The organism is Massilia sp. CFBP 13721 (assembly GCF_014842025.1).
In the GTDB taxonomy this organism is placed as follows: domain Bacteria; phylum Pseudomonadota; class Gammaproteobacteria; order Burkholderiales; family Burkholderiaceae_D; genus Telluria.
This window is the reverse complement of sequence record NZ_JACYUY010000001.1, coordinates 287,065-344,735: the sequence shown is the minus strand read 5'-3', so window position 1 is coordinate 344,735 and position 57,671 is coordinate 287,065. Positions and strand designations below refer to the sequence as shown.

General features: G+C 66.5%; 49 protein-coding genes (2 of these 49 only partly in view). 22 read left to right on the top strand and 27 right to left on the bottom strand.

The features are described from left to right. From tssH to tagF, 9 genes are all read left to right on the top strand, one after another. A protein-coding gene (gene tssH, locus IFT60_RS01405) for a type VI secretion system ATPase TssH (RefSeq protein WP_192048672.1) crosses the window boundary here: on the top strand, positions 1–700 show its 3' portion. It extends 2,027 nt beyond the left edge of the window; only the last 700 of its 2,727 coding nucleotides appear in the window; its start codon lies off the left edge, out of view; it ends in the stop codon at positions 698–700. Positions 701–748: 48 nt separating this feature from the next. Further along, on the top strand, positions 749–1,144 hold the full coding sequence (locus tag IFT60_RS01400; RefSeq protein WP_192048670.1) for a hypothetical protein: 396 nt from the start codon (positions 749–751) through the stop codon (positions 1,142–1,144). Positions 1,145–1,370: 226 nt separating this feature from the next. Further along, on the top strand, positions 1,371–1,760 hold the full coding sequence (locus IFT60_RS01395; RefSeq protein ID WP_192048668.1) for a DUF4280 domain-containing protein: 390 nt from the start codon (positions 1,371–1,373) through the stop codon (positions 1,758–1,760). A 78-nt stretch (positions 1,761–1,838) separates the two neighbouring features. Further along, positions 1,839–3,731, top strand: coding sequence for a type VI secretion system Vgr family protein (locus IFT60_RS01390; protein WP_192048666.1), 1,893 nt, complete (start codon positions 1,839–1,841; stop codon positions 3,729–3,731). Between the two features lie 22 nt (positions 3,732–3,753). Further along, complete coding sequence (gene tagH, locus IFT60_RS01385) at positions 3,754–5,355, top strand: type VI secretion system-associated FHA domain protein TagH (protein ID WP_192048664.1); 1,602 nt, start codon at positions 3,754–3,756, stop codon at positions 5,353–5,355. A 34-nt stretch (positions 5,356–5,389) separates the two neighbouring features. Continuing rightward, positions 5,390–6,721, top strand: coding sequence for a type VI secretion system baseplate subunit TssK (gene tssK / locus IFT60_RS01380; RefSeq protein ID WP_192048662.1), 1,332 nt, complete (start codon positions 5,390–5,392; stop codon positions 6,719–6,721). Positions 6,722–6,727: 6 nt separating this feature from the next. Then, complete coding sequence (gene icmH, locus IFT60_RS01375; RefSeq protein WP_192048660.1) at positions 6,728–8,062, top strand: type IVB secretion system protein IcmH/DotU; 1,335 nt, start codon at positions 6,728–6,730, stop codon at positions 8,060–8,062. 67 nt (positions 8,063–8,129) lie between these two features. Next, positions 8,130–11,696, top strand: coding sequence for a type VI secretion system membrane subunit TssM (gene tssM, locus IFT60_RS01370; protein ID WP_192048657.1), 3,567 nt, complete (start codon positions 8,130–8,132; stop codon positions 11,694–11,696). A 9-nt stretch (positions 11,697–11,705) separates the two neighbouring features. Next, positions 11,706–12,446 (top strand): type VI secretion system-associated protein TagF, encoded by a 741-nt coding sequence (tagF, locus tag IFT60_RS01365; RefSeq protein WP_192048655.1) that lies wholly within the window; start codon positions 11,706–11,708, stop codon positions 12,444–12,446. Between the two features lie 197 nt (positions 12,447–12,643). Here tagF and IFT60_RS01360 read toward each other — a convergent pair whose 3' ends face one another. From IFT60_RS01360 to IFT60_RS01330, 7 genes are all read right to left on the bottom strand, one after another. Beyond that, positions 12,644–13,201 carry a hypothetical protein gene (locus tag IFT60_RS01360; protein WP_192048652.1) on the bottom strand — a complete coding sequence of 186 codons (558 nt, stop codon included), beginning with the start codon at positions 13,199–13,201 and terminating at the stop codon, positions 12,644–12,646. 98 nt (positions 13,202–13,299) lie between these two features. Continuing rightward, positions 13,300–14,142, bottom strand: coding sequence for a PP2C family protein-serine/threonine phosphatase (locus IFT60_RS01355; RefSeq protein WP_192048650.1), 843 nt, complete (start codon positions 14,140–14,142; stop codon positions 13,300–13,302). A 13-nt stretch (positions 14,143–14,155) separates the two neighbouring features. Continuing rightward, a complete protein-coding gene (locus tag IFT60_RS01350) occupies positions 14,156–15,628 on the bottom strand; it encodes a serine/threonine-protein kinase (protein ID WP_192048647.1) in 1,473 nt (490 codons plus the stop codon). A 10-nt stretch (positions 15,629–15,638) separates the two neighbouring features. Then, positions 15,639–16,517 carry a Tll0287-like domain-containing protein gene (locus tag IFT60_RS01345; RefSeq protein WP_192048644.1) on the bottom strand — a complete coding sequence of 293 codons (879 nt, stop codon included), beginning with the start codon at positions 16,515–16,517 and terminating at the stop codon, positions 15,639–15,641. Then, a complete protein-coding gene (locus IFT60_RS01340) occupies positions 16,514–17,329 on the bottom strand; it encodes a hypothetical protein (protein WP_192048640.1) in 816 nt (271 codons plus the stop codon). Before IFT60_RS01340 ends, IFT60_RS01345 begins: the two co-directional genes overlap by 4 nt. Before the next feature lie 163 nt (positions 17,330–17,492). Next, a complete protein-coding gene (locus IFT60_RS01335) occupies positions 17,493–18,344 on the bottom strand; it encodes a hypothetical protein (RefSeq protein ID WP_192048638.1) in 852 nt (283 codons plus the stop codon). Between the two features lie 25 nt (positions 18,345–18,369). Beyond that, entirely contained in the window at positions 18,370–19,665 is a 1,296-nt protein-coding gene (locus IFT60_RS01330) for a caspase family protein (RefSeq protein ID WP_192048636.1), read from the bottom strand. 235 nt (positions 19,666–19,900) lie between these two features. On the opposite strand from IFT60_RS01330, the gene IFT60_RS01325 reads away from it, so the two are divergent. Continuing rightward, positions 19,901–20,785 (top strand): cupin-like domain-containing protein, encoded by an 885-nt coding sequence (locus tag IFT60_RS01325; RefSeq protein ID WP_192048634.1) that lies wholly within the window; start codon positions 19,901–19,903, stop codon positions 20,783–20,785. A gap of 32 nt (positions 20,786–20,817) precedes the next feature. On the opposite strand, the gene IFT60_RS01320 is transcribed toward IFT60_RS01325, so the two are convergent. From IFT60_RS01320 to IFT60_RS01285, 8 genes are all read right to left on the bottom strand, one after another. Continuing rightward, a complete protein-coding gene (locus tag IFT60_RS01320; protein ID WP_192048632.1) occupies positions 20,818–21,336 on the bottom strand; it encodes a phage regulatory CII family protein in 519 nt (172 codons plus the stop codon). Positions 21,337–21,486: 150 nt separating this feature from the next. Next, entirely contained in the window at positions 21,487–21,738 is a 252-nt protein-coding gene (locus IFT60_RS01315; RefSeq protein WP_192048630.1) for a type II toxin-antitoxin system HicA family toxin, read from the bottom strand. After that, positions 21,735–22,346: an AAA family ATPase gene (locus IFT60_RS01310; protein WP_192048628.1), complete on the bottom strand. Its 612-nt coding sequence runs from the start codon at positions 22,344–22,346 to the stop codon at positions 21,735–21,737. The genes IFT60_RS01315 and IFT60_RS01310 overlap by 4 nt, the downstream gene beginning before the upstream one ends. Next, the gene (locus tag IFT60_RS01305) at positions 22,343–23,767 is read right to left on the bottom strand and encodes a B12-binding domain-containing radical SAM protein (RefSeq protein WP_192048626.1); all 1,425 of its coding nucleotides are present in this window, start codon (positions 23,765–23,767) and stop codon (positions 22,343–22,345) included. Before IFT60_RS01305 ends, IFT60_RS01310 begins: the two co-directional genes overlap by 4 nt. 158 nt (positions 23,768–23,925) lie before the next feature. Continuing rightward, positions 23,926–24,621: a trimeric intracellular cation channel family protein gene (locus tag IFT60_RS01300; protein WP_374000146.1), complete on the bottom strand. Its 696-nt coding sequence runs from the start codon at positions 24,619–24,621 to the stop codon at positions 23,926–23,928. Positions 24,622–24,890: 269 nt separating this feature from the next. Further along, positions 24,891–26,459 carry a malate dehydrogenase (quinone) gene (gene mqo / locus IFT60_RS01295; RefSeq protein ID WP_192048624.1) on the bottom strand — a complete coding sequence of 523 codons (1,569 nt, stop codon included), beginning with the start codon at positions 26,457–26,459 and terminating at the stop codon, positions 24,891–24,893. A 406-nt stretch (positions 26,460–26,865) separates the two neighbouring features. Next, positions 26,866–27,471, bottom strand: a complete 606-nt coding sequence (locus IFT60_RS26275; RefSeq protein WP_197986186.1) for a cohesin domain-containing protein — start codon at positions 27,469–27,471, stop codon at positions 26,866–26,868. A gap of 96 nt (positions 27,472–27,567) precedes the next feature. Further along, positions 27,568–30,597, bottom strand: a complete 3,030-nt coding sequence (locus IFT60_RS01285) for a reprolysin-like metallopeptidase (protein WP_192048621.1) — start codon at positions 30,595–30,597, stop codon at positions 27,568–27,570. 377 nt (positions 30,598–30,974) lie between these two features. Between IFT60_RS01285 and IFT60_RS01280 the strand changes: the two genes are divergently transcribed. Then, on the top strand, positions 30,975–31,547 hold the full coding sequence (locus tag IFT60_RS01280) for a hypothetical protein (protein WP_192048618.1): 573 nt from the start codon (positions 30,975–30,977) through the stop codon (positions 31,545–31,547). 24 nt (positions 31,548–31,571) lie between these two features. On the opposite strand, the gene zwf is transcribed toward IFT60_RS01280, so the two are convergent. Continuing rightward, positions 31,572–33,056: a glucose-6-phosphate dehydrogenase gene (zwf, locus tag IFT60_RS01275; RefSeq protein ID WP_192048616.1), complete on the bottom strand. Its 1,485-nt coding sequence runs from the start codon at positions 33,054–33,056 to the stop codon at positions 31,572–31,574. 224 nt (positions 33,057–33,280) lie between these two features. Between zwf and IFT60_RS01270 the strand changes: the two genes are divergently transcribed. The 9 genes from IFT60_RS01270 (at position 33,281) to IFT60_RS01230 (ending at position 43,058) form a co-directional block, all read left to right on the top strand. After that, positions 33,281–34,246 (top strand): hypothetical protein, encoded by a 966-nt coding sequence (locus IFT60_RS01270; RefSeq protein ID WP_192048614.1) that lies wholly within the window; start codon positions 33,281–33,283, stop codon positions 34,244–34,246. Positions 34,247–34,466: 220 nt separating this feature from the next. Next, complete coding sequence (locus IFT60_RS01265) at positions 34,467–36,296, top strand: acyl-CoA dehydrogenase (RefSeq protein WP_192048612.1); 1,830 nt, start codon at positions 34,467–34,469, stop codon at positions 36,294–36,296. A 25-nt stretch (positions 36,297–36,321) separates the two neighbouring features. Beyond that, positions 36,322–36,909, top strand: coding sequence for a hypothetical protein (locus IFT60_RS01260; RefSeq protein ID WP_192048610.1), 588 nt, complete (start codon positions 36,322–36,324; stop codon positions 36,907–36,909). Between the two features lie 43 nt (positions 36,910–36,952). After that, a complete protein-coding gene (locus IFT60_RS01255) occupies positions 36,953–37,561 on the top strand; it encodes a PH domain-containing protein (RefSeq protein ID WP_192048608.1) in 609 nt (202 codons plus the stop codon). A 95-nt stretch (positions 37,562–37,656) separates the two neighbouring features. Further along, positions 37,657–38,031: a hypothetical protein gene (locus IFT60_RS01250; RefSeq protein ID WP_192048606.1), complete on the top strand. Its 375-nt coding sequence runs from the start codon at positions 37,657–37,659 to the stop codon at positions 38,029–38,031. Between the two features lie 201 nt (positions 38,032–38,232). Continuing rightward, on the top strand, positions 38,233–40,650 hold the full coding sequence (locus tag IFT60_RS01245; RefSeq protein ID WP_192048604.1) for a TonB-dependent receptor plug domain-containing protein: 2,418 nt from the start codon (positions 38,233–38,235) through the stop codon (positions 40,648–40,650). Positions 40,651–40,740: 90 nt separating this feature from the next. Next, the gene (locus tag IFT60_RS01240; RefSeq protein ID WP_192048602.1) at positions 40,741–41,211 is read left to right on the top strand and encodes a DUF4188 domain-containing protein; all 471 of its coding nucleotides are present in this window, start codon (positions 40,741–40,743) and stop codon (positions 41,209–41,211) included. Positions 41,212–41,328: 117 nt separating this feature from the next. Beyond that, positions 41,329–41,628, top strand: a complete 300-nt coding sequence (locus IFT60_RS01235; protein WP_192048600.1) for a hypothetical protein — start codon at positions 41,329–41,331, stop codon at positions 41,626–41,628. 212 nt (positions 41,629–41,840) lie between these two features. Then, a complete protein-coding gene (locus IFT60_RS01230) occupies positions 41,841–43,058 on the top strand; it encodes a YeeE/YedE family protein (RefSeq protein WP_192048598.1) in 1,218 nt (405 codons plus the stop codon). Position 43,059: 1 nt separating this feature from the next. On the opposite strand, the gene IFT60_RS01225 is transcribed toward IFT60_RS01230, so the two are convergent. The 11 genes from IFT60_RS01225 to IFT60_RS01175 all read right to left on the bottom strand — a co-directional run bounded on the left by IFT60_RS01225 (position 43,060) and on the right by IFT60_RS01175 (position 54,186). Beyond that, positions 43,060–44,013: an extracellular catalytic domain type 1 short-chain-length polyhydroxyalkanoate depolymerase gene (locus tag IFT60_RS01225; protein WP_192048596.1), complete on the bottom strand. Its 954-nt coding sequence runs from the start codon at positions 44,011–44,013 to the stop codon at positions 43,060–43,062. 457 nt (positions 44,014–44,470) lie between these two features. Further along, on the bottom strand, positions 44,471–45,178 hold the full coding sequence (locus IFT60_RS01220) for a hypothetical protein (RefSeq protein WP_192048594.1): 708 nt from the start codon (positions 45,176–45,178) through the stop codon (positions 44,471–44,473). Next, positions 45,175–46,515, bottom strand: coding sequence for an MBL fold metallo-hydrolase (locus IFT60_RS01215; RefSeq protein ID WP_192048592.1), 1,341 nt, complete (start codon positions 46,513–46,515; stop codon positions 45,175–45,177). The genes IFT60_RS01220 and IFT60_RS01215 overlap by 4 nt, the downstream gene beginning before the upstream one ends. A 91-nt stretch (positions 46,516–46,606) precedes the next feature. Beyond that, entirely contained in the window at positions 46,607–47,353 is a 747-nt protein-coding gene (locus IFT60_RS01210; protein ID WP_192048590.1) for a DUF2076 domain-containing protein, read from the bottom strand. Positions 47,354–47,580: 227 nt separating this feature from the next. Then, complete coding sequence (locus tag IFT60_RS01205) at positions 47,581–48,756, bottom strand: acyl-CoA dehydrogenase (protein ID WP_192048588.1); 1,176 nt, start codon at positions 48,754–48,756, stop codon at positions 47,581–47,583. A 26-nt stretch (positions 48,757–48,782) separates the two neighbouring features. Further along, complete coding sequence (locus tag IFT60_RS01200) at positions 48,783–49,484, bottom strand: ABC transporter ATP-binding protein (protein WP_192048586.1); 702 nt, start codon at positions 49,482–49,484, stop codon at positions 48,783–48,785. Further along, positions 49,477–50,190 carry an ABC transporter ATP-binding protein gene (locus IFT60_RS01195; RefSeq protein ID WP_192048584.1) on the bottom strand — a complete coding sequence of 238 codons (714 nt, stop codon included), beginning with the start codon at positions 50,188–50,190 and terminating at the stop codon, positions 49,477–49,479. The genes IFT60_RS01200 and IFT60_RS01195 overlap by 8 nt, the downstream gene beginning before the upstream one ends. Next, complete coding sequence (locus IFT60_RS01190) at positions 50,177–51,130, bottom strand: branched-chain amino acid ABC transporter permease (RefSeq protein WP_192048582.1); 954 nt, start codon at positions 51,128–51,130, stop codon at positions 50,177–50,179. Before IFT60_RS01190 ends, IFT60_RS01195 begins: the two co-directional genes overlap by 14 nt. Next, positions 51,127–51,999, bottom strand: coding sequence for a branched-chain amino acid ABC transporter permease (locus IFT60_RS01185; RefSeq protein ID WP_192048580.1), 873 nt, complete (start codon positions 51,997–51,999; stop codon positions 51,127–51,129). The genes IFT60_RS01190 and IFT60_RS01185 overlap by 4 nt, the downstream gene beginning before the upstream one ends. Before the next feature lie 71 nt (positions 52,000–52,070). After that, the gene (locus tag IFT60_RS01180; protein ID WP_192048578.1) at positions 52,071–53,234 is read right to left on the bottom strand and encodes an ABC transporter substrate-binding protein; all 1,164 of its coding nucleotides are present in this window, start codon (positions 53,232–53,234) and stop codon (positions 52,071–52,073) included. A gap of 145 nt (positions 53,235–53,379) precedes the next feature. Beyond that, a complete protein-coding gene (locus tag IFT60_RS01175; RefSeq protein ID WP_192048576.1) occupies positions 53,380–54,186 on the bottom strand; it encodes an IclR family transcriptional regulator in 807 nt (268 codons plus the stop codon). Positions 54,187–54,446: 260 nt separating this feature from the next. Here IFT60_RS01175 and IFT60_RS01170 point away from each other — a divergent pair, with 260 nt between their 5' ends. Together IFT60_RS01170 and IFT60_RS01165 are read left to right on the top strand one after the other, a co-directional pair. Beyond that, the gene (locus IFT60_RS01170) at positions 54,447–56,630 is read left to right on the top strand and encodes a 3-hydroxyacyl-CoA dehydrogenase NAD-binding domain-containing protein (RefSeq protein WP_192048574.1); all 2,184 of its coding nucleotides are present in this window, start codon (positions 54,447–54,449) and stop codon (positions 56,628–56,630) included. A 30-nt stretch (positions 56,631–56,660) separates the two neighbouring features. Then, positions 56,661–57,671 carry the 5' portion of an acetyl-CoA C-acyltransferase gene (locus tag IFT60_RS01165; RefSeq protein ID WP_192048572.1) on the top strand. 171 nt of this gene lie beyond the right edge of the window, so the window shows 1,011 of its 1,182 coding nt (coding positions 1–1,011); it begins with the start codon at positions 56,661–56,663; the stop codon falls past the right edge of the window.

Below are 57,671 nucleotides of genomic sequence, written 5' to 3'. Positions count from 1 at the left end.
CAACATGAGCGAATACCAGGAAGCGCATACGGTGTCGACGCTGAAGGGCGCGCCGCCCGGCTACGTCGGCTATGGCGAGGGCGGGGTGCTGACCGAAGCGGTGCGCCGCAAGCCGTATTCGGTGGTGCTGCTCGACGAAGTCGAGAAGGCGCACCCGGACGTGCACGAGATTTTCTTCCAGGTGTTCGACAAGGGCTTCATGGAAGATGGCGAAGGGCGCTTCATCGACTTCAAGAACACCCTGATCATCCTGACCACGAATGCCGGCACCGAACTGATCGCGGGCCTGTGCAAGGACCCGGACCTGATGCCCGATCCGGAGGGCATGGCCAAGGCCCTGCGCGAGCCGCTCCTGAAAGTCTTCCCGCCGGCGCTGCTGGGGCGCCTGGTGACGATTCCGTATTACCCGCTGTCTGACGAGATGCTGGGCAGGATCGTGCGCCTGCAGCTGGGCCGCATCAAGAAGCGCGTCGAGGCGCGCTACAAGATCCCGTTCACCTATTCGGACGACGTGGTCAAGTTGGTGGTGTCGCGCTGCACCGAGAGCGAATCGGGCGGGCGCATGATCGACGCGATCCTGACCAACACGATGCTGCCCGATATTTCGCGCGCATTCCTGACGCGCATGATGGAAGGGGTGGCGATCGGCGCGGTCAGCGTCGAGGCGCAAGAGGGGCAGTTCCGTTACGCATTCGCATGACAGAGCAAGGCTGTGTCACATAACCCGATCAACACCAGGAGAAGCGGCATGAAATGCAAACTTGAAGGCTGCAACGTTGAAATTGCGGAGAAGCTCACCGCGAAGGCCAAGAAAGCGAATATCTACCTGGCGACAGGCTTCTGCAGCGCCGAATGCAATGCGAAACGGCCCGACAAGGCCAAATCGCTGACGGTGGTGTTCGCGGTCCCGGACGCGCTCCAGGAATCGGTCGCAGCCGGCGCCGAAACGGCCAAGTACCGCAGGACGATGGCGACGCTGCTTGGCATCAAGGACAAGAACCATGCGCCGCACGGATCGAATTTCAACCAGGCCCAGAGCAAATGGCAAATCATTGCGAACCTGATGGAGCCGGTCCAGGGTGACTTGCGCACGACGGCCGAGGCAACGCTCAACAATACCTATGGCTGGTATCCGGGCAAGTGAAACGGACGTTGGACGGTCGACTGGTTTAACGGCAAGCTGGCGTCGCAACCGGCGGGAGGCATGTTGCTGGATGAACCCAGGCGGTATTGAAGAGAGGATGCCTGGCACGCTTGGGCGACTGTCGCATGGTTCGACGAAGAATGGCTGCGGCCGGCGGCAAGAGATTGCATCGACTTATTCTTTCGACCATACTACAAGTTACGACGAGGTGCCGCGGAGGAGAGCCATGCCAAACCAGGTTTCGATGGGAGCAATGATGACCTGCAGCTTCGGCGCGGCGCCCGCGCCGCTGGTGGTCCTGCCCAAGAACAAGGTGCTGTGCGAAGGTCCGCCCGCGGCCAACATCATGGACCACGTGCCGCTGGTGAACGTCATGCCGTTCGGCGTCTGCAGTTCGCCGGCCAACCCGACGGTGGCCGCGGCGACCGCGGCGGCGCTGGGCGTGCTGACCCCGATGCCCTGCATTCCCGCCACCAGCGCGCCCTGGATCACCGGCGCGCCGACCGTGCTGATCGCCGGCATGCCGGCGCTCGACAACGTCTCGAAATGCATGTGCAACTGGGGCGGCGTGATCGGTTTCAGCACACCCGGCACGGCGAAGACCATGATTCCCTGATTCCCTGACTCGCCCGACACGTCCGGCGCGGGTACCCGCAAGCGCGGCCCGCATTTCTCGACCAACCCTGGAACACCCATGGATGCCATCCAAGCGAATCGCGAAGCAAGCGTCAGGACAGCCCTGGCGGACGACGTGCTGCTGTTCGCCGGCATGAACGGCAGCGAGGAGCTCGGGCGCCTGTCGCAATTCACGGTGCGCCTGCTCTCGAAGGACGCCGGCCTCAAGATCGCCGACGTGCTCGGCAAGCCGATGACCGTCGAGCTGGCAACCGACGAAGAGGGCAGCCTGCGCTATTTCAACGGCATCGTCACCCGTTTCGCCAGCACCGGCTGGAGCGGCGAGTTCGCCAGCTACGAGGCGACGCTGCACCCCTGGCTCTGGCTGCTCAAGCGCGCCTCGAACTGCCGCATCTTCCAGGACATGTCGGTGCCCGACATCGTCAAGCAGGTCTGCCAGGCCTATGGCGGCGCGGCCGTGCTGTCGGTGGCATCGCTGAGCGGCGAGTACCCCGCCTTGCCGTATTGCGTGCAGTACCGCGAGACCGACTTCGACTTCGTCTGCCGCCTGCTCGAGGGCGCCGGCATCTACTTCTTCTTCACCCACGAGGCCAGCAGGCACACGATGGTGCTGGCCGATTCCTATGGCGCGCACGCGCCGATTCCCGGCTACGGCGGCCTGAAATTCGCGCGCGCGGCGCGCCGCGGCGAATGGGCGGAGGAGAGCGTGTCGAGCTGGAATGCGGGTGGGACGATTGCGTCGAGCAAGTACGTGCTGAACGATTTCGATTTCGAGAAAGCCACCAACAGCGCCAGCGGCGGCCTGCTCGCCACGGCCAACATCGCCGCCGGTTTCGACCAGGCGTCCTACGAGATGTTCGACTATCCCGGCGACTACACGGTCGCGGCCCAGGGCAATGCGCTGGCACGCGGGCGCATCGAAAGCCTGCACGGCCAGTGCGAGCAGATCGAGGCGGCCACGGATGCGCGCGGACTCTACCCGGGTGGCCTGTTCAAGCTGGCCGACCATCCGAGCGAGGACCAGAACCGCGAGTACCTGGTCACTTCCGCGCGATACGAAGTGACCGGGAACGATTACAGCAGCGGCGCCGGCGGCTTCGGCGTCGCCTGCCGGATCGGCGCCATCGGCAAGGAGCACCCGTACCGGCCATTGTGGACGATTCCGCGGCCGGTGGTGCGCGGGCCGCAGACCGCGATGGTGGTCGGCAAGGCCGGCGAAGAGATCTGGACCGACAAGTACGGACGCATCAAGGTGCAGTTCCATTGGGACCGGGTCGGCAAGCACGACGAAAACAGTTCCTGCTGGGTGCGCGTGGCGCAGGGCTGGGCCGGCAAGGCCTGGGGCGCGATGACGGTGCCGCGCATCGGCATGGAAGTGGTGGTCAGCTTCCTTGAGGGCGACCCCGACCGGCCGCTGGTCACCGGCTGCGTCTACAACTCGGACGCCATGCCGCCCTATGCGCTGCCGGAAAACCAGACCAGGTCGACGGTCAAGAGCCAGTCCTCGAAAGGGGGCGAAGGCTTCAACGAACTGCGCTTCGAGGACAAGAAGGGCAGCGAGGAAGTGTTCATGCAGGCCGAGCGCGATTTCCTGCGCGTGGTGAAGAACGACGACGTGCTGAAGGTCGGCTTCGAGACGGCCGAGAAGGGCGACCAGACCATCGGCATCAAGAACGACCAGGCGCTCACCATCGGCCATGACCAGAGCGTCGCCATCGACGGCAAGCAGGCCGTCAAGGTCGGCACCACCATCGTGATCGAGGCCGGCACCTCGATCGAACTGAAGGTGGGCGGCAGCAGCATCAAGATCGAAGCGGCCAAGATCACCATCAAGGCGCCCGAAATCGAGGTCGCCGCCGACGCCAATGCCAAGGTCACGGCGGGCGCGATGATGGAGGTGAAAGCCGGCGCGGTGATGACGATCGGCGGCGCGCTGGTAAAGATCAACTGACGAACCACCTGACGACGACACGATGCTGCTGACCCTGCGAATCCTGACCTATCGTAACCAGCCGGTACCGCCGGCCCCCGCCGTGCGTTTCGGCGAGGCGGGCGGCAATATCGGCCGCTCGGCCGAGAACACCCTGGTGCTGGACGATCCGAGCAGGTACATCTCGCGCGTCCATGCGCGCGTGTTCGTCCAGGATGGCGCGTTCATGCTGGAAGACCTGGGCAGCAATGCCAGCGTCGTCAACGACAAGCCGGTCGGCAAGGGGGTGCAGGTGGCGCTGGCCCACGGCGACCGCGTGCTGCTCGGCGACTACCTGCTGCAGGCGGTGGTCGAGACGGCGCCGGCCACGCCCGCGCTGGCGCCGGCGCCGCGCAACGATACGGCGCTGCCGCTGTTCGAGCCGCCCGCGCCGGCGCCGCCGCCGCAGTTGCCCGCGCTCGACTTCGCCCAGGCGCCGGCGCCGGCCGCGGCGGTGGCCACGCTGGCCCCGGGCTTGCTCGATCCGCTCGCCGGCGCCAGCATCCTCGACGTGCTGCCCGGCCAGCAGGCCTTTGCCAGCGATCCGCTCGGCCTGAACCTGCTCGCACCGGCGCCGGCCCGGCCGCGCCACGGCGCGGACAGCGACCATGTGTCGCCGGAACTGGCCGCGCTGGGGCGGCGCCAGCCCCAGGCGGGCGCGGCGCCGAGCTTCGTGCCGGCGCTGGCGGCGTCGGCCGGCGCCGGCTTTGCGATTCCCCAGGATTACGACCCGCTGGCCGATTTCCTTCCGCTCGCGCCGGCCGCGCCCGCGCCGCCGCCCGCTGCGCCCGCTGCGCCTGCGCAGCCCCCCACTGTGCCCGCGCATTGGCCTGCGGCGGCGCCGCCGCCGTCCGCTGCGCCGGCACACGGGCTCGATCCGACCGAGCCGACGCCCGCCGAACAGACGGCCATCGTTCCCGCTGTCGTGCCGCGGCGTGCGCCGCCGCCTGCGCCGGAGCGGCCGCCGTCCGCGCCGCCGGCGATGGTGGCGCCCGGCGCGCAGGACGAGGTGCTCGCCGCGCTGCTGCGCGGGCTCGGCCTGCCCGACCTGCAACTGCAGCGCCCGGCCACGGAGGTGGCCGAGACGGTGGGCGCCATGCTGCGCGAAGCGACCGCCGGCACCATCGACGTGCTGATGGCGCGCGCGGTCACCAAGATGGAAAGCCGCATCGAGCGGACCATGCTGTCGGTGCGCGCCAACAATCCGCTCAAGTTCTTCCCGAACGCCGACGGCGCGCTGACCCAGATGCTGACCGGCGCGATGGCCGGCTACATGGCCCCGCGCGACGCCGTCGCCGGCGCCTTCGACGACCTGCGCGCGCACGAGCTGGCGGTCATCGCCGGCATGCGCGCGGCCCTGGGCGCGGTGCTGCACCGCTTCGACCCGGCGCAGATCGAGGCGCGCCTGGCGGTGCCGACGGTGATGGACAAGGTGCTGAGCGCGAACCGCAAGGCCAAGCTGTGGGACCGGCTGGTCGAGGTCTATGGCGAGATCGCGCGCGAGGCCGACGACGACTTGCAGCGCCTGTACGGCGAAAAATTCTCGGAAGCGTACGAAGAGCAGGTGGCGCGCCTGCGCCAGGCGAAGGAACGGGGTCCGCGCTAGGGCGTGACGGTTCATCCTTACAGACAGGGGCACTATGGCATGGAAGAACAAGGTGGTCTGGTCCGAAGGCATGCTGCTGCAGCCGCAGCACCTGCAGCAGCATGACCGCTATTGGCAAAGCCAGCTGGAAAGCCGCGTCGGCGCGCTGCGGCCGTATGCCTGGGGCTTTTCCGAGCTGAAGATCGACGAGCACCAGCTCGCGCTCGGCAAGCTTGCACTGCGCGCCTGCAGCGGCGTGCTGCCGGACGGTACGCCCTTCATGCTGCCGGCCGACGACGAGCTGCCGCTGCCGCTCGACGTCCCGCCGGACGCGCGCAACGTCTCCGTGGTGCTGGCGCTGCCGCTGCGCCGCCACGGGATCGCCGAGGTGGCGGACGGCCCGGACCCCGACAATTTCGCGCGCCATCGCCCCGATGACTACGAAGTCTGGGACAGCAACGGCCTCGACAACAGTGCCTTGCTCCAGATCGGCAAGCTGCGCCTGCGCCTGGCGCTCGCGCCCGAGGTGGCGCATGCCTACGCAAGCCTGGGCGTGGCGCGGGTGGTCGAACGGCGCGCCGACGACCGCCTGGTGCTCGACCCCGACTACAGTCCCCCCTGCCTGGATTTTCGGGCCGCACCGCGCCTGGCCGCATTCGCCGACGAGCTGGTCGGCCTGCTGCATGCGCGCGGCGACCTGCTCGGCGCGCGCCTGTCGCAGCCGGGGGCCGCGGGCGCCGCCGAGATTGCCGACTTCCTGCTGCTGCAACTGCTCAACCGCGCCGAACCGCAGGTGATCCACCTGGCCAGCGCCACCGGCGTGCACCCCGAAACCCTCTACCATGTGCTGGTCGGGCTGGCCGGCGAACTGGCCACCTTCACCGATCCCGGCAAGCGCACGGCAAGCTACCCGGTCTACCGCCACGACGCGCTGGCCGACACCTTCGCCCCGGTGATCGTCGACCTGCGGCGGGCGCTGTCGACGGTCATGGACACGCAGGCGGTGCCGATCCCGCTCGACGAGCGCCAGTTCGGCATCCGGGTCGCGGTGGTGCCTGACCGCGAGCTGCTCAGGTCGAGCAGCTTCGTGCTGGCGGTGAACGCGCACATGCCGCCGGAAGCGTTGCGCGGCGTGTTTCCGGCCCAGGTCAAGATCGGCTCGGTCGAAAAGATCCGCGACCTGGTCAACCTGCAGCTGCCCGGCATCGGCTTGCGGCCCTTGCCGGTGGCGCCGCGCCAGCTGCCTTTCTATGCCGGCTATACCTATTTCGAACTCGACAGCGGCAGCGAGTACTTCCAGCACCTGCACCAGTCGGCGGGGTTTGCGATGCACGTGGCCGGCGATTTTCCCGGCTTGCAGATGCAGTTCTGGGCCATCCGGAGGTAATGCGCCATGAGTACACAGGATCCACCCAAGCCGCCGCAGGATCCGGATGCGACGATGCTTGTGCTCAATCCGGGCGGCAGGCGCGGGGCCGCTGGCGCCGGTCCCGGTACGGCCACTCCGGCAGCCGCACTCATGCCGGAACCGGCGCTGCCGGTGCACGCGGTGCCGCCCGGGACCGGCCTGAATCGCCTGGTGCGCGCCGCCAATCCCTTGCTCGACCTGGTCGTCCCCCTGCGCCACACGACGCAGCCGCCCGACCTCGGCGCATTGCGCGAGCGCCTGGCGCAGGCGATCCGCAGCTTCGAAGCCGAGGCGCGCGCCGACGGCGTGCCGCTCGAATCGATCGCGGCCGCCCGCTACGCGCTGTGCACGCTGCTCGACGAAGCCATTTCCGGGACCGCCTGGGGCAGCGGCGTCTGGGGTTCGCGCAGCCTGCTGGTGGCCTTCCACAACGAGGCGTCCGGCGGCGAGAAGTTCTTCCTCGTGCTGCAGCGCCTGTCGCAGGACCCGGTCCAGCACCTCGACCTGCTCGAACTGATGTACCTGTGCCTGGCGCTCGGGCTCGAAGGGCGTTTCCGCCTGGCCGACGGCGGCCAGTCCCAGCTGGCGGCGCTGCGCGAGCGCCTGCTGCAGCTGATCCGCCAGCACCGCGGCGCGCAGGAAAGCGACCTGTCGCCGCACTGGCGCGGAGAAGCGGCTCCCGCCCAGTCGCCGCTGCGGCGCACGCCGCTGTGGGTACTGGCCGCCGGCGCCGGCGCGCTGTTGCTGGCGGCGCAGCTGGTCGCCTCGCATTTCCTGAACCGCGCCTCCGATCCGGTGTTCGCGAAACTGTCGGCGCTGCGCCAGCAGGGCACCCCCGCGGCGCCCGCCGTGCAGCCGCCGGTGCAGCCGGCCGCGCCGTCGCGGGTGGCCGGCTTCCTGGCGCCGGAAGTGGCGGCGGGGCTGGTGACCGTGACCGAAACGGCGGGCCGCACCACCATCACCTTGCGCGGCGAGGGCATGTTCGGGTCCGGCAGCGCCGAGGTCGACGGCCGGATGACGGGGCTGCTCGCGCGCATCGGCGAAGCCCTCGCGACCCTGCCCGGCAAGATCGTCGTCATCGGCCATACCGACAACACCCGGCCCGGCCTGTCGGCGCGCTTCCCGTCGAATTACGACCTGTCCAAGGCGCGCGCGCAGAGCGTGCTCGCCGCGCTGGCGGCGCGCGCCGGACCGCCGGCGCGCTACAGCGTCGAGGCCAGGGGCGACGCCGAACCGCTGGTGCCGAACGACAGCCCGGCCGGGCGCGCGCGCAACCGCCGTGTCGACGTGGTGGTGCTGGCGCCGGCGAACCCGTCGTAAGCCCGCACCGCGGGACCGTGCCGTTCCCTGTATTTAAGTTCCCATTTGGCCGCTGCGGCGGAAGATCATGAAACGTCTGTTTTCCTGGTTGTTCAAGCGGCAGGTGCTGGCCCTGATCGGCGTGACCCTGCTGGCGCTGGTGTTCTGGTTCGAGGCGCCGCTGCTCGCCTTCGACGGCAAGGAACCGTTCGCGGGCAGCGGCGTGCGCTGGTTCTTCATCCTGCTGATGTACGCCGCCTGGGCCCTGTGGTACGGCGCCAGGGCGCTCAAGGCCCACCTGGCGAACCGGCGCCTGATCGCCAGCCTGGCCGCCGCCAATGCGCCGCCGGCGGCGGCCGGGGTGGCCAATGCGGCGGCGCTGCAGGAGCAGGTGGCGCTGCAGCAGCGCATGCAGCAGGCGATGGACGTATTGCGCAAGGCGGCGCCGGGCAAGCGCACCTGGGGCAGCCAGTACCTGTACCAGCTGCCCTGGTACATGTTCGTCGGCGCACCCGGCAGCGGCAAGACCACCGCCTTGCTGCACTCGGGCCTGCGCTTTCCGCTGGCCGACAGCATGGGCGCGGGGGCCATCGGCGGCGTCGGCGGCACGCGCCAGTGCGACTGGTGGTTCACCGACGAGGCGGTGCTGCTCGACACCGCCGGCCGCTACACCACCCAGGACAGCGATGCCGAGGCCGACCAGGCCGGCTGGCATGCCTTCCTCGGCCTGCTCAAGAAGCACCGCCCGCGCCGCCCGATCAACGGCATCATCGTCGCGCTCTCGGTGGCCGACCTGCTGCAGCAGGGGCCGGCCGCGCGCCAGGCCCAGGCGCAGGCGATCCGCGCCCGCATCAAGGAATTGCACGAGCGTCTCGGCAGCAGTTTCCCGATCTACGTCACCGTCACCAAATGCGACCTGCTGGCCGGCTTCATGGAGTTCTTCGACACCATGGGACGCGAGGAGCGCGCCCAGGTCTGGGGCATCACCTTTCCGCTCGCGACAGGGTCAGGTGCCGGCGCGGCGGCGCTGGCCCAGTTCCCGGAGCGCTTCCTCGAGCTCGAGCAGCGCCTGCAGTCGCGCGTGCTGGTCCGCCTGCAGGAAGAGCGCGACCTGCAGCGGCGCGCGCTGCTGTACCGGTTTCCGCAGCAGTTCGCCGGCCTGGGAGAGGTGCTGAAGGGTTTCCTTGACGCGGTGTTCGAGCCGACCCGCTACGAACAGGGCGCGCAGTTGCGCGGGGTCTACTTCACCAGCGGCACCCAGGAAGGCAGCCCGATCGACCGCGTGCTGGGAGCGCTGGCCGCGACCTTCGGATTCGAGCGCAAGGTGCTGGCGCCGAATGCCGCCGGCGGGCGCAGTTACTTCATCACCTCGCTGCTGCGCGACCTGGTTTTCAAGGAAGCCGGGCTGGCCGGCATCGACCCGATGTTCGAAGCGCGCCGGCGCCGCCTGCGCTGGCTCGGCGCGGCCGTGGCGGTGCTGCTGGCCGTGCTGTTCGGCGCGGGGCTGGCCACCAGCTACCTGCGCAACGAACGCACCGTGGACGAGGTCGATGCGCGCACCGACGCCCTGGCCAAACTGGTGGCGGCTGCGCCCGCCAACGGTTCCGTGCTCGACGCGCTGCCGATGCTCAACGCCGCGCGCACGCTGCCCGGCGGCTACGAGGAACGCGCAGCGGGCGCGCCCCTGCTCGAGCGCTTCGGCCTGAACCAGGGCGACAAGCTCGGCGCCGGCGCGCGCCTGGCCTACCAGCGGCTGCTGCGTTCGGCGCTGCTGCCGCGCGTGATGGCGCGGATCGAGGAAGTGCTGCGCCGCGGCGACGCCAACAACCAGGAGCAGCTCTACGAAACCCTGCGCGTCTACCTCATGCTCGGACAGCCGGAGCACCTGGAGCCGGAATCGGTGCAGGCCTGGCTCGACATCGACTGGCGCCGCAGCCTGCCGGACGCCACACCCGCGCAGCGCGACGAACTGGCCGCGCACGTGGGCGCGCTGTTCGACGCCGGCGCCGCGGCCGCGTTTGATCCGCCGCCGCTGGACGCCAGCCTGGTCGGCGCGGTGCGCTCGACGCTGGCGCTGATGCCGCTGCCCGAGCGCGTCTACAACCGCCTCAAGCGCAAGGTCGCGGCGGCGCGCCTGCCCGAGACCAGCGTCAACCGCGCCGCCGGGCACGACGTGTCCGCGCTCCTGGCCCGCAAGAGCGGCGAACCGCTCACGCGCGGCGTACCGGGCCTGTTCAGCGTGGCCGGCTATCGCGAGCTGCTGAAGGGAGCACCCGGCGCCTTGGCCGAGATCGCGAAGGACAGCTGGGTCCTCGACCGCCGCGAAGCGGAAGGGGCGCTCGGGGCGCTCGGCGGCGACCAGATGAACGCGGCCGTGTTGCGCCTGTACTACGCCGACTATATCCGCGCCTGGGACGCGCTGCTGGCCGACGTGCGCATCGCGCCGTTTTCCAGCCTCGACCAGGGCGCGCGCATCACCAACGCGCTGGCCGGCGCCGACTCTCCCCTGAAGGCCTTCCTGACGGTGGCGGCGCGCGAGACGACCCTCGGCGCCGAAGCCGGCAAGCCGGCGGTGGTGCTGGACCAGAAAGTGCTGGGCAAGCTGTCGGAAGCGCGCCGCAAGCTCGAGGCCGCGCTCGGCGGCGAAGACCTGGCGGCGCCGGCGGCGGCCCCGGCCAATCCGGTCGACCAGCATTTCGCGCCGCTGCACAAGCTGGTCGGCAGCGCGGCCGCACCCGGCACGCTCGACGCCCAGCTGGCGCTGCTGAAGGACGCATCGCAGTTCTTCGATGCGGCCGACCAGGCGCGCCGCGCCGGCACCCCGGCCCCGAGCGGCGAGGCCCTGCAAAAGGTCAAGCGCGCCGCCGAAGGGACGCCGCCGCCACTCGGCGAGATGCTGCAGAACGTCGACAATGCCGGCGCCAGCCTGACGCTGGGCAGCGAGCGCGCGCGCATCCGCGCCCTGTGGGCGGGCGAAGGGGCGCGCTTTTGCAGCGCGGCGATCGCCGGGCGCTATCCGCTGGTGCGTGGCGCGGCGCGCGACGCCACGCTCGAAGACTTCGGCAAGTTCTTCGGACCGGGCGGGCTGATGGACGACTTCTTCGCCAAGAACCTGGCGGCGCAGGTCGACATGGCGGGCAGCCAGTGGCGCTGGCGCGACATGGATGGCAGCGGCGGCGCCGCGAACGGCATCCCGCAGGACGTGCTGAACCAGTTCCAGCGCGCGGCGCGCATCCGCGACATGTTCTTCGCCGGCGGTGCGCGCCAGCCGTCGCTGCGTTTCGACCTGGCGCCGCAGTCCGGCGACCCGGCGCTCACGAAGGTCGTGCTCGATATCGACGGCCAGCCGGTGGCCTGGGCGCCGGGCACGCCGGCGCGTCCGGTGCCGATCACGCTGCCCTCCGGGAAAGGCGGCGGCCTGGTCCACCTGGAAGCGGCGCCTCCGCTGCGCGCCGAACTGCGCAGCGAAGGTCCATGGGCCTGGTTCCGCATGATCGACAAGGGCACGCTGATGGCGAGCGGGCAGCCCGAGCGCTATACGCTGGTGTTCGACCTGGACGGGCACAGGATGAGCTACCAGCTGACCGCCAGCAGCGTCGTCAACCCCTTCCGGCGCGAGACGCTCGAAGGTTTCCATTGCCCGTCCAGCTGGTGAGGAGGCGGCATGAGCGAGGAACGCGCGCCGCCGGGCCTGTTCGGCAAGCTGCCCAGCCACGGCGATTTCGTGATGCGCCGCCTGCCGCCCGACGTACGGCTGTGCTTTGACGACTGGATCCAGGCGGCGCTTGTGCGCAGCAGGGCCGACCTGGGCGAGACCTGGCTGTCCACTTGGCTGAGCAGTCCGCTGTGGCGCTTCGTGGCCGGCGCCGGCATCGTCGGCAGCGGGGCCGGCGCCTGGGCCGGCGTCATGATGCCCAGCCATGACCGGGTAGGGCGCTGCTTTCCGCTGCTGCTGGCGGCGCCTGTCGCTGGCCGGCCCTTGCTGGGCGATTGCCTGGCGCCGCACGGCGGCTGGTTCGCGCGCCTCGAAGACATGGCGCTGTCGGCGCTGGAGGAGGGGTTCTCGCTGGACGCATTCGATGCTGCGCTGGCGCAGGCGGGCGGCGCGGCCACGGCGGAAGGCATGGAGACGGATGCGGAGGCGGGCGCCGGGGCGGCCACGAGCGCGGCGCAGCCGGCGCCGCTCGGGGTGTTCGACGCCGCCGCGATGCCCGCGCTGGCCGCCAGCGCGGTCGATCGCGGGCAAAGCGCATGGTGGACCGACGGTTCGCCGCTGGTGGCGCCATGCCTGGCCGTGTGCAGCGGCTTGCCGGCCCCGGAAGGGTTTGCCGCGCTGCTGGACGGACGTTGGCTGCAACATGGCTGGACGCGGGGCCAGGCGGTTGACCCGGATCGCCGGGAATGACCGGCAGTACGCGCACCGGGGGGCGGACTGCGCTTTAAAAAAAAAGTAACTAACCAACAGATGAAAATCACAGAACAAAAAAACACGGCTGCCAACAACGCCGATACCGACAGACAATACTCACACAACGCCTCTCCAACCACAATAAGCCACCAGGATGGTGGGTCCGGAGCTGGTTCCAGAAGCCGGAGCGGCGGTCAGCACCCTCCGCCGATGAACGAAAAACTCATCGCATGGTTCCTGTTCTCCACGCACCTCAGGTAATAGCCGAGTACGTCACGGGTTAGCGTATCGATGCGCGGGTTGCGCGCCAGCACCCGCAACTCGGTGACCGCGAATACCTTGCGCCGCGCGAGGTCGTCGTTGTCGGCTGAGATCCCGGCACCGATGTAGAACGAGACGCGTCCCTCGGCCTGCGCGGCGAAGATGCCCGACAGGGCGCGCCAGATGATGAAGCCGTCGTCTTCCCAGGGGACGGCCTGGCAGGTTGCCTCGGTATAGCGCTGCAATGTGGCGTGCCCGGTTTCCGGCGCCGGGATGTTTGCCAGCACCTCGGGCAGCGTGGTGAGCCCGGGCAGCGCGCCGCGCTCCCTGAGCTCGGCAATCTCTTCCCAGGCATTGCGCATCATCTTGCCGGAATAGAGCAGGGTACCGTCCTTCGGCGCGCATATCTGCGCGCGCACCAGCGGCGCACGGCGCAAGAAGGAGAGGAACTGCCTGGTCTGCTCGTGCAAACGGCCCACTGGTCGGCTCATGCTCGTTCCTCCTCGGCTTGGTTACTCGGGCTTACTTGACCGTACTTGGCCGTGCTTGGCCTTACTCGGGCTTGCCCGGGCGCCGCCAGCCAGGAATGCTAACCCGGCCCGCACAGCGCCACCACCACGGTGATGTTATCGCGGCTCCCATACACCTTCGCCATCTCGATCAAACGTGCGCAGACCTGGTCGAGATTCGTCCCGGCCGCCAGCGCCAGCGCGGCTTCGATGTCGGCGTGCGGCACGCTGCCATGCAGGCCGTCGCTGCACAGCATCAGCACGTCGCCGGGCGTGACCGGGTGCGAGCGTACCTCGGCCGTGATCGCCGCCGACGGGCCCACCGCCTGCAACAGGAGATTGCGCGCCGGAAGCTGGTCGAGCATGCCCGCTTCGATGGCTTGCTGGTACAGGGTCTGGTCGCGCGTGAGCTGCTCGAGCACGCCCGCGCGCAGGCGGTAAAAACGGCTGTCGCCGACGTGGAACACGACCAGGGGAGCATCGTGCGCGCTGTGCCAGAATCCGGTCAGGGTGGTGCCCATGCCGCCGCCGTCTTCGCGGTTGCGTGCGCAATTTTGCGTGTACAGGCTGGCGTTGGCGTGGTTCACGGCCGCGTGCAGCAGGCGCACCGCGCCGGCGGCCGGATCCGACCAGGTGGCGTCCGGATCGGCATCCAGGCAGGCTTGTAGGTTGGCCACGGGCAGGCCGGGGGCGTGCAGGGCCAGGTAGTCGCGCAGTGCGGTAAGGACGCCGGCGCTGGCCACTTCACCGGCGTCGTGGCCGCCCATGCCGTCGGCCAGCATGGCCACGCCGAGCGCCTCGTCGATCATGAAGTTGTCTTCGTTGCTGCGGCGGACCGTGCCGATGTCGGTGGCGCCGAAGACCGCCATCGCGGGGAGGCGGTACACGCGCATGGGCGAAAGAGGGATCGTCGGCGACGTCATCGGGCAAGCTCCGTCATGGCCGGGCGCCCGCGTCCGCGAGGAAGCGCGTGCGTTCGCCGGGATTGTCGATATGGCTGGCCAGCAGCTGCAGGAAGGCGAGCTTGTCGCCGGCCTGCTTCATGGCGCGCCTGGCGACCACGCGCCCGATCGGGCCGATGATCTGCACCAGCTTGTGGGCCGTGGCCTCGGCATAGGCATCGTCGACACCCTCCGCCATGGCGGCTGCGCCCGCGGGCAGGGCGGTGCGCTCAGCCGGGTTCGTCACAGCGGACGCCGGTCCACGCAGCGCGCCGTTGCCGGTGCCGGTGCCAGTGCCCGCGGCATCGAGTTTCTTCGCGATCTGGACCAGCGCCTGCTCGAACTGGAGCCGCCCCAGGTCCGACGGGATGTGCGGCAGCAGCAGCTGCCCCAGTTCATCGAGTCCTTCGGCCTTGGCGGCCACTTTCTTGAGCAGGAACCTGGCCATCGGGCCGATCTGGCGCGCCAGGCTCGCTTCGACGTCGCCCAGCGCTTCGCGCTTCCATGGCGTCATGGTCGTGATGACGCTGCCCTCCATGGGGCTGGACAGGTCCGCGGACGCGTGCACCGGCGCCGGCAAGCCGGGCGCGAGCACGGTGCGGTCGTCGTCGGCCAGGGCGGTGGCATCCGGGTCCGGGCCGGCAACCTGCGCGGCGGCCTGCGCGGCGGCCAGCAGCGCTTCGTGGAAAGCACGTGCCGAGGCGTAGCGCGCCTGCGGCGGCCTGGCCAGGGCGCGCGCCAGCACTGCGTCGAAGCCGGCGCCCAGCGCCGGCGCCAGCCGCGATGGCGGCGGCGGATCGTCGTTGAGGATCTGCTGCATCACGGCCGAGGCCGAGCCGACGAAAGGGCGCACCCCGGTCAGCAGCTGGTACAGCACGATCGCCGCGGAAAAAACGTCCGAGCGGCCGTCGACCGGCTCGCCGCGGAACTGTTCGGGCGACATGTAGCTCGGCGTGCCGATCATCGATCCGGCCTGGGTAAGCGTGGAGGACTCGATGCGGGCGATGCCGAAGTCGCTGATCTTGAGCTGGCCATCGCGCGCGACCAGCAGATTGGCCGGCTTGACGTCGCGGTGCACCACCCCGCGCGCATGGGCGTACTCGAGTCCCGCCAGCAGGCCGCCCATCCAGGCCAGCACGCGCGCCATCGCGGTGGGACGGTCCGGTACCAGCAGGCTGTCGAGGCCCGTGCCTTCGACAAACTCCATCGCGATGTAGGCCGACTCGGCATCCTCGCCGTAGTCGTAGACGGTGACGATATTGGGGTCGGTCAGGCGCCCGGCGGCCTGCGCCTCGTTCTTGAAACGGCCGATGAGTTCCTGCTGCTCGTCCGCGCCGAACATCTCCTTGCGGATGGTCTTGAGCGCGACCACGCGTTCGATGCCCGGATCGAACGCCTTGTAGACGACGCCCATCGCGCCCTTGCCGAGGACGCCGTCGATGCGGTATTTGCCGAGCTGCGTGAGCATGCGCGCTCCTTCACTCTTCCAGCATCTTCATCGCCGACGCCAGGCTCGAACGCATGCGCGCGAACGAGCGCGCCAGCGTCGACAGCTCGTCATTGCCCTTGACGTCGAACTCCTCGTCGTTGAACTTGCCCAGGCTGACCTCGTCGGCCAGGCGCGACATGCGCGTAATACGGCGCGTGACGAACACGTGCACCATGACGTTGAGCGCGATGAACAGGAACACGAAGATCCCGAGCATCGACAGCATATAGGTATGCAGCATGGCGCCGGCGCGCGCCAGCGGCACGTCCATCGGCACCGACACCACCTGGGCGCCGACGATCTCCATGTGCTTCCAGCCGAAGCCGTTGTTGCGGCCGTAGATGTCGAGCATGGTCTTCGGTGCGGCATCGGGCACGCTGTGGCAGCGCAGGCAGGCTTCGTTTTTGATCTGCAGCGGCCGCGCCACGTACAGGGCCGGCCCGATCGAGGTGTTGCGTTCGCCCACCAGTTCGGCCAGCGCCGGCTTGGCGCGCAGGGTATGGATCAGGTCCGCTTCCCAGTCGGCGGCGCGGTCGCGCAGGTTGGTCGGGTTCAGCGTCGCTTCCTTGTACGAGAAGTCGGGATACTGCTTGAGCAGCTGGCCGAGCTGCTCGGTCGCGGCGAACGAGGGGATCGACTGCGGCAGGAATTCGTACTTCAGGCGCGTTTCCAGCAGCGGCACGATCTGCGCCGCCGTGTAGCTGCGCGCGGCCAGGGCCGACTGCATCAGCACGCGCGCGCTTTGCAGCGTCTCTTCCCGGGCGTTCTGCTGCAGCAGGTAGTTCGTCACCATGCTGGCGGCGCCGAAGCCGACCGCGAAGATCGACAGGAACACGATGTTGAATTTTGCAGCGATCGACAGTTTCATGGACTGGCCTTGTGCTCGAGCAGTGGAAGGACGCGCGGCGTCGGGCGCGTCGGGCGCGCCGGCCGTGGAGGATCGAAACGCGCGCGCAGCTGCCGGACCAGGGCCGGATGCGCGCTCACCCAGGGCGAGAGTTCGGCGAACGTCGCCGCCCGTTCGTGGCGCGGCGCGGCCGGTGCGCCGCCGACGGCGAGGGGCACCAGTTCGTCGCGAAAGCCGGACGGCATGGCGGCCAGGAAGGCGGCGGGCGGGCGGTCGGCCAGGCGCAGCGGCGCCGCCCCGGTGCGCATGGCAAAGTGTTCGTGCGCTACGCTGATACCGCGCTTGCGCTTGCCTGCGTCGAGTTCATGCACCAGCACCGCGCCCGACTCGGCAAACAGCGCACTGGCCGCAGGCGTGGCGCGCAGGGCCAGCGTGCTGCCGGCGCCTGCCAGCGCCAGGTGCGTGGTCGCGACCGTGACGGCCTGCCCGGCGCGCGCCTGTACTTTCAGCCAGCCATCGAGGAGGATGAACTCGTCGGTATTCCTGATCCATACACGCGAGGCGGGGCCGATGGCGACCGTGATCGCGCCGTTATCGAGCTGGATCGCACCGCTGCCCGATGCGAGCAAGTCGTTCTTGTGCAGGACGGCCCCGCGCCCTGCGCGGTACAGGCTGGTCGCCCGCACCAGCTGCGCCGCCCCTTCGGCGAAGGTGATCGTGAGGGCAGGTGCAGGTGCGGGCGCAGGTGAAGGCGCGGGCGTGGCCGGCGCGGCGCGCGGCGCCCCCCAGCACAGGACAGGCAACAGGAAAAGCCCAACGAGACGTCTCGACACAGTCGCTCCCATTGCTGCGCCACGGTGGGGGCCATGCTCGCCCCGCAGGGCGGCGCATTGGATGATCGATTATTTTATAGCAGGGAATCACGGCCTGGTGCTGTCATCGCCGCCTGTCTGCCGGACGCAACAATGTAGCCGTGCGCCCGGCCGCGGCGGCGGCTTACAGGGTAAGGTTCAGCGACATGACGGCGCCGTCGCGCACGTCGCGCAGCCGGCGCGCCGACTGGAAAATGCCGGCATCGCTGTCGGTTTTCACGGTCTGCGTGCGATAACCGACGGCCGCGACGGCGCCGCTGCCGCGTGCGGCATTGCTCCAGATCGGGTAGCTCAGTCCAAGCTCGCCGATGATGTAGCGGCCATTCGCCTTCACCGTCCCCAGTGCCGGATCGGCAAACCTCAGCCTGAAACGCGCGGGACCATAGCCGGCCTGGGCATAGAAGCTCAATTTGTCAACCACCACGAAGTTCCCGGTCGCCCCGAGCAGCAAGCCCCTGACCTTGGTCGTCAGCACGGGTGTGCGCCCCGGTTGGATACCCAGCGACGTGTCGCGCGTCTCGGTCGCATCCTTGTAGCCGAGGACGATGCCGACCCCGGGCACGATGCTGTAGCCAAGGTTGAGGTCGCTTTCGCGGCGCTTGAAATGGTCAAGGCGGGACGTGATCAGGGTCTGGCCGCCGGGGGTGAGTACGGGGCTGCTGCGGACGTTGAAATCGCCCGTGAAACGGCCATAGCTGGCTGACGCGAAGAATTTCCCGTAGCTGAGGCCGAGCAAGGGCATGACATCGGTGTGCTCGCTTCCCTCCACCGCATCGGCGACGTCGCCGACGGCCGGCGTGCCGTTGGCGCCGATGCCGGAATACGACGCCGGCACGTACGAGAGCCACGCTGCGTGCCAGACCTTGGCGCCGATCGTGAATTTTGCCGTCGGGGGAGATGTCTGGGCGTGACTCGTGGACAGGACGAATGTGCTCAGGACTAACGGAAAGACCAGCCGTGCGTTTCTTGCCCTCATATGGATCCCCTTGGAGTGAACAGCGTCAGAAAGTGGGTACGACCGTGGGTGATGGCGGTGCTGGTTTCTTCTCCGGTTCCTTGACGGAACGCGTCGCGATATCCTTGTGGGTGGCGTCGATGCTGGCCTGTTGCAGCGCCAGGGACTTGCGCATCGCGTCGACTTCGGCCTGCTTCTTCAACAGGCCGAGCCGCACCGCCTCGAGTTCGTTGAATTTGTCGGTCGAGGCCTTGATGTCGGCGCCCAGCTTGGCCAGCTCCTGTTCGCGCCGCGCCACTTCGGCCTGGCGCCGCTGGAGTTCTTCCTGTTTCGATTCGACGTTTTCGAGGCCCTGGCGCAGGGTATCGAGTTCGGCGCGCTTTTTCAGGAGCAGCGCCTGCTGGGCGTCGAGTTCGGCCTGCTTGGCCCGGGTCGCGCTGATGGTCGCTTCCAGGCGGTTCAGTTCGGCCGTCTTGGTCTTGAGCAGCGCGTCGGCGTCGGCCGCGGCGTTGGCTGCGGCCGCGGCGGCCACGGCGCTGTCGGCGCAGCCGGCCAGGCAAAACCTGTCGGTGAAGGAGATCGTGATCTGCGGATCCTGCTGGCGCTGGAAGCGGCCGGCGTCGGCACGCGTGCCGCTGCTGACCGCCTTGAGCGTGTCTTCGATCGACTGGCGCGGCGTGCCGATGTGGTGCAGCAGGTTCTTGGTGAACGTCCCGTTGCGGCCATCGCCATCGAGCGAGAGCTGGCCGGCGCCGGTCGACATGGCGACGATGCTGTTGCGCGGGGCGTACAACTGGGAGGCAAGGCCCATCATCGGTACGTAGCCCCGCACCGGGTCGGTGAGCGGGTCGTTGCGGCAGGCGTCGAGGAAGAAGATGTTCAAGGCCGCCTGGCGCGCCTCCAGTTCGCTCATCAGGTAATTGATCTGGACGCTCTCGTCTTCGATGTCGCTTTTCACGCGGAACGCGGCCCTGGTGGGAATCAGGTAGTTGACGCCGTCGACCTGCAGGCCGTGGCCCGCGAAGTAGAACAGGGCGACGCTGCGCGGGGTGATTTTCCCGGTGAATTCGAAGATCGCGTCCTTGAACTCGCGCTTGGTGGCGAGATCGAGCTTGCAGATGACCTCGAACCCGAGCCTGGTAAGCGCCGCGCACATGTCGCTGGCGTCGTTACCCGGGTTCTTCAGCGGCAATGCGTTGACATAGTGGGTGTTGCCGATGACGAGGGCGACTTTCGATTCGGGTTCGAGCGGGCGGATACCTTCGTTCGCGGCAATGGCCGCTGGCGGGAGGAATGCGAACAGGCCGAGAAGAACGAGCAGAAACCAGGCGCGTGGATGCATGATCTTCCCGTAGTGACCAGAGGTGAACTAGCGAAGCGAGCAGGGTGAACCTTGGTACTGAAATTAGCATGACTGCATGGGCGCCGCAAGACAAAGTTAAAAATTTGCTCATGCTTTCCTGGCATCATGCAGACCCTGTCACGGCGGCATGCCCCGGGTGCTGCGCGATACGTTATCCTGTCGCCTGTTTTGGTATTCAGGCAGTCAGAATGGAAAGTATTCGCAGCGTGCAGTCATGGTAGAGAAGGATGGTTCGACCCCGCGGCGCCTGCCGCCGCGCCTGTCGCCGGAGGAGGCGCTGGCCAGGAAGGCTGTGCGCGAACGGCGCGACGCCGAGATGCGCGGTGTCGCCTCGATCGACGCCATGCGCGCCGCAATCAGGCAGGCCGCGCGCGCCCTTCCGCACATCGCGACGGTGCCGCGCCTCGGCAAGCTCGACGCCGCGGCCTTCCGCGCACGGGCCGCCGCAGGGCTGCCGTTCCTGGTTCCGGGCCTGGCGGCGCGCTGGCCGCTGGCAAGCCTCACCCCACAAACCCTGCGCGAACGCTTCAGCACGATTCCCGTGCGCGCCCGCGTCGGCGACTACGTGGGCACCGCCTTCGCGCCCGACCGCGCGATGCGCGACATGTCGATGCTGGATTACCTCGACCTGGCGGCCAGTGGCGCCGCAGGCCTGCCGCCCTACCTGGGCAACCTCGAGCTGCGCGAACTGAACCGCTTCTGCCACTGGCCCGCCTGGTTCGACAAGCCCGGCCCGCCGCGCTTTTGGCTCGGACCGGCGGGCACCGTCACGCCGCTGCATGCCGATTACGACGACAACATCTTCGTGCAGCTGTGGGGTTCGAAACGGATCTTCCTGGCGCCGCCGCACCACGACGAATTCCTGTATCCGGTCGAAGCAAACGCGCTGCTGTTCGGCTCACCCTTCGATCCGGAAGCGCCCGACTACGCGCGTTTTCCGCTGGCGCGCCAGGCGGCGCTGCTGGAACTCGTGGTCGAACCGGGCGACTTGCTGTACGTGCCGGCCGGGTGGTATCACCAGGTGCGCGCGCTGGGTTTTTCGCTGTCGACGAACCGCTGGTCGCGTGCGATGCCGGCGGTGCTGCAGCCGGCGCCGTGATGCCTGCGGCCGGGCGCCAGGCAGGGACGACTTCAGGCGCCGGCCGGGCGCGCACTCTCGGTGGCGTCGCGGCTCGCCTTGGCTTGCAGGCGGTCCATGATCTCGCTCAGGGCGCCCGACAGGCGCAGGAAGTCCTTGCGCAGGTTCGCCAGTTCGTTTGGATCGATCCTGCCGTCGGCGAGCGACAGGTGGATGTCGTTCGAAAACTGGCCCAGCTCGCGCATCATGCTGGTGTATTGCGCCAGCAGTTCATGGTCGGAGGCGCCGTCCGCGCGCGGGTAATGCAGGAATTCGCCGCCAAATTCCTGGCAGATGGCGCGAATCAGGACGTGGTCGTCGGTCGCATGCGCCATGTGCAGCGCTTCGGCCAGGGTCAGGTGATGGCGCTTGTCTTCCTTCTCCGCGGCGACCTTGTTGCGCAGGACGCCCTCGGTCAATCCGAGCCGTCCCGCAAGGAAGGCCCACTTCTTGTCTTCGCCCTTGAGGCCGACGGTGTCTTCGATGGCTGCCTGCACGTTGGCAGGCAGCTTCGGCTTGCCCGATAAAGTCATTGCGTGATTTCCCGATGGTGTGAACGCCCGGCGCCCGGGCATTGCGGCGCGCACCTGATTACGGTGTGCGCCGCAAGCACCGCACAATAGCAAGGAATTTTCCTGGATGCAACAACTGAAAGGCGCCGGGCAGCGCTTACCGTGTCGGTTTCAACGGCTGCGTTGCGCAGGATGGGGTCGCGGCGCCGACGCGGGCACCGAGCGCTGTTTCAACAGCCGCCTGACGTCGCCCGCGAAATTTTTCGCCGCATGCCGGCAACTGGGCGACACCGGTACCGTCACGAAGCGCTTGCCGCAGGGCGTGCGCAGTCGTCCGTGCTTGCCGCCGTGCGAAAAAGACCACCCCTGCCTGACCAGCAGCCGCACGATCCGGTCCAGGTCCTTGCTGGAAGAGTACTTCATGCGGCGTCTCCCCGCTCCGCGAGCGCGGCGAGCCGGCGCACGACCGCATCGACGACGCGCGAAGGCGATGCCAGGCCCGGATAGTCGAACCAGGTTCCGGCCACGGGCAGCGACGACCTGGTACGGTAGCCCTCCCGTAACTGCCTGTCCGCGACCGGCGACAGCGTCTCCTCGTCGGATGGCGTGGACCCACGCCGGCGCAGGCGCTCGCGGCGCATCGCCAGCGGCGCGTGCAGGCAGACGGTCAGGGTCGCATGGACCAGCGCCGACGCGGCATCGTCCAGCGCCAGCCGGCTGCCGCGGAAACACGCATACACCTGGGTCGAGAGAAAGTAGCGGTCCATGACGACCGGGATGCCCTGGTCCAGCAAGCCCCGTACCTCGGCCGATGCCGCGAACACCGTCGACAGGTAGAACAGCTGGGCGGCCTCCTGGCTGCCGCTGAAACTGTCGAGCACCTTCTGGCGCAGTTGGCGCAGCTCCGGAGCCGGTGTCGTCATGTAGCGCGCACCGATCCGCTGCGCCAGCGCCTGCGCGCAGGTGCTCTTGCCGGTGCCGTCCAGGCCTTCGAAGACCACGAACACGGCAGGTTGCGTCGCGCCGCTCATGCCGCCTCCCCGGCCAGGCCAGGCTGCCAGCGCGCCGGATCGAGGCCGACCGCATCGGCCAGCGCCAGCAGTGCCTGCAAGGGCGGGTGCGCGCCTTCGGTCTCGCGCAGTGCCTGCGAGATGGCGTTCATCTTCTGCCACTCCGCACGCGTGAAGGTGTTCGATGCGACCACTTGCGGCATGGTGGCGCCTTCGACGACCAGGCCCCAGCGCGCGCGCTCGAGGTCCATTTTCGTGCCGCGCAGCAGGAGCAGGGGAAAGGCCTTGATGACCGGGACCCGGCGTTCGAGGCACCAGCCGACCGAAGCGATGAATGCGTCGAGCGTCTGTTCCGGTAGCCCGAAAATGAGGGAGACTTCATGGTCGATTTCCAGGGCGCGCACGTGCGCCAGGGCCGCGTCCACCTTGTCGAGGCTGTTTATCCGCTCGATCGCCCGTTGTTCGTTCTTGTGGATGGTTTGCAGGCCGAACTCGAGGCAGACATCCAGGCGGCGCGCCACCGCGAGGAAGGCGGCATCGACCAGTTCGGCGCGGCATTGCAGCGAGATCCGTCCCCGGTAGCCGTTCGCCGCGAAGCGCTCCAGCACACGCACTGCGTGGCCCTCGTCTTCATTGGTATTGAAGACCGGATCGAGCACCGCCAGTTCGCGCACGCCGGCCCGGCAAATCAGGTCGATCTCGTCGAACAGGCGTGTGGCGGGAAAGGTTTCGCGTGGCGCCTGGGCGTCCTTCTGGCGGTGCTGGCAAAAACTGCACTTAAACTGGCAGCCGCGCCGGGTCTCCCAGCGCAGGAAGTCCTGCTGCGCCGGGCCGATCAGGCGCTCGATCAGCGGCGACGGCAAGCCTTCCAGCGGGGCGCTGGCCTGCTCGTTGCGGTCCAGCGTGCCGGCGTAATGCACGCCGCGGATCGCGGTCCGTCCAGCGCTGCGCACCGCTTCGAGCAGGGCTGTTTCGGCGTGGCCGCGGATGAACAGGTCGGCGTCCGGGTACAGGCGTTCGAGGCCCGTGTCGACATACGACACCTGCGGGCCGCCAAGGATGATGCGGCCCGCGAAGCCCGCAAAGCGCAGCAGCGGCAGCAGTTCCTGCACGATGCCCTCGTTCCAGACGTAGGCGCCGACGGCGATATCGATCCGGTCGTCGTCCAGGCCCGCGGCTTCGGCGAGGATGCGCCGGGCGATCGCGGCGACGGGTATCTGCTCGTTCACCGCCAGCACCACCGAGCGTGCCTCGATGGCCGGATCGGAGCGAAGCGTGGCCAGTAGCGAGGCATGGCCCAGCGGTACGCGCGGATCCTTGTCGCGGGTCCAGTACAGGTCGACGAGAACGATGCGGCGCCGGATGGCGGCGCCGGCGGCGCCGGTGGCTGCGGGGGTGGTACGGAGCCGGGGCCGTGCCCAGGTAATGAGGTGAGTTTGCACGCGATGCTTTCTGGTGGTCGCTGAATGCGCTTCAGCGGCGGCCGGCATCACATCGAGCCGGCACCAGAATGATCGGATTTATAAAATTATTTGTCGTCGTGCAACTTATCGTGTTTTTTACACTCGCCCAGACAGGCGTGTCCGCCGGCCTGCGAACCTCAGCGGTTATCGTCGCGCTCGTCGACTTCGCGCTGGCTGCTCGCCTGTTCCGGCACGCGCGCATGCGGCAGGTGCCAGTCGTACCTCACAGCCAGCATGCGCAGGCCGAAGCACAGGAGCGCGCCGGCCACCGCGGTGGCGGTGGTCGGCAGTTGCAGGGCGTCGCCGATCACGACCACGGCGGCGCCGGCGAGGGCGGCGACGGCGTAGATGTCCGACCTGAACACGGCCGGCACGTTCGACAGCAGCACGTCGCGCGCGATGCCGCCGCCGATCCCCGTCAGCATGCCGAGCAGGGCCGCCATCACCGGTTCGAGCCCGTACACCAGCGCCTTTTGCGCGCCGGCGACACAGAACAGCGCCAGGCCGACGGCGTCGAAGAACAGCACCGGCGAGCGCAGGCGGTTGATCAGCGGGTACCAGAAGAAGATGACGACGCCGGCCAGCAGCGAGACGGCCAGGTAGCGCCAGTCGCTGATCGCGGCCGGCGGCGCGGCGCCGATCAGGAGGTCGCGCACGATGCCGCCCGAGTTGGCGGCGACGAACGACAGCACCAGCACCCCGAAGATGTCGAGACGGCGGCGCGCGCCGGCGGTGGCGCCGGACAGGGCGAAGACGAAGGTGCCGACCAGGTCGAGCGTGAGCACGAGGGTCTTCATGGCGGCGCCCATGTCGAGCGAGAGAACATCGAACACTGTTACGACCTTTGCTGTGGGATTGCGGCGGAACCCGCAATGATAACGCGTCCGTACAGGGGTTGAGAAGCGCGTAAAAAAAAGCCCCTGCGAACAGGGGCCTCGATTTTGCGGGATGGCTTTGCCTGCGCGGTCATTCCGTCGCGTCTCGAAATGCTTGCGCGGTACCGGTTTTGTAGGGTGGGCACTTGTGCCCACGCGGTTGTACCGTGGCGTTTCGAGATGGATGCGTTGTACCGCGTGGGCTCGAGAGCCCACCCTACAACTGCTTACTCATCCAGCGTAATCGCCTTCAGCCCGAGCGCTTCGCTGCTGGCGCGGCGCACGCGGTTGGCCAGCGCCGGGTCGCTGTTGAGCTTCAAGCCATACGAAGGGATCATCTCCTTCATTTTCGCCTGCCAGGCCGGGGTCTCGAGCTGGCCCTTGAACGCGGACTGCTTGAGCACCTTGAGCATGATCGGCGCGGCGGTCGAGGCGCCCGGCGAGGCGCCCAGCAGGGCGACGATGCTGCCGTCGGCGGCGCCGACGACTTCGGTACCGAACTGCAGCAGGCCGCCCTTCGGCGAGTCCTTGACGATCTGCACGCGCTGGCCGGCGGTGGCCAGGGTCCAGTCTTCGAGCCTGGCGTTCGGCATGTATTCCTTCAGCGTCGCCAGGCGGTCTTCGGGATTGAGCATTACCTGCTCGACCAGGTACTTCGTCAGCGGGATGTTGTCGTAGCCCGCCTGCATCATCGGACGCAGGTTGTCGCTGCCCATCGAGGCCGGCAGGTCGATCCACGAACCGTTCTTCAGGAACTTGGTCGAGAAGGTCGCGAACGGCCCGAACAGCAGGGTCTTCTTGCCGTCGATGATGCGGGTGTCGAGGTGCGGCACCGACATCGGCGGCGAACCGACCGAGGCCTTGCCGTAGACTTTCGCGTGGTGCTGGTTGACCAGCGCGGGATTGTTCGTCACCAGGAACTGGCCGCCAACCGGCACGCCGCCGAAGCCCTTGGCTTCCGGGATGCCCGACTTCTCGAGCAGCGGCAACGCGCCGCCGCCGGCGCCGACGAACACGAACTTCGCGCGCACGGTCGACAGCTTGTCGCTCGCGAGATCTTTCACGGTGACGAGCCAGGTGCCGTCGTTGCCGCGCTTGATGTCGCGTACCTCGCTGCGCAGGTGCAGCCCCATGTGCTTGTTCTCGGTCAGGTTCCTGACCATGGTGCGGGTCAGGGTGCCGTAGTTGACGTCGGTACCGATTTCCATGCGGGTGGCGGCGACTTTCTGGTTCTGGTCGCGGCCGTTCATGACGAGCGGCGCCCACTTGGCGATCTGCGCGTGGTCTTCGCTGTAGAGCATGCCCTTGAACAGGTTTTCCTTCTGCAGGGCGGCGTAGCGCTTGCGCAGGAAGTTGATGTTGTCGTCGCCCCACACGAAGCTCATGTGCGGCACGTTGTTGATGAAGGTCCGCGCATCGGGAATGGCGCCCTGCCTGACCTGGTAGGCCCAGAACTGTTTCGAGACCTCAAACTGTTCGTTGATGTCGACCGCCTTTTTCGTCTCGATGCTGCCGTCGGGCAGGTCGGGCGTGTAGTTGAGTTCCATGAACGCCGAGTGGCCGGTGCCGGCGTTGTTCATCGCGTCGGAACTTTCGGCGGCGACCGCATCGAGGCGCTCGAACATCTCGACCTTCAGGTCGGGCTGCAGTTCGGTGAGCATGGTGCCGAGGGTGGCGCTCATCACGCCGGCCCCGATCAGGACCACGTCGACCGGCTTGTCATTCGATGCGGGCGGCGCCTTGTCGCAGGCGGCGATGAGCGAACAGGAGAGTACAACGGGTAGCAATTTACGCATGGGATATTTCCGAATCTTGGACTGGGACGACAAATGCACTGAAAAACAGGAACACGCGGCTGGATTCTGATGGCCAGCTTGGCTGAGCTCGGAGGTAGTCGAAGTCTCGTCGACACGGCTCGTGACGCCCGGCGGTGCGAATTCGCCCGGCGCGGCAACGGTGTAATCCGGTTACATCCGTATATTTTACTACTGAATCTTTCAGGGATGTATTATTGCCTCGAAACAGCCGGTTCAGGCTGACGGGGAGCGTGCCGGGAATACGGGCGAGCGATGACGCGCCAGCGCCCTGCGTAGCGCGCAGCGGGGAGGACAAACGATCGGAAGGGGGGGGGCAGGAAGGTCGACAGGGCGCGGCGGCCCTGTCGGGTACAAGAGCGGGCTGAGGGTCAGCCCGCCCCGGGCATCAGGCGCGTGGTGCCTGCGCGCGGCGGCGCAGAGCGGACGCCCCGGCCAGGCCGATCGCGAACAGCGCCAGGCTGGCCGGCTCCGGCACTTCGCCAGGGGTGCCTGGATCGACCGGACCCGTCGGCGTTTCGATGCCGATCACCAGCGGGGTGGCGGTGACGGCAATCTCGCCGAAGGCGCTGTCGAAGAAAATCAGGTCCGAGAACGACACGGCAGCGTTGCCGGTGCCGGTGGTCTGGAACATGATGCTGGCCAGGCTGCCGCTGCCCGACGCGCCTGCGCTGTCGCCGTACAGGGAGCTGAGAATCAGCGAGATGGTGCCCGCGGTGTTGTCGATGTCGCCGGCATACCAGCTGGTCGAGCCGACGGTGCCCAGGAAGCTGCCTTCGGTGACGCCGGTCGCCTGCAGCAGGCTGGCGTTGTAGTTCAGCGTGAACTGATAGGCATACAGGTCGACGATATCGGTGATGCTGACGTTGACGTTGACGGACGAACCCGGCGTGGTCGGGTTCGGCGTGGTGGTGGCGCTCAGGGTTGGGACGGCCCAGGCTTGCGAGGTAGCGGCCAGCAGTGCGGCGGCCAGGAAGTTTTTCCACTTGGTCATTACTTAATCCTTGAAAATCGGGTGTTCGGTTCGAATGCCGGCCGGATGAACAACTCCGGCCGGCCGGGTTTCACTATCGCCCGCGAGGGCGCTGCATCAGTTGCAAGCCGAATCTTTCGGCAGGCGCTGCGTCACGAAGACGACGTCGCGCAGGTCGACCACGCCGTCGCCAGTGAGGTCGGCACGCGGATCGAAGCCTGGCTGGCCGACGCGCTTGTTCAGCGACGCCTTGACGATCGACAGGTCGGCGCAGTTGAGCGCGCCGTCGCCGTTCACGTCGCCGCGCAGGCCGAGCGTGAAGTTGGCGTTCGAGACGTCGAAGAAGACGTTGCCGATGGCTTCGACCTTGATGCGCGCCGCCTGGGTGGCGATGGCCGGCATCCGGACGCTGGCGCTGCCGTTGTTCGGCACCGACTCGGCCAGCACGTACGGGAAGGTCTGGCCGCCGTCGCTCGACAGGGTGATGCGCACGTTGGCCGTGTTGACCGGCGCCGCATTGGTGTTGGCCACGCTCCAGGTCACGGTCTGGTTGGTGCCCGCATCGACGGTCGCCGCCGTGTTCTGCGACGTCACCAGGAACGGACCGGCGCCTTGCGCCAGCACCAGGCTCGTGGTGGCGCTGTTGACGCCACCGCGGCCGTCACGCGCCGTCAGCTTGAAGTTCAGCGACACCGGCGAGGCGTTCACGCCGGCAAAGCCGACGTAGGCCGGGGTTGGCAGGAACTCCGAGAAGCAGTCGATCTGGGCGGCGGTGATCGGGTTGGAGGCAACCGGGCAGGCGCCGGTCTCGGCATTGGTGTTGTTCGCCAGGATCTGCGCCATGTCGGGGAACACACGGGTCGGATCGGCCGTCGTGTGGTTCTGGCCCGGCGAGTTGTACTCGAGCGCCTGCGCGGTCGAGACGATGGCGCGGGTGCCGAACTGGCGGAACAGCGGACCATTGGTCTTGACGTTGTTGGTCAGCGAGGTGCCGGTGGCGGCGCCGCGATCGGTCTGTTCCCACATGTAGGTGAGCGCGTCGCCGTCGCCGTCGGTCGCGCTGCCGGTCAGGGCGAACGGCGTGCGCACCGGGATCGTGTAGGTCGTCGGGACGGTCACGACCGGCGCCGTGTTGCCGAGGTTGGAGACCGCGCCGCGGCGCGTGGTCGGGCCGCCGGCGGTGATTTCGCCGAAGTAGCCGCTGCAGCCGGTGGTGCAGTTCGTCAGCTGCAGCATCGGGACATTGACGCCCGCCAGCGTGCCGCCGAAGGTCACCGTGAAAGCGGTATCGCCGACCGTACTGGCAGTTACCGTGGCGCCCGCCGGCCAACCTGCGATGCCTTCGATCGCTGCCTTGATGCCGGCGACGGTGAAGTTGGTGCCGCGGATGATCGGGACCGACAGGTTGCCGTTGTAGCTGACCTGGAACTGCTGTCCATTGGTGGCGAAGCCGGTCAGCGCCGCCATCTGGATTTCGCTCAGGGTCGATTCGGCGCTCGAGGTCAGGGCGACGATCTCTTCGAAGCTGCGCTGCGACCAGTATGGATCGCTGTGGTTCTGCAGGTTGTCGGTGCTGCAGATGCCGGCGTAGGCCATGATCGACGAGCCGCTGCCCGGTTCGACCGAGGTGCCCGGATTTCGATTGGTGCCGCTGCAGCTGCCGAGCGTGCCGTTGAAGGTGTGGTTGCCCGAGAACTGGTGGCCCAGTTCGTGCGCGACGTAGTCGACGGCGAAGAAGTCGCCGGTCGGCTCAGGCAGGCCGGTGCAACCCTGCGCCTTGCTGGTGCCGCCGACGACGCCCAGGCTGGCGATGCCGCCGCCGTCCACGCCGAGGGCGATGTGGCCGACGTCGAAGTTGCTGGCGCCTGCCAGCAGGCCGGCGACGATGCGGTTGCGCGACAGCGTGCTGCTGCCGCAGGTCGATGCCTGGGTCGCGGTGTAGCAGGCGGAACCGCCGCAAGGGCCATTGGCGCCGGTCATTTGAGCCGGGGTGTTCAGGTTCAGCGCGTCGGTGCCGTCGATCAGCACCAGACGGATCGCGGTTTCGTCTTCATAGACTTGCGTGACGCGGTTGATCAGCGTGGTCTTGGCAGCGGTGACGTTGGCCGCGCCGAAATAGTTGGCGTAGGAAGGGTCGGTGACCAGCGCCAGGCGGTAGGTACGCAGGATGGTGCCGGTGGCGACGTCCGCGACCATGGTGGCGTCCATCACCTGGAACGGCGCCGAGGTGGTCTGGGCGCCGGACGTGGCGATCAGCTCGTAAGAGCCGATGCGTGCCGCGCCTGCCGGCAGCTTGACGGTGATCGCGCCATTCTTGTCAGCGGTGGCGCTGGCGTTGGCGACGACCAGTGCTTCGTCCTGGCCGCGCACGCTGACGCTGACGCTGGCGCCAGGCGCGAAGCCCGCGCCGCGCACCTCGACCGTGTCGCCTTCCTTGTAGAACGAGCGCGACAGGCTCAGTTGCGCTTCATGCAGGTCGCCCTCGACCAGCGGGCCGCGCTTGTTGATCAGGTCGGCGCGGGTATAGCTGACGTAGACGCTGGTGTCGTTGCGATAGTAAGGGTCGACATAATAGCCGCCGTTCGGCGAGCGCACCGAGGCGTGCAGGCCGAGCGGGGTGATGTCCATGCGCAGCGTGGCGTTCGGATCATCGATGCCCTGGCCGCGGTAGGTCTTGATTTCGGGATGCTTGGCGGCTAGGCCCGGTTCCATGATCGACGATTCGACCAGCGTGAAGCGCTGGTAGCCGCCGTCCGGATGCGGCAGCGAAACCGTCAGCGGGCTGGCGATGGCGCGGCCGGCGCTTTCGGAAGGCGCACCGGCGGTCAGCGACTGCATGCCGCCCAGGTCGAGGGTGGCGGCGCGTACGCGCTTGAGTTGCAGGGCGGGGACCTTGCCGACGGTGGCGTTCTGGCTACCCATCAGCGCCTTGTTGCCGGCGGCTTCGGCCGGTGCGGCGGCGTCCTGCCAGAACGACGCGGCGCGTTGCACCGACGCTGCCGGGCCTTCGGCCACGGCGGCCTGGGCAAGTGGCGCCCCGGCCGAGAAGGCGAGGACAATGCAGAGGGCCAGCAAGCTCGGCTTGCCGGGGGAAGTGCGCTGTTGCAGCCTGCCGTTGACCGGCGGGGTTGAGGCTTTCTTGCTCATGCAATGTCCTTTCGCGACTATTTGGGAGTGGTGCGTTGTTGTGCTTTTTCTTTCCGTTTTTTGCGATGCGCCCCGTGGGAGGCTGCGGCTTCGATGCAAGCTAAGCAACGTCGCTGGAGCGATAATATTGCTGAAATTATATTTAGCGCAAGTAAATTATTTCTTTTTGTAATTCGTGTAGACAAATTGTCGGTGACGGTGCGATTTGTGGTTGGGAACAGGGTGGTTGCACCATTATGGTGCAAGGAAAGTGCGTGGAAGAGGCAGCCTCGGTGCAGGTTGATGTTGTCGTACAACCGCTGGCAGCGTTCCGCTAAGCGTGCACGGCATCTTCCCGAAGCACACTAGACTGTGCTTTTTCGGTCGAGGTCGTCACCATGAACATCGTTTGTATCGCCTGGGGTTCGCTGCTGTGGAAGCCGGGTCCGTTGAAGCTGGCGTCGGGCTGGCATCCGGGCGGGCCGCGCCTGCCGCTCGAGTTCGCGCGCGACAGCGACGACAGTGCCGAAGTGGCCCTGGTGCTGTGCGAGAGGGCGCCGTTGATGCCGACCTATTGGGCTTACCTGGCGGCCGACAGCATCGAGGCCGCGCGCGCCATGCTGGCCGCGCGCGAAAAGATCACGCCTGCGCGGCCGGACTGGATCGGCAGTATTCCGTCAAGGGAGGGGGCAGTGGAGGATGCGCGGGTACGCGCCTGGATGCGCGAGCGTGGCATCGCTGCGGCGGTGTGGACCGCCGTGCCGGCCAAGTTCGACGGCCGCGAAGGCCGCCTGGCGACGGCAGGCCAGATCGTCGCCCGGCTCGATGCCCTGGCGCCGGAACAGCGCGCCCAGGCGGAAGAATATGTGCGCCGTACGCCTGCCCACATCGACACCCCTTACCGGCGCCTGATCGAACAGCGGCTGGGGTGGACGGCGCGGCGTGATGCGCACGTGACGCGGACGCAATGAGGCATGGGCTGAGCCTGCGGTCTATTATTCCACCCAGCTGAACCCGTCGCGCGCCAGCAGCGCGAACGATTCCGGCGGGCCCCAGGAGCCGGCGGCGTAGGCATGCGGCTTTTCGCCAAGCGTGCCCCAGCCGTCGATGATCGGATCGGCCCAGGCCCAGGCGGCTTCCAGCTCGTCGCGGCGCATGAAGTGGGTCAGGCGCCCGCGCACGACGTCGATCAGCAGGCGCTCGTAGGCTTCGGCGCGGCGCTGCTGGAAGGCCGACTGCAGATCGAGGTTGAGCGCGACCTGCTGCATGTGCATGCCGCTGCCGGGTTCCTTGGCCATGATCTGCAGCTTGATCGCCTCTTCGGGCTGCAGCTCGATCACCAGGCGGTTGGCGACACCGCCCTGCGCGCCGGGGAACAGCGGGAAGGGCGGGTTGGCGAATTCGATGACGATCTTCGACGAGCGGCGCGCCATGCGCTTGCCGGTACGCAGGTAGAACGGCACCTTCGACCAGCGCCAGGTATCGATGTGGGCGCGCAGCGCGACGAAAGTCTCGGTGCCGGAATCCGGCGGCACGTTGCGCTCTTCCAGGTAGCCGTCGACTTCCTGGTTGCCGGACACGCCATGGCCGTACTGGCCGCGCACCGTGTCGCGCGCGATGTCGGCCAGGCCGAAGCGGCGCAGCGAGCGCAGCACTTTCAGTTTTTCGTCGCGCACGGCATCCGGCGAGAGCGAGGTCGGCGGCTCCATCGCTACGATGCACAGCAGCTGCAGCAGGTGGTTCTGCACCATGTCGCGCATGGCGCCGGTGCCGTCGTAGAAGCCGGCGCGGCTGCCGACGCCGACTTCCTCGGCCACCGTGATCTGCACGCTCGAGATGTTGGGCGCGCGCCAGATCGGTTCAAGGATCGAATTCCCGAAGCGCAGCACCATCAGGTTCTGCACGGTTTCCTTGCCGAGGTAATGGTCGATCCGATAGATCTGCGACTCGGCGAAGTGGCGCCCGACCGCCTCGTTGATCTCGACCGCGGTGGCCAGGTCGCGCCCGAGCGGTTTTTCCAGCACCACGCGCGCGTTGGCGTCGACCAGCCCGGCGCCGGCCAGCTTCTCGCAGATCTGCATGAACAGCGAAGGCGCGGTGGCGAGATAGAACACGCGCTGGGCGCCCGCGCGCGAAGCATCGGCCAGTGCGGAAAAGTCGGGCGCCGCCTGGATGTCGAGCACCACGTATTCGAGCACCTGTAGGAAGCCGTCCCAGGTCTTGTCGTTGAAATTCTCTTGCGCGATGAAGGGCCGCGAATGTTCCTCGACGTGGGCCAGGTACGCCTCGCGCGCGATCTGCTGGCGCCCGGTGGACAGGATGCGCGTCGACGGCGGCAGGTTACCGTGCAGGTAAGCCATGTACAGCGCCGGCAGGAGCTTGCGCATGGCCAGGTCGCCCATGCCGCCGAAGATGGTCATGTCGAGGGGGAGGGCGCTTTCGTGTGCGGTGGGCGCGTTGGGCGCGGTCTGTTGGGTCATGTTCTGGGCTCGAAAAGTCGTGCCGGCGTCCTGCGGGCAGGGCGCCGACGGGTGGTCGTGCCGAATACTATAGCCTAGATCGCAATGGACGATGGGTGGGGTGCCATGAGCGGGCAAGCTGCGCGGATCGTTTGAGTTGCGTTATCGTAATTTTTCGATGGGGCAGTGAAGCTAGAGTGGGCGGTCGAGGCGGGCAGGCGCCTCATAACTTCGATCGGATACCCATGACAATATCAACCTACCACCCATCAGGCCGCATCCCGCGCCAAAGCTTCCGTGCACTCGGCATAGCCGGGTTGGCCGCCGCAGGTTCGGCCGTGGCATACGCCTGGCTGATGGCGTATGCGCGGCCAGCCGTTGGGTCGGAGACGGGATATCTCCTGACTCTCTTCGCGCTGCTGGGCGTCGGCATATCGATGTATACGTTCGCGCACCGCGCCGCGACTGTCGGCAAGGTCCGCAATCCGGTCTGGATGGGACGGGCGGGCGCCGTCCTTGGCCTGTTGGCCTGGTACGTACAGTGGGCTGCCTATATCGTGATGGACGGGATACGCTTCAGCGGCGATGCACTCGGCTTCTCCGCGCTCGAATTCATCGCACGCCTGTGCCTGCGTCCGGGCGCGATGTTCGACTGGGCTTTTACGATTCCCTTGATCGACAAGTCGATGTTCACGCAATGCGGCCTGGTCTTTTGCTGGCTGGTCGAGTTCTGCGTCTATATCGTTCCGCCGATGCTGGCCGGGCGCGGGCGCGCGGCCATGCCGTTCTGCGAGGCCGGCAACCAATGGGCGCGGGAAATCGAGGTGGAGACCGACTTCGAACCGTTTGCGGATCTCGAGGCGGTACGACGGCTGATCGAGGCCGAGCCGGGCCGGTTCGCGGCCATGCTGGTGCCGCGCAAGGAAGACGCAGTGGGAAGCCATACGCGCGTGACCCTGTATGTCTGTGCAGGACCGGAGTCATTCATCACTATTTCGCATTGTGAACAAAAGGCGGTGGAAAACATACCGCTGCCGCCCGAGGTGGTTGGCGCGATGGCGGCCGGTGCATCAGATGTGGAGTGCTACTGGGAGCAGCCCATCGTGGAACGCCTGCGCGTGCCGCTGCCGGACCCTAATGCACTGTTACGTCGCTGGTCCGGTCAAACGGAAGCCAAATGCCAGCCCGGCCCAGTGCTCGCCAAGATGTGATGCTTGGTTTGCAATGACGCATGCGTTATCCTTGGAGCCTATCCAGTAGACCGGGGGAAGCTGGGAGCGATGCAGGGCAAGCGCGGGCAAGGCGCGAGAAGGGCGCATGGCGGGCCATGCAACCGACGAGCAACGCAGCACCCGCTTGTCATGCGCGCTCGCAGCGACTCCGGGCTACTGGGATAGGCTCCTAGGCCGACTGACCTCATCAAGGGACACCATGCAATCGACCATCCTGAACCGCCGCGATATCGACTTCCTGCTCTACGAATGGCTGGGCGTCGAATCGCTGACGGTGCGTGCGCGCTACCAGGACCACAGCCGCGAAACCTTCAACGCGGCGCTCGACACCGCCGAGCAGATCGCGACCGACCTGTTCGCCACGCATAACAAGAAGAGCGACGCCAACGAGCCGCACTTCGATGGCACGCGGGTGACGATCATCCCGGAAGTGAAGACGGCGCTGGACGCGTTCTGCGCGGCCGGCTTCATGGCGGCCGGCCAGGACTACGACTACGAAGGCATGCAGCTGCCCTACGTGGTCGACCGCGCGATCGCGGCCTGGTTCACGGCCGCCAACGTCGCCACCTCGGCCTATACCTTCCTCACGATGGGCAACGCCAACACGCTGCTCAAGACCGCCACGCCGCGCCAGGTCGAGCGCTTCGTGCGGCCGCAGCTGGCCGGCCGCTATTTCGGCACCATGTGCCTGTCCGAACCGCAGGCGGGATCGAGCCTGTCCGACATCACCACGCGCGCCGAGCCGGACCCGGTCGACGGTCCCGAGGGCGAGCGCCAGTACCGCCTCACCGGCAACAAGATGTGGATCTCGGCCGGCGAACACGCGCTTAGCGAGAACATCGTGCACCTGGTGCTGGCCAAGATTCCCGGCCCCGATGGCAAGCTGATCCCGGGCGTGAAAGGCATCTCGCTGTTCATCGTGCCGAAGTACCTGGTCGATGAAGACGGCGCCGTCGGCGCGCGCAACGACATCGTGCTGGCGGGCCTGAACCACAAGATGGGCAACCGCGGCACCACCAACTGCCTGCTCAACTTCGGCGAAGGCAAGTTCACCCCAGGCGGAAAGGCCGGCGCCGTCGGCTACCTGGTCGGCGAGCCGCACAAGGGCCTGGCCAACATGTTCCACATGATGAACGAGGCGCGTATCGGCGTCGGCCTGGGCGCGACCGTGCTCGGCGTGACCGGGTACCTGCACGCGCTCGACTATGCACGCAACCGCCCGCAAGGACGCCACCCGGCCGAAAAGGACCCGGCCAAGCCGCAGGTCGCGATCATCGAGCATACCGACGTGCGCCGCATGCTGCTGGCGCAAAAGGCGTATACCGAAGGCGCGCTGTCCCTGATCCTGTACTGTGCGCGCCTGGTCGACGAACAGCACACCGGAGAATCGCCCGAGACGCAAACCCGCGCCGGCATGCTGCTCGATTTCCTGACGCCGATCGCCAAGTCCTGGCCGTCACAGTGGTGCACGGAGGCGAACAGCCTGGCCATCCAGGTGCACGGCGGCTATGGCTACACGCGCGAATACAACGTCGAGCAGTTCTATCGCGATAATCGGCTCAATCCAATACACGAAGGCACGCACGGCATCCATGGGCTCGACCTGCTGGGCCGCAAGGTGTCGATCGGGCAGGGCGCGCTCTTCAAGGCGGTGAGCGAAGAGGTGGGCGCCAGTATCGCGAAGGCGCGCACGATCGACAACGCCGACCTGCACGCCTACGCCGGCCAGCTGGACGCGCTGTGGCAGCGCATCGGCGCCGTCACCGCCACGCTCTACGGCGCCGGCGACATGAACAAGACGCTGGCCAACGCCAGTCTCTACCTGGAAGCGGTCGGGCACGTCGTGATCGCGTGGATGTGGCTGGAACAGGCGATGGTCGCAGTAAAAAACGATGGCGACTTTTATCGCGGCAAGCTGCAGGCCTGCCGCTACTTCTTCCACTGGGAGTTGCCGAAGGCGGCGCAGCAGCTGGACCTGCTGGCCACCGTCGATACCACCACGCTCGACATGCAGGACGCATGGTTCTAAGCTTTACACATTTGAATGACCCGCGATGGCAGATACTTTCGACCCCACCACCCAACTCACCCTGAACGACATCGAGATCGGCGCGCGCCTGGTCGAGGGGCTGCTGCACCACGTCAGGAAGAACGGCGCCGTGCCGATCCCGTATGCCGAGCTGCTGGAACTGGGCCGCTTCCTCGACCCGCACGATGCGGCCATGGCCCGCGCCGAAGTGCTCGGCATCGCGATGAAGCTGCGCTTCGTGACGCAGTTCTGCCACGCCAACGGCTGTCCGGACCTGGCGGTGCTGGCCGTGCATCCTGCCACGCCGCAGCCGGCTGGTAAGGGAAACCTCGACGCCGTCGCCGCCTTCGACTGGACGGCGGCGCAGGCGCAGTTGCCTGCATATGTGCGTGCGATGCAGGCGACCGTCCCGGTGCGCTTCAAGCCGCGCAAGGAACGTCCCGCCGAAGTGTCCTGGTATGCCTGGTTCAGCGCGCACCGCGAGGCCTGCAAGGGGATCGCCTCGGGCGACAAGCGCGAAGTCGTCAACCTGGTGATGGCCGGGCTCGATCCCGAAACGGCATTGCGCCGCTACCTGGCGGCGCGGGCAGCATTCGAGGCAGCCACATCCTGAATAAACAGTGGTAATGTGATCGTTTTCACTACCTGAGGCGATCATGTTCAAGAAACTGGCGGCGGAAGCACTGGGCATCAGCGATATCGGCGTCATCGTCGGACCGGCCGACTACAGCAAGGTCGACGCCGACGATTACCTGTTCAGCGAAGACGGCGAACAGATCTTCTTTCTCATCAAGAGCAAGAAAGACGAATACTGCTTCACCAACCTCGCCCTGATCCACGTCGACGGCGATTCCGCCGTCTCCTCGAAACGCACCATCAAGCGCTACGATTATGCGTCCTATCTGGTGTCCGGCGTCAGCATCGAAACCGCCGGCACGCTCGATATGGACATCGAACTCAAATTCAAACTCGACGGCACGGCGTTTTCGATCGACGTCAAGAAAACCTTCATCGAGCAGCTGAAGGACATCTATAAAGCCCTGATTACGATCGGCAAGCAGCAGCATCGGGATGCGGTCTCGCGCGAGAATGCATTGCGCACGCTCGATGCGACAGCCTCGGTGCACAAATTGAATATCGCGCCGGGGACGGGCAGCCTGACCAGCCAGTTCGAGGAATTGCTGGCCGGCTTGAACAAGGCGATGTTCGAGACGCATACCAAGCGCGATTTCAGCGATGTGTTTGCGAAGTATATTCACAACTGAGGGGTCGGTGCACGGGAAGTGGCCTGGCATGGCTGGCATTTGTAGCGCTCGAAAGAAGATTTCCCAATAATCCGGTCACCCGATACGTAGCCGCCATGCGCATACTCGCAGCCGTCCAGGCCATTTTCGCCATCGCTTTTACATTAGTCGGCCTGCTGGCGCTTTTCGGCATCGGGATTACCGGCTTATTTTTTCTCGTGCCCGGGGTTGTCTTCGCCGCCACGGCCGGCGTTGTCGCAGACGAGTCCCGCGCAGGCGCGGCAGCGGCATTGGGCGTGGATGCCGTTCTTGCCTGGTTCGCCGCCCGCAAGCTGATGGTGCTCATTGGCGTCGGGACAAGCGGTAGCGGGCGCGATAACAGCGTCACCGTCTTGGGTCCTCCGGATCTGCTCGACTATCTGTTTCCCGGCGCTGCGCTCTTACTCGTTGGGATTGCTGTTCTTTCGGTAACGATCGACTGGCGCACGTGAAAAACGCATCATGGTTTTGATAGCGCGTATTGCACACCATGGAGTTTCCGCTCGGTGTCACGCTTGAAATGGTTTGCCTGTCCATCCAGCGTATAAGCATAAGCGTATTCGTTATTGGTAGTGCAACCCAGCCCCTGTTAAGCTTGCGTCCCCCCGGCAGCCGTAGCGCCGCCGTCACACGCAAGAACACAGGAAAAACCCATGAGCTGCAAACATACCCGCGCCAATCCGGCCCGCGCCGTCCTCATTCTCGGCTTGATCGCCGCGCTGGCGCCGCCAGTCGCGCTCGCCCAGCAGGCGCAGCAAGGAGAAGCCGCCGCCGCCAATGACCAGCCGCAAACCGTCCTCGTCACCGGTACCCGTTCGCTCAACCGCCGTACGCTCGATTCCGAGTCGCCGGTCGACGTCATCGGCAGCAAGGAGTTGTCGAGCACCGGTTCCGGCGAGCTGGCCACCGTGCTGTCGCGCCTGCTGCCATCGATGAATTTCCCGCGCCCGAGCGGCGCCGACGCCAGCGACGCGGTGCGTCCGGCGCAATTGCGCGGCCTGTCGCCCGACCAGACCCTGGTGCTGGTGAACGGCAAGCGCCGCCATGCGTCGAGCGTCGTCAACGTCAACGGCACCCTCGGCCGCGGCTCGGCCCCGGTGGACCTGAATGCGATCCCGCTGGCGGCGATCGACCACATCGAAGTGCTGCGCGACGGCGCCGCGGCGCAGTACGGCTCGGATGCCATCGCCGGCGTGGTCAACATCATCCTCAAGAAGGGCGCGAAGGGCGGCGAAGCCGAAGTCGTCTACGGCCAGTACGACAAGGGCGACGGCGAGCAGGCCACCGTGAGGGGCTCGGCCGGTTTCGACCTCGGCAACGACGGTTGGGTACGCGTGGCCGTCGAAGCGGCCGACCGCAATGCGACCAACCGTGCGTTCGCCGATCCGCGTCCTTCCGCCGGTCCGCGCCAGGGAACCGTCACCCAGCGCTACGGCGATCCGGACAGCCGCCCGCGCGCGCTGTTCGTCAACAGCCAGGTGCGCGTCAACGATGCGATCGACTGGTACGCCTTCGCCAACTACGGCGAGCGCAAGACCTCGTCGGCGGCGACGTTCCGCACCGCCTACACCGACAACAACCGCACGACGCTGCGCTCGCCCCTGTATCCGGAAGGCTTCCAGCCGCTGCTCGACAGCAAATCGGTCGACGCGGCGATCGTGACCGGCCTGCGCGGCGACCTCGCCGGCTGGCGCTGGGATGCAAGCCTGAACCATGGCCGCAACCGCTTCTCGCTCGACGTCGCCAATACGGTCAACTACAGCCTGGGCAGCACCAGCCCGACCCGTTTCTACGCGGGCGAGCTGACCTCGACGCAAAGCCTGGCCAACCTGGACGTCGCGCGCGAGATTCCGGTGGCGTTCATGAGCGGTCCGCTGACCGTGGCGCTGGGCGCCGAAGCGCGCTTCGAATCGTACGAGATCGGCGCAGGGGAGGCGAATTCGTACTTCGGTTCCGGCGCCCAGGGTTATTCGGGCTTCCGCAGCGAGAACGCCGGGGAGAACAGCCGCAGCAACAAGTCGCTGTACCTGAACCTGGAAGGCGAGATCACCAAGGAACTGTCCGGCGCGCTGGCGCTGCGCCACGAACGCTACAGCGATTTCGGCACCACCAACTCGGCCAAGGCATCGGCGCGCTATGCGTTCACGCCCACCTTCGCGTTGCGCGGCACCGCGTCGAACGGCTTCCGCGCACCATCGCTGGCGCAGTCGTTCTACACCATCACGACGACCAATTCGCTGCTCGTCAACGGCGCCAGTGCCCTGGTCGAAACCGGCACCTTCCCGGTCGGCAGCGCCGCCGCCAGGGCGCTCGGCGCGCGCCCACTCGAAGCGGAAAAGGCGCGCAACCTGAGCATCGGCGCGCAGTGGCAGCCGACGCGCAACTGGACCACGACTGTCGACCTGTACCGCATCGACGTCGACGACCGCATCGTCTTCTCGTCGAACCTGCAACTGGCGAACGCCCCGGCGCTCGCGAGCGCTTTGGCCGCGCAAGGCGTGTACGTCGGCGCCGCGCGCTATTTCACCAACGCGGTCGACACCCGCACGCAAGGCGTGGACGTCGTCAGCACCTACCGCCTGAACCTGCGCCCGGGCACGCGCGCCGACCTGACGCTGGCCTACAACCACAACGACAACGAAGTGCAGCACGTGGCCGACACGCCGGCCGTGCTGGCGGCGCAAAACCTGGTGCTGGTGGATCGCCAGAGCGTCAACCGCCTGACCGTCGGTTCGCCCAAGGACAAGCTGAGCCTGAGCGGCGACCTGACCCAGGGCGCCTGGAACGCCCGCGCCGCGGTGACCCGCTACGGCAAGTTCACTGTGCCCCAGAACGATGCGGCGCTGGACCAGAACTATGACCCGCAATGGGTGCTCGACCTGGCCGCCAGCGTGCGCGTCGGCGACGGCTGGCGCCTGAGCGCCGGCATCGACAACGTCACCAACCGCTACCCGGCGCAAGTGACCTCGCTCGCCAACCTGAACGTGAACGGCACCCAGCCGTACAGCGTGTGGGCGCCGAACGGGTTCAACGGCCGCTACTTCTACCTGAAGGCCGGCTACTCCTGGTAAAGCCGGCGGTTGGTATTGCTTGAACAGTCGAGCGCCGATGCCGTACATTGCAGGTAGCGGCTTTTAACTGTTCAATAGAGGAGTCACACCATGATTCACCATGAACGCCTGACGGCGACGATCGACGGGGATTTCGTGGTGTTCCTGATCGGCATGCGCCTGAACCAGCCCTGGAAGGTACACAAGTGGTGGCCGGTCGCCGCCGCCATGCCGCGCATGATCGGCGAACTGCGGCGCCAGCCCGAACTGGGCATGCTGCACGCCGAGATGTGGTTCTCGCGCACGCCCGTCGTCATCCAGTACTGGCGGTCGATGGAGCAGTTGATGGCCTACGCGACCAACAAGGGGGCGGCCCATCTGCCTGCATGGAAGGCATTCAACCAGGCGATCGGCACCGACGGCTCGGTCGGCATCTGGCACGAAACCTTTGCCGTCAAGGCCGGGGCTTACGAGAGCGTGTACGTCAACATGCCGTCGTTCGGCCTGGGCCGCGCCGGCAAGCTGGAAGCGGCGACCGGGCGCAGGCAATCGGCGGCGGGGCGGTTAGGTCGCCATGGCTAAGCTGCACAGGTCCTGAAATTGCGATGCATGCACTGCGCGATCTTGAAATCGAGGTCATTTTACACAGGCTGGAATAGAAGCCGACCATCAGCGGTCATGTTTGAATGGGAGAGACACGTGGCAGTGCAAACTAAAACTCCTCAAGAGAAAAAGCGCCTCAGTTATGCGAAGGATCGCCGCAACACGTACGGCGAAAACAGCAAAGCTTCACGTAAAGGCATACCGCTGGCTAAAGCGCGAGCGAACCGTGCAGAGCGGCATACCCAAGACCATGTTCTCGCGACCGTAGTTGGCCTGGAAAATAATGACGAACTGGCTGCTGTCGAAAATCTTGTTCGTGGTGTAGAACCTCGAAAATGGAGCAAGTGGCCGGACACACCACTGGGGCAGGTCTTGGACTGGAAAACGGGCAAGTAACGAACGTCTGCAACGCGTTAGTAGAAGATGCATACAGACTCATCTGCTAGCGGAATGTCGGACGTTCTTATCAGGCGTTCTGAAGACAGCGCGTGGCCAAGGACCAGGCTTGACCACTTCGCAACCGTCCTTCGCAAAACCCCACGCGTCCTGCAAGAACACCCAAAATGCGCGAAAATAGCAGGCTTCGCTGTCATTTTCTCCCTCCCGCCATGTCCACTACCGCATCTTCGATCATTCGGCCCCGCGCCGATATCAACCCGACGCCGCTCGGCGTGTCGCTGGTCCTGGTCGCCCTCGGCGCCTGGTACCTGACGGCGAATGTCGGCCCAAAGCAGGCCGCGTTGTTCGTCATCGGCGCGCTGCTTGGCCTGGCCCTGTACCACGCCGCCTTTGGCTTCACCTCGGCCTGGCGCGTCTTCATCGCCGATGGCCGCGGCGCCGGCCTGCGCGCGCAGATGCTGATGCTGGCCGTCGGCGTGGCGCTGTTCTTCCCGGCGCTGGCCAACGGTTCGCTGTTCGGCAACCCGGTCGCCGGCCTGGTGTCGCCGGCCGGCACCTCGGTGGTGGTCGGCGCATTCATCTTCGGCATCGGCATGCAGCTGGGCGGCGGCTGTGCTTCCGGCACGCTGTACACGGTCGGCGGCGGCAGTACGCGCATGCTCGTCACGCTGATCGCGTTCGTTGCCGGCTCGGTGATCGCCACTGCCCACATGCCGTACTGGACCTCGCTGCCGCAACTGGCGCCGATCTCGCTCGTCAAGTCGCTCGGGCTGGCGCCGGCACTGGCGCTAAACTGGATCGTGTTCGCGGCGATCGCGGGCATCACGGTGATGGTCGAGAAGCGCCGTCACGGCCGCCTGGTCGACCCGACCCTGCGCAAGGCGGATCGCTCGCCCTGGCTGCATGGCCCGTGGCCGCTGGTGGCCGGTGCGCTGGCGCTGGTCGTGCTGAATTTTGCTACGCTTGCACTGGCCGGCCGGCCGTGGGGCGTGACCTCGGCCTTTGCCTTGTGGGGCGCCAAGGCGGCGTCGGCGATCGGCGTCGACGTCGCCAGCTGGACCTACTGGACGACTAAAGCCAACGCGGCTGCGCTGGCCGCGCCGCTGTCGCAGGACGTGACCACGGTGATGGACATCGGCATCGTGCTCGGCGCGATGCTGGCGGCGGCGCTGGCCGGCCGTTATGCACCGGTATGGCGCCTGCCGCTGCGCTCGTTGATCGCCGCGGTCGTCGGCGGCCTGCTGCTCGGCTATGGCGCACGCCTGGCCTATGGCTGCAACATCGGCGCCTACTTCAGCGGCATCATCTCGGGCAGCCTGCACGGCTGGCTGTGGCTGGTGTTCGCGTTTGCCGGTAACGTGATCGGTACGCGCCTGCGTCCGTTCTTCGGGCTGGAAGTCGAGCGCGTCAAACCCTCGGGCTGCTGATTCAGAATCCCCAGAATTTGGCGATATAAAAGCTGGAACAAATCCCGGCCGGGATGACGAATTGATCGTGCAGTGCCGTACCGCACTGGTCGGCATTGGGGCCCGGATCGATCGGCGTGCCGTGGTCCATGTCGTGAATGGTGAATGCCTCGACCACCGGCTTGCCGCTGCCATCCTGGAAGATCTGGCGCCGTGCGGTCTTGAACTGCGTATCGACCTGGGGCGTCGCGGCGACGCCCAGGACGTTAGTCCACTGCTCGATCATTTCAGTTTGGGCTTGCGGGTTGACGACGTGATCGCGGGTCCCGTGCCAGATCGAGACGCGCGGGAAGGTCGACGCGGAAGAGGCCTTGCGCACCCGGTTGCCCCATTCGGCCGGCGACAATTGCTCGACCGGCGTACTGGCGGGAATGCCCGGCACGCCACCCAAGCTGACGCCGCATTTGCTGGTCGCGTCAAAGACTGTCTTGGTGCATCCGTACGGGATGCCTGCGACGGGCGCGCCGCCAGCGAAGGTTTCCGGATAGGTCGCCATCATGACTGCGGTCATGGCGCCGCCGGCGGAAAGACCGGTGATGTAGACGCGTTTGCGGTCGAGATTCAGGCTGGTGTCGGCCAGGACCGTGTCGATCATCTGCTTGATCGACAAGGCCTCGCCGCGGCCGCGCTGGTTATGGTTGGGGTCGAACCAGCGGAAGCATTTGAAGGCATTGTTGATGCCGGTTTGATCCTGTTGCGGCAGTACCAGGACAAAGCGCATTTTGTCGGCCAGCTGCGTCCAGCCGGTTTCGTCGTCGTACTTGGTCGCGCTTTGCGTGCAGCCGTGCAGCGCCACCACCAGCGGGCGCGCGCTGCCCAGGTCTTTCGGGACATACTTGAACATCTTGAGATTGCCCGGATTCGAACCAAAATCGCGCACCTCGCTTTCCCCGGGCAGGAGCTGGACTGCATCCATTTCGCAGCCTGGGAGGTTGGGAAAGAAGGCGCAAAATCCGAGTGGAAGAACGATCGCCGAAGGTGCCGGCGCCGCGCTTCTTGGTGCCGGTATCGTCTGGCCGAGCGAAAACTGCTTAGGGCCCGGGGCAGCTTGTCCGGCGCCGGTTTCGCTCGCGTGCGTCATGTCGCAACCGGCGACAGCGACCAGCATGGCGCCCGCAACCAGCGCCAGGCAGACTGCGCGCAAAGAAGATAAGGAAGGATCGACGATCACGATAAGCCTCCATGTCCTGGTTCGGACACGCTGGCGATCGTCAGTTTTCCGGCAACAGCCAGAGGTATCCTCGGTCCCGGATTAGACGCCAATGGTGTTTGAGTGTTACACCTTATGAGCCGTATTAAGCTAGGTCAAACAAGTAGTTTGAGAAATATCAATCCTCCGCCGCCAGCGTGGAACATCTTCCGCGCCGAGGCGCTCAATGCCCCAGCAAGCGCAGGCTGCGCTCCCATTCGTCATGCCAGGGATCGAGGAAATCATGGGCCTGGAATGCACGCTTCAGGCCGCGCAGCGGCACGCCATACACGTCGTGCAGGCCGAGCGCCAGCACCACCGGGTTCCAGACGATCTTCGATTTCGCCTTTTTCGTGCTCGCCTTGATGCGGGCGCCGTCGTCGCCGAAGATGCCGCCGCCGCCCGTCAGCGCTTTGTCGAGGTCGAGTTTTGCGAGACCACCGAAGGCGGCGACTACCTGTTCCTTGTAGATGCCTGCCGTGGACTCGGCCGCCGCTTTCGGCGCCGGCGGCGGCTCGGCTGCGCGTTTCAGCGTCTTGACCAGCTTTTCCAGTTCCTTCTTCAGGAAGCGCAGCTCGTGCAACGCGCGCCGGAAGCCCGGCTCGGGCAGGCGCGTGACGATCTTGTAGGCGTCCTTCGTCATCGTAATCAGCACGTCCTCGCTGCCGGCCGCCAGGCGTGCGGTGTCGCCCTCGTAGAAGATCGGCGCCGCGTAGCCACCGTTGGCGTCGCCGAACAGGTCCGGCCAGGCGGCGTCGTAGTCGAGCCAGACATAGGGTGTGACGCCGTGTTCGATCAGGCGCGCCAGGGTCCAGGGCGATCCCGTTTGTCCTTCCAGCCAGTCGCAGGCTTGTTCGAGGGTGGCGCGGTAGGGCAGGATGGTGATGTTCATTCCAGGTCTTTCAGCCGGCGCAATTGCGCAGCTTGATAAGCGCCGAAGGCGTCGTTGAAGAGGCAACGGATCAGCGGGTCGTCCACGAGTTCGCTGTTGGCCAGGTCCGCCTCGGTCGCGTCGTCGAAGCGCATGTCGTTAATCCGCATGTACATCGAGGTGAGCGATTCGCCCAGGGCCAGGGCCGCGTACAGCTTGGCGGCCGGGATTTCGGTGGCCCACGAGAGTGAACCGGCAGCGGCGGGCTCGATGCTGTCGCCGTGCACGCGGTAGTGATACTGCGTGGCCGCGCCTTCGTGGTCGAAGACCGAGAGGCGCCACGTGCGCGGCTGCGTGAAGAAGCTGTCCTCGGGCAGTTCCATGGCGCGGTACTTGTCAAGCAGGCCGCCGCCGCAGTATGCATCCACACGCGCGGCCTGTTCATCGCTCAGGGCGGGAAAGCGGCGCGCAATCTCGCCGGTCGGCGGCGGCACTGCTTGCGGGTCGTAGTCGTAATCGACGTCCTGCGCGCCGACCGGCACGACCCAGTCGAGCGGCGCGGCCGGCGTCGAGCCATCGCGGTCGAGCCGCACCGACACCGACGGGTCCAGGCGCAGCACGTGCGCCTCCGGCAGCGCCGCGCCGATCTCCGCCGCGAACTGGCGGTAGCTGATCGGGAAGAAGCTGTGGTTGTACCAGGACCAGTCTTCCTGCAGGAACTGGCAGGAGCTGGGCACGACGTAGCGCGGGTTCAGGGCTTGCAGCTGCTCGATCCATTCTCCCGGCAGCGTCGCCGGTGCGGGCGCGGCGCGCGAGGGCGACAGCACCTCGATCTCGCGCATGGTCTGGAAGGGCCAGAGCACCAAGTCCCACGGGCCGTGCGCAACCAGCGCCGGCAGCGTGTCCGGATCGATCCACGAATCGACCACGTTCAGCACCTTCAATCCGGCCGCCTCGACCTGGAACATCGAGTCGACGTCCGGGTCCATCGCGATGCGCGGCGTGACGCTCAAGGGGCCGACCCGCACCGGCGCATCGATCGCCAGGGCATGGACGTTGATGAAGCCGAGTTCGCGCACCATGGCGAACAGTTCCTTGAACAGGCAGTAGATGTGGATTGGCGTCGCACGGTCGAGCAGGTCGAGGCTCTCGAGCGAGCAGTGGTCGTCGTGGAAGTGCGAGATGAAGACGGCGTCGAAGCGCAGCCGGCGGATCTTGTCGTGGTCGAAACGCACCGGCGGAAAGGCGTGGCAGTTGCGGCTGAAGGGGTTTTCGAAGATCGTGTCAAAGGCGATCCGCGTGCCTTCACATTCGAAGACGTAGCCGGCGTGGAGGATCCGGGAGATGTGAAGCGGCATACATTCTGCAAAAGGGTTCGGCAACAGGAGAGGGCGCACGCGCCCTCCCGCCAGACCGCCATGTTAACACGGCGGGCTTGCTACCGGCTCGTCAGCTGAACGAGCTGTCGTCCGAGCCGCCGTCGTAGTTATCGCCGGCGAAGTTGTCGCTGCCCATGCCGAGGTCGTCGAGCATCGAATTGCCGCCGTCCGAACCGCCATCACCCAGCAGGCTGCTCGACTGGTCGTCGGCGCCGCTGTTGTTGAAGTCCTCGATCGGCGAGGTCAGCGAGGAGAAGCTGTCGTTGTTGCCGAGGAAGCCGTTGCCGTCGTGGTTGTGCTGGCCCAGCAAGTGGCCCAGTCCTTGGAACAGGAAGGCGCCGGCCGCGACGCCGGCCGCGGTCGAGGCGATGCTGCCGAGCGCGCCACCCATGCCGCCGCCGCCCATGCCGCCGCCGCGGAAGAAGTTACTCGCGCGGCTCGAGAGCGAAGGCTGCTGGTAAGGCTGTTGATAGGGTTGTTGCACCTGCTGCGGGTGCGCCGGCGGCACGGCCCTGCTGCCGTAGGCTTGCGTCGGCTGGCGCTGGCCGCTGCTGTTGCCCCAGGCATTCGGGTCGAGGAAGCCGCCGCCTTGCGATCCGCCTTGCAGCTGGCGCTGCAGATTCGCGATTTCGGCCTTGGCATTGTCGAGCGCCTGCTGTTGCAGCAGGGCGCGTTGCACCAGCAGGTAGGCGGCGTCGGGCTGGTAAGACACCGCCTTCTGGATCATGGCGTCGGCCTCGGGATCCTTGGGCAGGCCGCGCGCCTCGATTAGCTGGTTCAGGAAATTTTCCAACAGCTGGGTATCTTGCGGACTCATGGGTCATCCTCCACGTTGCTTGAATGGTCGATATGGCACCATTGTGGAGGGTTTCAAGAAAGCCGAGCGCCGCTCACGCGTTCATTCGGCCGTTGATTCGTCGCGGCGTTTCAGCGTGTGGTTGAACGCGTGGGCGGCATCCGGGCAGCAGGTAGTCGCATGTCCAGGTATAGCCGCCCACCTTACGGGTTAGAGCGTTCATTCCCTCAAAGTTCGGCGCTGCGGACTTAGAACGCCGCGATACCCGTCTGCGCCCGGCCCAGGATCAGCGCGTGGATGTCGTGCGTACCTTCATAGGTATTCACGACCTCCAGGTTGACCATGTGACGGATGATCCCGAACTCGTCCGAAATGCCATTCCCGCCCAGCATGTCGCGCGCAACGCGCGCCACGTCGAGCGCCTTGCCGCAGGAATTACGCTTCATCATCGAGGTGATTTCCACTGCCGCGGTGCCTTCGTCCTTCATGCGGCCCAGGCGCAGGCAGCCTTGCAAACCGAGGGTGATTTCGGTCTGCATGTCGGCCAGCTTCTTTTGCACCAGCTGGTTCGCCGCCAGCGGTTTGCCGAACTGGTGGCGGTCCATGGTGTACTGGCGCGCCGTCTGCCAGCACGCTTCGGCCGCGCCGAGCGCGCCCCAGGCGATGCCGTAGCGGGCCGAGTTCAGGCAGGTGAACGGGCCTTTCAGGCCGCGCACGTCGGGGAAGGCGTTTTCTTCCGGGCAGAACACGTTGTCCATCACGATTTCGCCGGTGACCGAAGCGCGCAGGCCGAACTTGCCGTGGATTGCCGGCGCCGTCAGCCCCTTCCAGTCCTTTTCCAGCACGAAGCCGCGGATCGCGCCTTCGTCATCCTTGGCCCAGACCACGAACACGTCGGCCACCGGCGAATTGGTGATCCACATTTTCGAGCCGGTCAGCGAGTAGCCGCCGTCGACCTTGCGCGCGCGGGTGACCATCGAACCCGGATCGGAGCCGTGGTTCGGTTCGGTCAAACCGAAGCAGCCGATCCATTCGCCGGTGGCCAGTTTCGGCAGGTATTTCTGTTTGGTCTCTTCATTGCCGAACTCGTAGATCGGCACCATGACGAGGGACGATTGCACACTCGCCATCGAGCGGTAGCCGGAGTCGACGCGTTCGATTTCGCGCGCGATCAGGCCATAGGCGACGTAGTTCAGGCCGGGGCCGCCGTATTGTTCGGGAATCGTCGGGCCCAGCAGGCCGAGTTCGCCCATCTCGCGGAAGATGCTGGTGTCCATCTGCTCGTGACGGAAGGCTTCGAGGATGCGCGGCTGCAGCTTGTCCTGGCAATAGGAGTTTGCTGCGTCGCGGATCATGCGTTCGTCGTCCGTCAGCTGGCTGTTCAGGAGGAGCGGGTCGTCCCAGTGGAATGCGGTTTTGGTCATGATGATCTCTATGTATAGTTGAATGATTAGCGGGCGAAGTAGAGGTCGTGCAGGTGGTCGAGGCTGACCTCGGAGGCCGCCTGCGACAGCACGACTTTCCCGCTTTGCATCAGGTAGACGTGGTCCGCGACACCGACCGCGCGCTGGGTGTTCTGTTCCACCAGCACGATGGTACGCCCGTCGCCTTTCAAGCGCGCGAGGATCTCGAACAATTCGTTGACCATCACCGGCGCCAGGCCGAGCGAAGGCTCGTCGATGATCAGGAGTTTCGGGTCGCTCATCAGGCCGCGCGCCATCGCCAGCATCTGCGCTTCGCCGCCCGAGAGCGAACCGGCCAGCTGCTTCCTGCGTTCGCGCAGGCGCGGGAACATCACGTACGATTTTTCTAGGTTGGCCGGCGCATTCGCCCGGTGCTGGGGCGCGAAGGCGCCCATCATCAGGTTTTCCTCGACCGTCATGTCGCGAAACACCATGCGCCCCTCGGGAATCATCGCCAGCGAGACACCGTTCATTTCCCAGGTCGGCGTGCCGTTCAGCGGCTTGCCGTTCAGCGTGATGGAACCCTGCTTGACCGGCACCAGGCCCATGATGGCGCGCAGCAGCGTGGTCTTGCCGGCGCCGTTGGGGCCGATGATGGTGGTCAGCTTGCCCGGTGCGATGGTCAGCGACAGGTCCCACAGCACGTTGATGGCGCCGTATCCGGCGCGCAGGTTGGTCACTTCAAGCATGGTCGGCTCCCGTGTAGCTTTTCACCACCAGCGGATTGTTGAACACTTCCGTCGGCGTGCCCTCGGCGATCAGCTGGCCGAAGTTCAGCACCGCCACCCGCTGGCACAGGTTGCTGATGGTCTCGATGTCGTGCTCGATGATGCAGATCCCGACCGCGAATTTTTCATGTAAGCCCTTCAGCATCTGCATGAAGGCGCGCTTGCCGTTGGTTTCCAGGCCGGCCAGCACTTCGTCGAGCAGCAGCAGCTTCGGGTCGGTGGCCAGCGCCTTGGCCACTTCCAGCGCCTTCAGTTCGGTCAGCGCCAGGCCGGTCGAGGCGTCGCGGTCGGCCTTGGCGGACAGGCCGGTGAACTCCAGCACTTCGGCGATGCGGCGCTCGTCGACGCGGCCGGTGCCGAAGCGCTGCGACACCTGCAGGTTCTGGCGCACGGTCAGTTCGTGCATCGGCTGCGGGATCTGGAAGGTGCGGCCGATGCCCATGCGCGCGCGCTGGTACATCGGCGCCTTCAACACGTCGACGCCGTTGAAGACGATGCGGCCGGCGGTCGGGCGTACCAGGCCCGAGATCGCATTGAACAGCGTGGTCTTGCCGGCGCCGTTGGCGCCGACCAGGCCGACGACGTCGCCGGTGCCGATATTGAGCGACACGTCATTCACGGCGGTCAGGCCGCCGAAGCGCACGGTCACGTTTTCAAGCTGTAGCATCTTTTTTCCTCATGAATTTCTTCACCAGGCCGAACAGGCCATCCGGGCTGGCGATGATCATCGCCACCAGCACCACGCCCAGCACCAGCTGGTGACCGGTCGGCATGATGTTCTTCACGAACAGCTGGTCGACCAGGTAGACCACGACCGCGCCGACCAGCGGACCGGTGATCGTGCGGTAGCCGCCGAAGATCGCCGCGACGATCGGGATCGTCACCCAGCCGGCGGAAAACGCGTAGTCCGGCTCCAGGAAGTTGATGTAGTGGGCGTTAAACGCCCCGACCACGCCGCACATGAAGGCGGAGACGACCAGCATCAGGCCCTTCAGCAGGGTGTTGTTGACGCCGACCACGCGGGTCGCGTCTTCGCTGTCGTGCATCGCGCGCAGGGCCAGGCCGTGCGGGCTGCGCCGGATCATGTCGTAGACCCAGGCGAACAGCAGCACGATGGTGAGGATCACCAGGTAGTTGCCGGTCTTGCCGCTGAAGTCATAGCCGAACAGTTCAGGCAGGCGCGGAATGCTGGCGATGCCGCCGGAGCCGCCGGTGACCGACTGCCACTCGGTGGCGAGGATGCGGAAGATGTGCGCATACGCCAGGATCGCCAGCGCGAAGTACGGTCCGCGCAGGCGCAGCACCGGCAGCATGGTGATCGCCGCCACCACGGCGCCGAGGCCGCCCAGACCCAAGCCGATGAACACCGGCACGCCATGCTGCATCGACAGCACCGCCGAGGTGTAGGCGCCGACGCCGAAGAAAGCCGCGTGGCCGAAGCTCACCATGCCGCCCAAATTACCGAGCAGCGCCCATGACAGCGCGATGCCGCCGATGACCAGCGAAGCGATCACGAGGCTCATCACGTAGGCGTTCCCGCCCAGCAGGACCGGCACGCCGACATAGGTGGCCGCCAGGACCACGATCAGCAATTTATTGAGTTTCATCCGCGCCTCCCGGCCGCACCGAACAAGCCGTTAGGCATGACAAAGAGAACCAGCAGGAAGAGTCCCATGCCTGCCAGTTCCTGCAGCGCCGAGCTGGCCAGCGTCACCGTCAGCGACTCGGCAATGCCCAGCAGGACCGCGCCGATCAGCACGCCCGGGATCGAGCCGATACCGGCCAGCACGGTGATGATGAAGGCTTTCACGGTCAGCACGCTGCCGGTGGCGGGGCTGATGACGCCGTAGCTGAACAGGGCCACGCCGGCGAACGCCGCCAGCAGGCCGGCCACCAGGAAGGACACCAGTTCGGTGCGGCCCGGGTTGATGCCCATGAGTTTGGCGGCGTCGCGGTTGCTCGAGACGGCGCGCACCGCGCGGCCATACCAGCTGCGCGAGAGCCACCACCACAGGCCCACGATCAGCACGATCGACACGCCGAAGAACAGCACTTCGCTGCGCATGCTGTACAGGTCACCGACGATGAATGCTTCCTGCATCCACGACGAACTGGTGGCGCGCACGTCGGCGCTCCAGATCATCAGCACGAGATTGGTCAGGATCACGCCCACGCCGTAGGTGAGGGTGAGCGAATTGATTTCGCGGTTGGTCTTGATCTTGCCGACCACGAAGTAGAGGAGGGCGGAGGTGAGGCACACGATCAGCACGGCGACAGGGATCGCCATGGCCGGGTTCCAGCCCAGTTTCGTTTCGACCGTGTAGGCGATGTAGGCCGCCAGCAGTACCAGCTCGCCGTGCGCCAGGTTGATCACCTTCATGGCGCCGAACACCAGCGCCAGGCCCAGGGCGATCAGGGCGTAGGAACCGCCCTGCAGCAGCCCGGAGTACACGGACTGCAATATTAATTCCGTCATGTCTGCATTCCATTCGAGTTCATGCGGCGAGAGCGCGGCCGTGGCCACGCTCTCGAACTACGGTACTGCGATTACCAAGGCACGCCAGGGAACTGCGGTTTGCCATTCGCGGAGTCTTTCGGCCACACCAGCACGACCTGCTTGCCCTGGTGCTGGCCCATGCGCTGCACGAAGTTCGGGTTGTCGCCGCCGGCGTTGAACTGTACGCGGCCGATCAGGGTCTGGGCGTCGGTCTTGCGCATTTCTTCGATCACGCCGCCGTTCTTGATGGTGCCCTTGTCGGCCGCGCGTGCGATCGCCTGGAACAACAGCATCGACTGCACGTAGCCGAACTGGCCGAGGTAATCCGGCTCCTTGTTGTGCAGCTTCTTGTAGCCTTCGCCGAATGCCTTGCCTTCCGGCGTGGTGAAGTTCACCGGGAAGGGCAGCACGGCGGTGCCGTACACCTTCGGCATCAGGTCGGGGAAGTCGGCCGCCATCTTCGGCGTGGCCAGCGACCAGACGCCGGCGATCGCCTTCACCGAAGTCGGTTTCAGCACGCGCGCGGCGCGCAGGATGCCGACGTAGTCGTTCTCGTAGCCGACCATGGCGATGAATTCCGAACGGTCTTGCAGCTTGACCTTGTTCAGGATCGGCTTGAAGTCGGTGATGGCCGGATCGAAGGCGTGCATGCCGACCTTGATGCCCTTGGCGCCCAGGGTTTTCTGGACGTCGGTGGCCAGGCCTTCGGTGGCGTCCTTGGTCGAGTAGATGATCGAGACCGACTTCACGCCCAGGTCCGAGATCAGGCCGACCAGCGCCTTCTGGTAGCCGGCGGTGTTATTAATGCGGAAGAAGTTCTTGCGGCCGGCCTGCACCAGGCCGTCGTCGACGCCGCCCGAGGTGATGTAGGCCAGGTTCAGCTTGCCGGCGGCGTCGGACGCAGGCGAGATGTTGTTCGAACCATAGCCGCCGGTGACGGCGACCACGCCTTCGCTGGCCAGCTTTTCGACCGCCGCCACGGCTTTCGCCGGGGCGGATTCATCGTCCACGGTCACCAGCTTGATGGTGTGCTTGCCGTTGGTCTTGTTGAAGACTTCGGCGGCGACGCGGATGCCTTCCTGGGTGCCCATGCCGACGCGCGCCAGCGGGCCAGTCAGGGGGATCTGGACGCCAACTTTAAATTCTTCTGCCTGTACCGTTGCCGCGCCGGTTGCCGCCACGATTGCCAGGACGATGCTTGATGCCTTCTTCATGTCTCCACCTTTTCAGTAATGTTCATGGGGTTTGCTGCAGCCGGTGTTGAATGCACCGGCAAGGTCTTTACTGCCTCTTTCTAATTCTTCCGGCAAGCCGGTCGCCCGGCCGCATCGTGCGGCCCGGTTTGAAAACGGGTGCTGCTCAGCCGAGGTTGCGGCCCATGCTCATTTCGACGCCGCGCACCAGCCGCACCAGGCGCGGGCCGAGGTCCTCGACCAGCTTTTCCTGCGGCAGCAGGAAGGACGGACCGCCGCAATTGAAGGCCATGGTCTTGGCCGGATCGGGGTCGATCAAGGGCACGCCGACGGCGCTGATGTTGGCGTCCCACAGCCCGGAAGACATGCAAAAGCCGCGGTCCTGGTAATCCTTGAAGCCCTGTTCGAGGTCGGCCTTGATCTTCGGCCAACCGGTCTCGGTCTGCAGGCGGATGTGGTCCATCAGGAAGTCGCGGTCGTTCTGCGGCAGGCCGCACAGGTAGGCCTTGCCCATCGCGGTGGTCGCCAGCGGGATACGCGACCCGGCGTCGCGCCGCAAGGTGACGGCCGCACTGCCGCGGCAGGCTTCCACGTACACCATCGACAGCCGGTCGCGGATGCCGATCGCCACGCTGCACTGGGCGTATTCGGCCAGTTCCTGCATGGCGGGGCGGGCGAGTTTACGCACGTCGAGGTTCGCCAGCAGCGTGTAGCCGAGCGCCAGCACGGCGGCGCCCAGCTGGTAGCGGCCCTGGTCGGCGGAATAGGTGAGGTAACCGAGGCGGGTCAATGTGTAGGTCAGGCGCGAGATGGTCGGCTTCGGCATCGCCGTGCGGCGCGCCATCTCGCTGTTGGTGAGATAGGTCTCGCCGGGGCGGAAGCAGCGCAGGATTTCGAGGCCGCGCGCCAGGGCCGTCACGAACTGGCGGTCCTTGGCTGCATCGTCTTCGAATGACTCGATCTCGTGTTGCATGGGTTCCTTCGTTGTCTCGGTGCCCGGCATCTGTGGCCGGGTCTGGTCTGAGCGGATATTCACATAAGCGAAAGAAGCGTGTCAACTGTTTCGTGAAATGGTCGTTCGCAGTGCGAAACAACTTTCAACTTCTCTTATGAGGCGCTGTGCAGAAACATCCGTAAGGCAATCTTTTAGCCTCCGTACATACCCGGAACACGCGATCGATCTGGGCATTTACAGCGCCGCCGAAAATGCGGTATCGTTGATTTCGCTGAAAAATGCAAAACATAATTCCGCACAGCGAAACACAGCAGCGAACCTCACTGCACACCCACAAGGAGACAGGCTTGAACACTTCCGCCGCACCCGCCAGCGTTGCACACACCCGCCACGACGACATCCTGCTGGTCACGATCGACAACCCGCCCGTCAATGCGCTCGGCGTCGACGTGCGGCGCGGCCTGATGACGGCCATCGAAGCGGCCGACGCCGACCCGGCCGTGAAGGCCGTGGTCATCGTCGGCGCCGGCCGCAACTTCCTCGGCGGCGCCGACATCCGCGAGTTCGGCAAGCCGCCGCAAGCGCCCGCGCTGCCGGACGTCTGCAACAGCATCGAAGCTTGCACCAAGCCGGTGGTGGCGGCGATCCACGGCGCGGCCCTGGGCGGCGGCTTGGAAGTGGCGCTCGGCGCGCATTACCGCGTCGCCCTCGGGACGGCGAAACTGGGCTTGCCGGAAGTGCTGCTCGGCCTGTTGCCGGGCGCCGGCGGTACCCAGCGTACGCCGCGCCTGATTGGCGCGCCGGCCGCACTGGAACTGATGCTCAGCGGGCGCCATATCGGCGCCAAGGAAGCGGCGAAGCTCGGCCTGGTCGATAAGCTGGTCGAAGGCGAAGATGCGGCTGCTGCCGGCCTGGCCTATGCGCGCGAACTGATCGCTTCCGGCGCCGCACCGCGCCGCACCAGCGAAGCGAGCGCACTGAGTGACCGCTCGAGCACGCAGGCGGCAATCGACGCCGCCCGCGCCGAGACGTCCAAAAAGGCGCGCGGCCTGTTCTCGCCGCTGAAAATCGTCGATGCCGTGCAGGGCGCGCTTGACCTGCCTTTCGGCGACGGCATGGCGCTCGAACGCAAGCTGTTCCTCGCATGCCTGGACAGCCCGCAGCGCGCCGGCCTGGTGCACGCCTTCTTCGCCGAGCGCGAGGCGGCCAAGGCGCCGGAAACCCGTTCGGCCCAGCCGCGCGCGATTGGCAGCGTCGGCATCGTCGGCGGCGGCACCATGGGCGCCGGCATCGCCGTGGCGGTGCTGGACGCCGGCTTGCCGGTGACGATGATCGAACGCGACGACGAAGCGCTGGCCCGCGGCCGCGCGAATGTCGAGAAGGTCTACGATGGCTTGATCGCCAAGGGCCGCATCAAGGCTGAGGCCAAGGATGCGATCATGGCGCGCTTCAAGGGCAGCAGCAGCTACGATGCGCTCGGCGAGGTCGACCTGGTGATCGAAGCCGTGTTCGAAGACATGGCCGTGAAACAGGCCGTGTTCAAGGAACTCGACCGCGTCTGCAAGCCGGGCGCCGTGCTGGCGACGAACACCTCCTACCTCGACATCGACCAGATCGCAGCCTCCATCTCGCGTCCGCAGGACGTGATCGGCCTGCACTTCTTCTCGCCGGCGAACATCATGAAGCTGCTCGAGATCGTGGTGCCGGCGCAGGTCGCCGCCGACGTCGTCGCCACCGCCTTCGAGCTGGCGAAAAAACTGAAAAAGACCGCGGTGCGCGCCGGCGTCTGCGACGGCTTCATCGGCAACCGCGTGCTGGCCGTGTATGGCGCCGCCGCCCAGGCCATCATGGAGGACGGCGCTTCGCCCTGGCAGATCGACAAGGCGGTGCGCGACTTCGGCTATCCGATGGGACCCTTCCAGGTCTCCGACCTGGCAGGCGGCGACATCGGCTGGGCCACGCGCAAGCGCCGCGCCGCCACCCGCGATCCAAAGGCGCGCTACGTGCAGATCCCGGACCGCATCGCCGAGCGCGGCTGGTTCGGCCAGAAGACCGGCCGCGGCTACTACCTGTACCCGCAAGGCGCGCGCATCGGCACGCCGGACCCGGAAGTCGAAGCGATCATCGACGCCGAACGCCAGCGCGCCGGCATCACCCCGCGCAGCTTCACCGACGAGGAAATCGTGCGCCGCTACCTGGCCGCGATGATCAACGAAGGCGCGAATGTCGTGCACCAGAAGATCGCGCTGCGTCCGCTCGACGTCGACGTCACTTTTGTCCATGGCTACGGCTTCCCGCGCTACCGCGGCGGCCCGATGCATTACGCCGACACAGTCGGCCTCGACAAGATCCTGGCCGATATCCAGGAGTTCGCGAAAGAAGACCCGCTGTTCTGGCAGCCGTCGCCGCTGCTGGTCGACCTGGTCGCGCGCGGCGAGAAGTTCGCCAGCCTGAATAAATAACATACCCGGAAAACCCACAGGAGACTCGCCATGCGCGAAGCCGTCATCGTTTCAACCGCCCGCACGCCGCTGACCAAGGCGCACCGCGGCGAATTCAACATCACTTCCGGCCCGGAACTGGCCGCCTTCGCCGTACGCGCCGCCGTCGAGCGCGCCGGCATCGACCCAAGCCTGATCGAGGACGCGATCCTCGGCTGCGGCTACCCGGAAGGCACGACGGGGCGCAACGTCGCGCGCCAGACCATCATCCGCGCCGGCTTGCCGATCACGATCGCCGGCACCACGGTGAACCGCTTCTGCGCCTCGGGCCTGCAGGCGATCGCCATCGGCGCCGGCCGCATCATCGTCGACGGCGCCCCTGCCGTGATCGCCGGCGGCGTCGAATCGATCTCGCAGATCCGCACCCGTGACAGTGGCGACTCGGGCATGGACCCATGGATTTTGGAGAACAAGCCGGCGCTCTACATGCCGATGATCGAGACCGCGGACATCGTCGCCGCGCGTTACGACATCTCGCGTGAGGCGCAGGACCGCTTCTCCGCGGAGAGCCAGCGCAAGACCGAAGAAGCGCAGCTGGCCGGCCGCTATGCCGAAGAGATCGTCGCCTGCACCACCACCATGGCGGTGACCGACAAGGAAACCAAGGCGGTCACCAAGCGCGAAGTCACCGTCAGCGAAGACACCTGCAACCGCCGCGGCACCACCTACGAAGGCCTGGCCAAGCTGGCGCCGGTGATGGGCGAAGGCCATTTTGTGACCGCCGGTAATGCTTCGCAGCTGTCGGACGGCGCCTCGGCCTGCGTCATGATGGAAGCGAAGGAAGCCGAGCGCCTCGGCCTGACCCCGCTTGGCGCCTTCCGCGGCATGGCTGTGGCCGGCTGCGAGCCGGACGAAATGGGCATCGGCCCGGTGTTCGCGGTGCCGAAACTGCTGGCGCGGTTTGGCTTGAAAGTGGAAGACATCGACCTGTGGGAGCTGAACGAAGCCTTTGCGTCGCAGGCGATCTACTGCCAGCAAACGCTCGGCATTCCGGATGAACGC

Excerpts from the sequence above, each read along its gene's own strand:
- IFT60_RS01225 (WP_192048596.1), bottom strand. The coding sequence starts at position 44,013 with ATGGATGCAGTCCAGCTCCTGCCCGGGGAAAGCGAGGTGCGCGATTTT.
- IFT60_RS01270 (WP_192048614.1), top strand. The coding sequence starts at position 33,281 with ATGACAATATCAACCTACCACCCATCAGGCCGCATCCCGCGCCAAAGC.
- IFT60_RS01245 (WP_192048604.1), top strand. The coding sequence starts at position 38,233 with ATGAGCTGCAAACATACCCGCGCCAATCCGGCCCGCGCCGTCCTCATT.
- IFT60_RS01260 (WP_192048610.1), top strand. The coding sequence starts at position 36,322 with ATGGCAGATACTTTCGACCCCACCACCCAACTCACCCTGAACGACATC.
- IFT60_RS01255 (WP_192048608.1), top strand. The coding sequence starts at position 36,953 with ATGTTCAAGAAACTGGCGGCGGAAGCACTGGGCATCAGCGATATCGGC.
- mqo (WP_192048624.1), bottom strand. The coding sequence starts at position 26,459 with ATGCGTAAATTGCTACCCGTTGTACTCTCCTGTTCGCTCATCGCCGCC.
- IFT60_RS01185 (WP_192048580.1), bottom strand. The coding sequence starts at position 51,999 with ATGACGGAATTAATATTGCAGTCCGTGTACTCCGGGCTGCTGCAGGGC.
- IFT60_RS01330 (WP_192048636.1), bottom strand. The coding sequence starts at position 19,665 with ATGCATCCACGCGCCTGGTTTCTGCTCGTTCTTCTCGGCCTGTTCGCA.
- IFT60_RS01355 (WP_192048650.1), bottom strand. The coding sequence starts at position 14,142 with ATGACGTCGCCGACGATCCCTCTTTCGCCCATGCGCGTGTACCGCCTC.
- IFT60_RS01350 (WP_192048647.1), bottom strand. The coding sequence starts at position 15,628 with ATGCTCACGCAGCTCGGCAAATACCGCATCGACGGCGTCCTCGGCAAG.
- IFT60_RS01200 (WP_192048586.1), bottom strand. The coding sequence starts at position 49,484 with ATGCTTGAAGTGACCAACCTGCGCGCCGGATACGGCGCCATCAACGTG.
- IFT60_RS01345 (WP_192048644.1), bottom strand. The coding sequence starts at position 16,517 with ATGAAACTGTCGATCGCTGCAAAATTCAACATCGTGTTCCTGTCGATC.
- IFT60_RS01220 (WP_192048594.1), bottom strand. The coding sequence starts at position 45,178 with ATGAACATCACCATCCTGCCCTACCGCGCCACCCTCGAACAAGCCTGC.
- IFT60_RS01265 (WP_192048612.1), top strand. The coding sequence starts at position 34,467 with ATGCAATCGACCATCCTGAACCGCCGCGATATCGACTTCCTGCTCTAC.
- IFT60_RS01280 (WP_192048618.1), top strand. The coding sequence starts at position 30,975 with ATGAACATCGTTTGTATCGCCTGGGGTTCGCTGCTGTGGAAGCCGGGT.
- IFT60_RS01190 (WP_192048582.1), bottom strand. The coding sequence starts at position 51,130 with ATGAAACTCAATAAATTGCTGATCGTGGTCCTGGCGGCCACCTATGTC.
- tssK (WP_192048662.1), top strand. The coding sequence starts at position 5,390 with ATGGCATGGAAGAACAAGGTGGTCTGGTCCGAAGGCATGCTGCTGCAG.
- IFT60_RS01215 (WP_192048592.1), bottom strand. The coding sequence starts at position 46,515 with ATGCCGCTTCACATCTCCCGGATCCTCCACGCCGGCTACGTCTTCGAA.
- tagF (WP_192048655.1), top strand. The coding sequence starts at position 11,706 with ATGAGCGAGGAACGCGCGCCGCCGGGCCTGTTCGGCAAGCTGCCCAGC.
- IFT60_RS01315 (WP_192048630.1), bottom strand. The coding sequence starts at position 21,738 with ATGAAGTACTCTTCCAGCAAGGACCTGGACCGGATCGTGCGGCTGCTG.
- IFT60_RS01195 (WP_192048584.1), bottom strand. The coding sequence starts at position 50,190 with ATGCTACAGCTTGAAAACGTGACCGTGCGCTTCGGCGGCCTGACCGCC.
- IFT60_RS26275 (WP_197986186.1), bottom strand. The coding sequence starts at position 27,471 with ATGACCAAGTGGAAAAACTTCCTGGCCGCCGCACTGCTGGCCGCTACC.
- IFT60_RS01390 (WP_192048666.1), top strand. The coding sequence starts at position 1,839 with ATGGATGCCATCCAAGCGAATCGCGAAGCAAGCGTCAGGACAGCCCTG.
- IFT60_RS01310 (WP_192048628.1), bottom strand. The coding sequence starts at position 22,346 with ATGAGCGGCGCGACGCAACCTGCCGTGTTCGTGGTCTTCGAAGGCCTG.
- tssM (WP_192048657.1), top strand. The coding sequence starts at position 8,130 with ATGAAACGTCTGTTTTCCTGGTTGTTCAAGCGGCAGGTGCTGGCCCTG.
- IFT60_RS01175 (WP_192048576.1), bottom strand. The coding sequence starts at position 54,186 with ATGCAACACGAGATCGAGTCATTCGAAGACGATGCAGCCAAGGACCGC.
- IFT60_RS01180 (WP_192048578.1), bottom strand. The coding sequence starts at position 53,234 with ATGAAGAAGGCATCAAGCATCGTCCTGGCAATCGTGGCGGCAACCGGC.
- IFT60_RS01240 (WP_192048602.1), top strand. The coding sequence starts at position 40,741 with ATGATTCACCATGAACGCCTGACGGCGACGATCGACGGGGATTTCGTG.
- tagH (WP_192048664.1), top strand. The coding sequence starts at position 3,754 with ATGCTGCTGACCCTGCGAATCCTGACCTATCGTAACCAGCCGGTACCG.
- IFT60_RS01325 (WP_192048634.1), top strand. The coding sequence starts at position 19,901 with ATGGTAGAGAAGGATGGTTCGACCCCGCGGCGCCTGCCGCCGCGCCTG.
- IFT60_RS01170 (WP_192048574.1), top strand. The coding sequence starts at position 54,447 with ATGCAAAACATAATTCCGCACAGCGAAACACAGCAGCGAACCTCACTG.
- IFT60_RS01285 (WP_192048621.1), bottom strand. The coding sequence starts at position 30,597 with ATGAGCAAGAAAGCCTCAACCCCGCCGGTCAACGGCAGGCTGCAACAG.
- IFT60_RS01360 (WP_192048652.1), bottom strand. The coding sequence starts at position 13,201 with ATGAGCCGACCAGTGGGCCGTTTGCACGAGCAGACCAGGCAGTTCCTC.
- IFT60_RS01205 (WP_192048588.1), bottom strand. The coding sequence starts at position 48,756 with ATGACCAAAACCGCATTCCACTGGGACGACCCGCTCCTCCTGAACAGC.
- IFT60_RS01335 (WP_192048638.1), bottom strand. The coding sequence starts at position 18,344 with ATGAGGGCAAGAAACGCACGGCTGGTCTTTCCGTTAGTCCTGAGCACA.
- IFT60_RS01320 (WP_192048632.1), bottom strand. The coding sequence starts at position 21,336 with ATGACTTTATCGGGCAAGCCGAAGCTGCCTGCCAACGTGCAGGCAGCC.
- icmH (WP_192048660.1), top strand. The coding sequence starts at position 6,728 with ATGAGTACACAGGATCCACCCAAGCCGCCGCAGGATCCGGATGCGACG.
- zwf (WP_192048616.1), bottom strand. The coding sequence starts at position 33,056 with ATGACCCAACAGACCGCGCCCAACGCGCCCACCGCACACGAAAGCGCC.
- IFT60_RS01400 (WP_192048670.1), top strand. The coding sequence starts at position 749 with ATGAAATGCAAACTTGAAGGCTGCAACGTTGAAATTGCGGAGAAGCTC.
- IFT60_RS01250 (WP_192048606.1), top strand. The coding sequence starts at position 37,657 with ATGCGCATACTCGCAGCCGTCCAGGCCATTTTCGCCATCGCTTTTACA.
- IFT60_RS01230 (WP_192048598.1), top strand. The coding sequence starts at position 41,841 with ATGTCCACTACCGCATCTTCGATCATTCGGCCCCGCGCCGATATCAAC.
- IFT60_RS01395 (WP_192048668.1), top strand. The coding sequence starts at position 1,371 with ATGCCAAACCAGGTTTCGATGGGAGCAATGATGACCTGCAGCTTCGGC.
- IFT60_RS01210 (WP_192048590.1), bottom strand. The coding sequence starts at position 47,353 with ATGAGTCCGCAAGATACCCAGCTGTTGGAAAATTTCCTGAACCAGCTA.